This window comes from Nostoc sp. (assembly GCF_036917975.1).
Classification (GTDB): Bacteria; Cyanobacteriota; Cyanobacteriia; order Cyanobacteriales; family Nostocaceae; genus Nostoc.
In genome coordinates this window covers 1-45,363 of sequence record NZ_JBALEJ010000087.1, presented here as the reverse complement: position 1 = coordinate 45,363, position 45,363 = coordinate 1, and the positions used below count along the sequence as shown (strand labels likewise).

The window sequence follows — 45,363 nt, the reverse complement described above, 5'->3', positions numbered from 1 at the left end:
CTAATCAAAAACAACAAAAACTTATATGTAGAGCTTGCTTCAATAACTAATCAATCCTGATATTGCTTTTTTATTACTTTTTCAGCAAGCCCTAATTATATAGTCGATAAATTCAGCGCCCATCGTTCCCGGATAGCCCAAATAGCTGACTTGGATGGGAGCAGGTCGTAAAGCTAAAATAGCGCTGCGAGAACCAGCAGTGTAACCTTTGAGATCGATTAATATCTGAATGCCATCATCATAAATCTGGCGGGCGCTTTCTTCTATAGATAAAGTCGTAATATCTTGGAAGTGTTCGCAGTTAGCAGAGATGTGTTGGCGGTATTCGCTATTGTCGTCTGCGCCAAAAGAGTAGGCAAATATCTCAAAATTAGCCTGATCGTGCAGGTTAAACAAGCTTTTGATCAGATGACTGGTAGCATGGTTGCGGAAATCATTGGATAAATAGCCAATGCGTAGCCGCCCATTCAAGGAACGAGAATGAGTAAAATTCAGAGATTGTTGTACCCATTGTTTCTGGATATTTTCGCCGTGTGTACGAGCGATTTTTAGCAAAAAAGTCCTATCCCAAGACTTGTATATGGTATCAAAAGCGCAGATTGTTGTCGGTTCTGCTTTCTCAACCTCTTGAAGAGTTTGTTCCCAGATGCGAGTTAAATCAGACTCACGACTACGCCAATCGCAAGTCATTTCTTTGAGGTAAAACAGGTAATTGAAGGCTTCAGCCGAGTCTGGTTGCAGTTCTAAAACCTTTTTAAATATTACCCTAGCCTCATCTAATTGACCATTACCAGCGATCGCCAAAAATATCAGCGCTGACCCCAAACGGTTGTAAGCTTTAATATAATCTGGTTTGTGGTGAATGGCAGAACGATAACAAGCAATCGCACCTGCAAAATTTTCTTGCGCCTCTAATACAATCCCCAAATTCAGATAAGCTTCGGGATAACCGGGATTTTTTTGTAAAGCCTCCTGAAACTTCGCTGTTGCTGCTGATAGCTTATGTTGCATTTGCCAAGCTAAACCCAGATTATTGTGAGCAAAAGCATAGTTCGGGTTGCTGAGAATTGCAGATTGAAAATAAGCGATCGCTTTTTCTAAATTTTTCTGGGCTACGCAGACAATACCCAAATTATTTTGTGCTTCAGCATATTTAGGGTTAATTGTCAATGCCTGTTGGTAAGCCAAAACAGCTTGGTCAGTAGCGGCGGTTTCACAGAAGACACCCTCGCTTTCACCGACCCAAACAACATTATTACTGGCAATTATGCCAACGGTGTTTTAACCTTAACTGGCACTGCCACCGTCGCCCAATATCAAACTGCCCTGCGTTCTGTCACCTATCAAAATAGCAGCGACAACCCCAACACCACCGCCCGCACCATCAGCTTTGTCGTCAATGATGGCAGTTTAAATAGCAACCCTGCTACCCGTGACATTGATATCACTGCTGTTAATGATGCCCCCACAGATTTGGAGTTGAGTGCCAACACAGTCAACGATGAAGCACCAGCCAACACCGCCATCGGTACATTCAGCAGCACCGACCCAGATCAAAACGATAATTTCGTATACAGCTTAGTTTCTGGAATTGACGATAATAATGCCTTCACCATTGATGGCAATACCCTCAAAATCAACAATTCTCCAGACTTTCAAACTAAGGCTACTTACCAAATCCGTGTCCGCACTACTGATGATGGTAATCTCTCCTTTGAGAAGGAGTTGACTATTAATGTTAATGGCGAAATACCCAGCCGTCTAACTAACCCCGATGATGATGTCTTCAACATTAACGGTCAGGATGCCAAGCAAACACTGGAAGTCCAACTGACTGGACACAATTCTCAACTGGTGAATGAACTGGGTTTATTTACTGTTGATGATCCTCAAGGTACGATTAACGGTATTGCTCCTGGTGCTGAAGGTTATGCCCAAGCTGCAATACTTCGCTCACAGGTAATTTTATCTGCGATCGCTAATACCCCCAATGGTTTTGATGCTAATAATCTCAGCAGGCTGCTGCAATTGAATTCTGGTCAGAATTTTAGATTCTTGTTAGTCCAAGACGGTACGCTTAATGCTGTACGCAACGATCCAAATTCCATCGGCAAGTTACTGTTTTCTAGTGTCTCAACCCAAAAAATTACCGACTTGGGTGATAATAATTTCTCTTTAGGTTGGAAAGATGCTTCTGGTAAGAGTTCTACAGATTTTAACGATCTGGTGGTGAAAATTAACCAGACTGATCAAGCTTTACCTTTGGGTACAAATCTCCAAGGTCAATTCCAAGGGGAAGTGATTGATTTACGAGATGTCAAACAACCAGTCCAAGCACAATTTAATGTTTACAGAGAGGCATCTTACAACGATTATGTCGGCTTTTATCAGGTGACTGATGCAAATGGGGGAATTGATACCAATGGTGATGGCAAGGCTGATATTCTCACGGGACAGGCTGGTTATATTCAAGCTGCTGTGAGTAGTCGGGTTGCTGGTATTGATTTGAGTGTGAGTAATCAAGGTTCTGCTACTGACAATGGTGTGTTCCAACCTGGTGCGATTTTTGCTCCCTTTATTATTGTCAATGGTAGACCGGATGCGCTTTTAGATAACAATCCTAATAACGATCCGGCGGTTTATTTCCCATACTTGGGTGCTAATTCTGATAAGACGGATCACATTCGCTTGTTAGCTAGTAATACTTTTGGCTTTGAGGATTTAGCCAACGGTGGCGACAAGGATTTCAATGATCTGATTATCAAGGCTAATTTGACTACTGGTGGGCTTGCTTAGGGAACTCCAAGAAATAAATTATCCAATATTGTGGGGTGGGCATCTTGCCCGCCATATAGCCTGGGTGGGCGTCTCGCCCGCCCCACATGAGTTAATTGGATATTTTTTTATTTGGAAGTCCCTTAGTTGAGTTGCAAAACGCTTTAGATCCCCGACTTCTTAAAAGACATCTGGTGAAAATGATTGTAGAGACGTAGCACTGCTACGTCTCTACAAGGATTCTGGATAACGCATATTTAATTTCTGGAGATGTCTAAAGAAGTCGGGGATCTCACCACCAAGTGATTTTACTGAAAAACGACTCAGCAATAGACGACCATCAAATACTCGTTCATTTCCCTTATAAAAACTTATGCAAATGCATTTGCATAAGTTTTTAACTTTGTAGTGAGAAGTACTTTAAGTTACTTAACGCATCACACGCTACCCACTTTTACGGTTAGCGCTAGGATAGCTATGTATTTTATTAAAGTATAAATATGGCTCAAACTTTTTACGTAAATCCAGTATCAGGCAGCGATACCAACGCCGGTAGTCAACAAGCCCCCTTCAAAACGATTACCCAAGCCCTCAAGGTAGCTACTGTTGATACCAAGATTCAACTGGCAGATGGTAATTACAATGCTGCTAGCGGTGAAGTGTTTCCGCTAACGGTTCCATCTGGTGTGACAGTGGTGGGGAATGAAACCAACAAAGGTAATGGTATTTTGATTGAAGGAAGTGGTAACTATCTAAGCCGTACTTTTGCTGGTCAAAATGTCACATTTGTGTTGCTGGACAAAGCCGAACTCCGGGGAGTGACTGTAACAAATTTGGCTAGCCGTGGTAGTGGTGTCTGGATTGAATCAACTGCCCCGACTGTTGCTAATAGCACCTTCATCAATAACAAGCGGGAGGGAGTATTTGCTACAGGCGATGCTAATCCAGTTGTTCTAGGTAATGTGTTCAGTGATAATGCAGCTAATGGAATTGCGATCGCTAAAAATTCTAAAGGTCAAATTGAAAATAACACCTACTCGAAAACAGGTTTTGGCATTGCCATTAGTGATACTGCATCACCCACCCTTCGAGATAACAGAATTTCTGAAAACCGTTCTGGGATTGTCATCTCTGGTAGCGCTCGTCCCGTATTACGTAATAATGTCAGTGAAAATAACACTGATGATGGTATCACAGTAATTGGAACTGCTCTCCCGGATATCGGCAGTAACAATAATCCAGGGGGTAATACTCTACGCAATAACGGTAAATTTGATTTGCAAAATGCCAGTTCCAACAAGCTGGTGTCTCTAGGAAATAAAATAGATGCGTCTAAAGTCACCGGAAACATAGAGTTTGCAGATAGTCCGGTTCCAACGCCAACCCCAACAACTCAAACCCCAACAAATTCAACCCCAACAACTCCAATCCCGACAACCCCAACCCCAACAACACCAACCACTCCAACAAATTCAACCCCAACCCCAACAACACCAACCACTCCAACAAATTCAACACCGACAACTCCAACACCAACCACTCCAACCCCAACAAATTCAACACCAACAAATTCAACACCAACCCCAACAACTCCAACAATACCAACTCCAACAATACCAACCCCAACAAATTCAACACCGACAACTCCAACTACTACAACTCCAACCCCAACAACCCCAACTCCAACGCCTACAATCGAATTAACTGATATTACGAATCATTGGGCAGGTGGATTTATTCGGGAATTAGTCAAATTGGGGATAATTAATGGTTTTCCCGATCGCACATTTAAACCCGATGCAACTATGACACGGGCACAATACGCGGCATTACTGGTAAAAGCTTTCAACCCCTCGCCAAATCGTCCAGCAAGCAAATTCAAAGATGTACCAGCAGATTTTTGGGCATCCAAGGTAATTCAGCAGGCATATCAAGGTTTATTTCTCTCTGGTTTTCCCGATAATACTTTTGGCCCCAACAAAAATATCCAGCGCGTGCAAGTGATTGTCTCCCTGGTGAATGGATTGGGGCTATCTAGCGATGGTACGGCAACTATCAAAGTTTTCGATGACCAAGCCAAGATTCCTGAATATGCCAAGGATGAGGTAGTAAAAGCTATAAACAAGGAAATTATCGTCAATAACCCGAACCCGAAACAACTCAATCCTACCCGCGATGCTACACGTGGTGAAGTAGCGGCGATCGTGTATCAAGCTTTGGTAGATGCTGGGCGGGTAGCAGCGATCAACTCGCCCTATATAGTGACTGCTTGATTAGTCAACTTAAACCTCGGCGAATAGAATAGACATTTCCGAAAAAGAATTGTTTTGACGTAGCAGTGCTACGTCTCTACAAGGGTTCTGGGTAACGCATATTTAATTTCTGGAGATGTCTATTGTCTCGTTGTCTCGTTCCCAGTCTCCGACTGGGAATGCTTGTCGTTGAGGCTCCGCCTCGCTTGCTGGCGGCAGAGCCACTTTTGAGTTGCATTTATTTCCAGCCAGAGGCTGGAAACGAGGTTTTAAAGGAGTTTCAGCTTAAGTTGACACCAATGGGCAAAACTCTTCCCCTACCTCCATTTCTCCCCCTACTACCTCCTTCAATTTTTGGAATTCCCTACTTTTAATAACCGTTTTTGTACAGCAACAACCACAGCTTGAGTACGGTTGCTCACTTCCAATTTATGTAAAATAGCGTGGACATGAACTCGCACTGTTCCAGGTGCAATACAAAGTGCGAGGGCAATTTCTTGATTATTTTTTCCGGCTGCTAACAGCGACAAAATTTCTTGTTCGCGCCCAGTTAGAGGATTAGCAGGCTTTGAGATTTTTTCTGAGTCAGTTAGAGACGGTTCAGATACAAAGGAAGAACGAATCTCTTTTGTTGCAGTTTCGTCCCACCAGGAGGCTCCAACAACTACAGAACGTAGTGCCAACACTAGTTTTTCGGCAGGAATTCCTTTGAGACAGCATCCTTGAACGCCTGTTTCAATCAATCGCACAATTAGGGGCTTTGGCGAATGGGAAGTCAGAACTAAAATTGGCAGATTGGGATTTTGCTGCTTAATTTGTCTACAAGCTTCGATTCCCCCGATTGCTGATAAACCCACATCTAACAGCACTACATCCAGAGGATTTTGCTTGACTAATTCGATCGCTGTTTTACTATCTTCAGTTTCAGCAGTAATCTCTAACCCTGGTTCTTGTTGCAATCGTATACGTAAGCCTAATCGGAAGAGTTCATCATCCTCAACTAAGAGAATTTTGATTGGAGTAGAGGACATTTCACATAGTTCGAGAAGATTGAAATGGGTAAACGGGCAGTTTGAAAGCAAACATCGCACCAGTTGTGACTCTATTCTCTGCCCAGATTATACCTCCGTGGGCTTCAATAATTTGCCGAGATAGGTAAAGCCCCAATCCAGAACCTTTAGCTTGGCGATCGCTATGTCCCTGGTAAAATCGCTCAAATAGGTGAGTAAACTGTTCCACCTGAATGCCTGCACCTGCATCTAAAATTTTCACCACTTGATAAGAAGGTTGTGGTTTTAAGACAACTTCCACCCGACCGCCACGCAGGGAATGATTAATGGCATTCACCAGCAGATTATTAAAAACTCGTTGCAGTTGCAAAACATCACCCTGAACCCACAGTGCGTGTCGCCAATCAGAATCTTCATAAGTAACCGAGAGATGAACACGACGATTGGCAGCTAATTCAATCAAATTGCCAGCCGCTTCTTCTGCTAAAGTAGTTAAATCCACGGGTGCTAAGTCCAGCTTTAAGCCTTCAGTATCGTTGCGATAGATATCTAACAAAGTTTCTACTAGTTGCAAAGAAGTCTTGTGACTGCGTTCCATTGTCCCTAAGACTTGTTGCTGACCTGGTAAGACAGGGCCAAATTTTTCTTGTTGAAATGCTTGAATTGTCTCAATTGCTCCTAGTAACGGTGTTTTCAAATCATGAGTGAGTGCCGAGGCAAAGTCTTCTCGGAGTTTGACTAATTCCTCTTGAGATTCTAGCTTGGCACGGGTGAGAGCGATCGCTTCTTGAGAATGACGTAAGCGATCGCTTAAAATACCTGTTACAATCAACGCCATCGAAGCAATTGCTCGACTGGCAACTGTCGATACCTTAATGACTTCACCTCCTGGCAACCAAAGATTCAAAATTGTTAAGCATACAGCAACGACTGTCACTTTAAAAGTTGCCATTCTTCCAAACCATGAGTTTGCTAATAATATTGGACCTATATAAAGATATCCAAATACATATTCAGTTGGGGTCTCAAACTCCATAAACATGACAGTGAGAAACAATCCAAATATGACTGATAATTTACTTAATTGTGATTTATTAGTCAGCATTTTAGCTGAAAAAAATATCATTTAGGATAGACTTTTTAATTGGTTTTGTTAACTACTTAAAAAAGAATTCAGAAGTCAGAATTCAGGAGTCAGAATTAAAACAAGTCGCAAGTCGCAAGTCGCAAGTAAGTTTTGTGAAAGCGACGCGCAAAGCGAGTCTGCGATAGCGCCGGCGGCAAGCGAGTACTCGAGCGTCGCGTCCGGGGATTTAGACCCCGACCCAAAACTTACCGGTTATTGAACCGGGGGACTTAAACCCACGGTACTCTGTTAATAAGTAGGGGATTCAGACCCACCACTGATTAAAGACCACTAAATCTCCGATTTAGTGGGGGAGCAAAAACGCCGTTTATTCAGACGCTCGTTCGCGTAGCGTGTCGCAGACAAGACTCGCTCTAAGCGTTCGCGCAGCGTCTCGTAAGAGAAGCCATGCCGTTCGCGTTAGCGTCTCTGAAAGAGAAGGCTTTATGCTGCGCTATCCGCCAGTTGCACAGAATTCAATTCTGAATTCTAACTCCTGACTCCTGAATTCTGTTTGTTAACCGAAAAGTAGATTCTTGTCTTAATTTTAGTAAGATTTACTTTATTTGTAACAGTCCAGATAGCATTTAAATAAAAAATATACTCTTAGTTTAGAGACAGTTTATACAAAGTATGCTTTTGATTTAGACATTTATAATAGTTATGCACTGTACAAAATAATCATCTTGTGTATCAAGATAAATACTTCGTTTCAGTTATTTAAGCAAGGTCAAAGATAAGTTTTTGTTGTCCGCAGCTAGCAAAATCATAAGGCTCGGTTATGTTAATTGCTAAAAAAGGTCTATTTTGGAAAAATAGACATAAAAAGGCACAAAAAACCTGTGACAGGTGAGTAGAAAGATTCATGACTAAAAAAATAATAGCAATCACAGTTAGAGTTGTATGATGAGGAAGCAAAAAAATTGTAGGTTGGGTGGAGGCTTTGCCAAAGCCAACATCCTGATATATGTTGGGTTGCGCTCCACTCCACCCAACCTACGTCTAATACTTTAAATTATCAGAAATTTGTCCAAAAATTATTGAATGTTACGAGACATCAAATGCTGACGCACACTAATAGACATCTCCGAAAAAGAATTGTTTTGACGTAGCACTGCTACGTCTCTACAAGGGTTATGGGTGACGCATATTTAATTTCTGGAGATGTCTAATGTACCCAATTCACTAAACTGTCACTCCCTCCAGTTCCTCATCTGTCAACTCATACAATTGGCGCAATTTATCTAACTTATCACTATCAGCTTCCCAGAAACCCCGCCCATGCGCCTCTAACATTCTCCCTAAAATATTGCGAAAAGCTTCAGGATTTGCCTTGCGTAATTTATCCGCCATCTCTGCATCTAAGGCATAAGTATCTGCCGCTTGATCGTATACCCAATCATCGGTAAAATCGGCAGTACCACCCCAACCAATCAACGCCGTCATCCGTTGGGAAATTTCAAAAGCACCACCAGAACCTTGATTCGCCATAGCTTGTGCCCATTTGGGATTTACCAATTTGGTGCGGTATTCCATTCGTAGCAAATCATCTAAATTGCGGGGTGTAGTATCCTTCGAGAAACTTTCCACAAAGCTGGTTGTAACCTTCTTACCGCCTTGTTTTTCTGCTGCCCTTTTCAAACCGCCAGTATTAGCGTAATATTCTTGAATATCAGTTAAACCATATTCTACCGAATCAATTTCTTGAACAATGCGATCGCTAGTTTTTAACAAAGTATTCAAAACTTCCGGTCTAGCTTGACCTTTATCTTCTCTCCCATAGCTAAACACATTGCGACTTTGCCAAGTATTCCCCAACTCCTCACCAGATTCCCAATTACCATCAACCACCCGATCATTTACCAAAGAACCAAAATCACCCGCCGGATTAGAAAACAATCTCGCCGATGCATTTTCCACACCTTGGGCTTTCAAAGCCAAAGCGTGTTTTCTAACAAAATTTTCATCTTCCGATTCATCAGCATCAGCCGCCCGTTGAAATAAATCATCCAACAATTCGATAATATTGACAAAACTATCCCGGAAAATCCCAGATAAATTACCCAACACATCAATGCGGGGATGTCCAACCTCAGCCAACGGCTTCAACTCATAACGAACAACTCTACCAGTTCCTTCCTTAACAGGTTCAGCCCCCACCAACTCCAACAGAATGCCTAAAGATTCACCCTTAGTTTTAATCGCATCCAACCCCCAAAGCATCACCGCCACCGTTTCCGGATATTTCCCATATTCATCCAAATGCTGGCCGATAATTTTTTGACCAATTTCCCGTCCCCGTTCATACGCCGCAGGTGAAGGCATCCGATAAGGATCTAAAGCATGAATATTTCTCCCAGTCGGCAAAACCCCAGCCCCATCCCTTAACAAATCCCCCCCAGGCGCAGGCGGAATATACTCCCCATTCAACCCCCTTAACAAATTCGTCAACTCATCCGTAGATTGCATCAACAAATCCCTTATTAACCTTTCCTCCTCCTCTCTCTCCTCTCTGTGTTCTCCGCGCCTCTGCGGTTCGTCTCCAAAATAAGCCTCCAAATAAGATCCCAACTCCTCCTCATTCGGCTTTTCCCCCAAAGTATGCAGCCCCGAAGAAAACAACCGATTTTCTAAAACCTGCAAATATCCATACAACTCCACCAAATAATCATCAAAAGCATGAACGCTAAACATCCGCACATTCTCTGGAGTAAACGCAATCCCCAACTTCCTCGCATCCGCAAACGGACAATCAGCATCCAACCCAGAGTCTACAATTTTTTTACAAATCCCTTCCTTCAAAACATAATTCTTTTGCGGATCTTCGCGATACTCCGAAATCAAATCCCGCAACCCCACCAATTCCTTATATAAACCTGCACGACCATAAGGCGGTACATTATGAGAAATTAACACACCATAACCGCGACGTTTTGCCAACATCGATTCAGACGGATTATTCGCCGCATATATATATAGATTAGGCAAATTTTCTAACAGAATATCCGACCAAGAATAACCCGTATTACCCAACGGCGAACCAGGCAACCATTCCACAGTTCCATGCATTCCAAAATGAACTACAGCATCAGCTTCAAACTCATTTTGTAACCATTTATAATAAGCAACATATTGCGGATGAGGCGTTAAATCTCGTTCAAACATTAAGCGCATCGGGTCGCCTTGTATCCCCAAAGGTGGTTGTACACCTATCCACACATTTCCTAATTGCACACCACCAATTTGGAATTCATCGCCATAAGTTTTAATCCCAGTTCCCGTGAGAGATTTCCATTGTTTTTCAATGCGGGAGGTTTGCAGATATCCTAACCATTTTTCTAGGGTGCGAACATTGACACTATTTGTGGGGTGGGCATCTTTATCTAGGGGCGGGCAAGATGCCCACCCCACAAGAGGATTAGCTTCATCTGCTTCTTTTACCCAGCGAATCAATTCTTCGCCATCTTCCGGTAAATCTCCCACGGTATAACCTTGTTCTTTGAGTGCGTGGAGAAACTTCAGCAAACTACGCGGCACATTTAATAATGCAGCCGTCCCCACAGCCCCATAACCAGGCGGAAACCCATATAAAATAATCGCTATTTTGCGTTCCGATGCAGGTTTTTGCCGCAAAGCCACCCAACTTTTTACCCTACCAATTAATCGCTGCACCCGTTCGGGAACCAGATAAATATTTTCACCCACCAAACCACCAAGGGGAACGGTATCAATAGCGCCATCTAATTCTGGTAAGGCGTATAAAACCACACTTTGCAAGCCGCCGATACCTTGGCGCGTCCACGAGGAAATATCTTGAATTAATAATGGTGCAGCAACAATATAAGGTACATTCTTGGCTGTGAGGATGCGCTTTGCTACTTCTATTTGGCGGCCTGCTTCCATTGAACCAGCCGGGCCACCCACTAAAGGAAAGCCAATTGTAGAGACGATCGCATCTACTTTTACTGCTTCACTTGATAGTGAGAGAGTTTCTATATTGCCTAGTTGTCGTTGCTGAATTTCATAGTCGGTTGTCATTAAATCTCGTACTGCTACGTGTCCTTCTACGCCGTTGATGAAGATGGGTAAAGGAGTTAAGCCGGCTTTTTCAAAACTGCGAATTAGCTGGGGAATATAGGGTTGTTTGGTGATGACGTGTTTTCGGTAGAGGAGAATTCCGATAATCGGTTTTGTAGAGACGCGATTCATCGCGTCTATTGGGAAGACGCGATGAATCGCGTCTCTACAATGGGTTTGATGCCATTCTAAATATTTGCGGGGCGATTCAAAAAATCCTTGATAGTCGGGGTGGAGTAATCCGATGTTGGGGGTTTCGACTAGCGGGGGAATGTCGCCGACTTTTAAACTTAAATATTTTTCTGCTAGTGTCCAGAATAATGAAGCGACGTTTTCTGAACCGCCAGCATTCCAGTAACCATAGATAATTAACCAGTTGCGTAAGTCTTGGACTTTTTGCACTGGGACATATTTCAGTAGTTTGGGGCCAATTTTTAAGAAGCTGATGTAACCAGCCAGTTTGTCTTCTTCTCGTCCGTTACTAAATTTGTCGAGGATGAATTTAACGGGTTTGGGCATTCCTTTGGGTTTGTCGCCAATGGCAAAGTCACCCAATTTGGTTAAACTCATCAATTCTAAGGCTGACTCAAACACTAGACGGATGGGAATTTGGGAAATGCGATCGCGCAACCACACAACCTGGTCATAATCAAATAGTAGGCTACCGAAAAACACATCAGCGTCATGCAGTGCGGCTTCTACCTCAGCACGTTGACTGGTAAGATCGCGATCGCTAAATACCCGAATATCCAACTGTGGACAGCGAGAGTTAGCCAAAAAAGCTGCTTTTCTATACAAGTCCGCGTTGAACGATTCAAACCCAGCAATCAAGACGATGCGTTTCATGCCTGTAAGCTACGAAATATTTCTTTACTTAAATTTTAGATGCAATCTCTAGATTTTGTGGGTCAGTTACCTGCAAACTGCTGTAAGTTCAAAAATAAAAAGGAGTCAGAATTCAGAATTCAGAATACTCTACCCATGAAGGGATAGAGTAATAACATTGTTGTTTAAAATTCAATACTAGTTTCGCGCCACTTGTGGGCGTTAGCGCGGCGGGACGTACCCCTACGGGGAAGCAAGCTACGCGGTAGCGTCTCTAAGAGTTGTACAGTTGTAAACCAATATTCATTATCCAGTCGTACAGAATTCATACTGAATTCTGACTCCTGAGTTCTGAATTCTTCTTATAAAATCGGATGCGATAGTATCGAGGAAATAGAGTCATGTTGAAGGTTTTTGCTGACCGTGGTGGCACATTCACAGATATTGTTGCTGTTACTAATAATCAAGCAATTATAGATAGACTCTTAAAATATCCTGAGCGTTTTTTAATTGTGACTCTGCCCAATCGGCAATGGATTATAGTCTATAAACTACTTTCAGAAAATCCCGAACAATATCAAGATGCAGCTATTCAAGGTATTCGGGATATTATCGGTATTGCTAATAACGAACATATTCCAACTGAAGCAGTAGAAGTTGTAAAAATGGGGACAACAGTAGCTACAAATGCGCTGTTAGAAAGGAAAGGCGATCGCGTCGTTCTTCTCATCACCAAAGGCTTTAAAGATGCGCTAAGAATTGGCTACCAAAACCGTCCTAACATCTTTGCCCGTCATATTGTTTTACCAACAATGCTTTATGAACAGGTAATTGAAATAGATGAAAGGTATGATGCTAACGGCAATGAATTAATACCGATAAATATTGAACAAGTAAAAAGTGACTTACAAGCAGTTTATCATACAGAAATTCGGAGTTGTGCGATTGTTTTTATGCACAGCGATCGCTATCCCAAACACGAAAAACAAATAGCCCAACTTGCCTTAAAAATTGGCTTTACTCAAATATCCGTATCCCATCAAGTTAGTCCTTTAATGAAGTTGGTTAGCCGAGGGGATACAACAGTAGTCGATGCTTATTTAACTCCTATTCTGCGTCGTTACGTTAACCAAGTAGCGAGTCAGTTACCTGGAGTTAAATTAATGTTCATGAAATCTGACGGAGGTTTAGTTACAGCCGAGCAATTTCAAGGAAAAGATAGTATTTTAAGTGGCCCGGCTGGCGGTATTGTTGGCGCAGTTCAAACTAGTAAAAGAGCAGGTTTCGAGTTAGTTATTACCTTTGATATGGGAGGAACAAGTACAGATGTTGCCCACTTTCAAGGAGAGTATGAACGACAACTAGATTCAGAAATAGCTGGGGTGCGGATGCGAGTTCCTGTATTAGCAATTAATACCATTGCTGCTGGAGGTGGTTCAGTTCTCTTTTTTGATGGTTCTAGTTATCGTGTTGGCCCTAAATCTGCTGGTTCAAATCCTGGGCCTGCTTGTTATCGACGTGGCGGGCCATTAGCGGTTACTGATGCCAATGTGATGTTAGGTAAAATTCACCCACAATATTTTCCCTCGGTTTTTGGTATTGATGGCAATTTACCTTTAGATAAAGATACTGTAATTCAGCAATTTACCCAATTAGCCCAAGACATTCAAGCCGCTACATTAAATCATTTTACTCCCGAAGCAGTAGCCAGTGGATTTATTGCGATCGCAGTGGAAAATATGGCGAATGCAATTAAAAAAATTAGTATGCAACGCGGTTATGATGTTAGCCAATATGTGCTTTGTTGTTTTGGCGGTGCTGGTGGGCAAGTTGCTTGTTTAATTGCCGATACCTTGGGAATGAAAAAGATATTTCTACATCCTTATGCTGGCGTTCTCTCTGCTTACGGAATGGGATTAGCTGATGTGCGGGCAATTAGAGAAGGAGGAGTTGAACAACCTTTAAATCAAGTATTAATTCCTCAATTACAGCAGTTAATGGCATATTTAGAAACTCAAGCTAGAAGTGAAATAGATGAGGCACTGAGTCAAGTAGAAGTAATCCGAAAAGCTAATTTAAAATATGAGGGTACTAACTCTACATTGACAGTTAATTTTACTGATAATGTGGTATTGATGCGACAAGAATTTGAGACTGAACATCAATCTCGTTATGGTTTCATTCAATTAGAGAAAAACTTAATTGTCGAATCCGCTTCAGTGGAAGTAATTCAGAAAATGGATACTCCTGAAGAACCTTTAATAATTCGTACTCGACCTTTAGATGAAGACCCCGTATCTGTTGAGACAGTAAAGATGTTTACTGCTGATAGATGGTATGATACTCCTGTTTATCGACGGGAAGATTTACAACCGGAAGATATTATTAATGGCCCTGCGATCGTTGTGGAAAAAATTAGCACAATTGTCGTGGAACCTAACTGGCAAGCGAGATTAACTACAAAAAATCATCTAATCTTAGACCGTAAATATTAATTAATTCATTAGGGTTAGTCTGTAAATTACAGGATAATCAATATCAAGTCACTTGTAGTAAACCTAAATAGAAGTTAAATGTCACCTTACGTTTATCCGGTTATTAAAACCGCAGAAATAGAAACGACATTCTCAGAATTAGCAGAACAATGGCGGCGTGAAACAGGAATGCTCTCTATTGCTTCCAAAATATCAATGCATCCCGCTTATCAAAGAATAATCGGGATGGGACAACCTGTTGTTCCTTTAATCATGCGTGAACTTGAGCGCGAACCAGACCATTGGTTTTGGGCCTTAAGTGCAATTACAGGAGCAAACCCTGTCAAAGCCGAACAGCGTGGTAGACTTCAGCAAATGGCTGTAGCTTGGATTGAATGGGGGAAAGCAAATGGATATAGATGGTAAGTTGGAAAGGTACAGAGAAAATAAATTTCCCAACTTATACCATACTGAATATTCTGTAACCAGCAAGCAAAGCACATCATATAATTGTTTTGCTTGGGCTGCGGGTGAGGATGAACGCTGGTCGAGTCCAATAGACCCAGATAATATGTATTACTGGGTAGAAGGTGTAACAGCAGAATTAACTATGTCAGCTTTTATGCAAGCATACAAAAGCTTAGGGTATGAGCGAATGGCACTAAGAAAAGCCCAAAAGCATGTGTAGCCTCGTTCCCAGCCTCCAGGCTGGGAATGTATTCCGAGGGGCTGCTGCCTCTCGTCAAGCTACGGAGGCGGAGCCTCCCAGAATGGGTTCCCAGCCTCCAGGCTGGGAACCAGTCAAGATATTATTAATGGCCCTGTGATCGTTGTGGAAAAAATTAGCACAATTGTAGTTGAGCCTAACTGGCAAGTGAGATTAACTACACAAAATCATCTAATTTTACAGCATCTATCAACAGGCTATAGATAGAATCTGTCTAACAGTGTTAACGCTAAAAATTAGAATTGAGATAGAAATCAAAAATGGGCGAGGTATCCACCATCAACCGCTAAAATCTGACCAGTGATATAGGACGCAGCTGGAGAAGCAAAGAAAACGACAGCACCAGCAATTTCTTTTGGATCTCCCCAACGACCAAGGGAGGTTCGTTTTTCCAACCAAACGGCGATTTCTTTATCAGCAACCACATCTGCATTGCTCTCAGTCGCGAAAAAACCCGGAGCAACACCATTGACAGTTATCCCAAACATTCCCAGTTCAGCAGCAAGAGCGCGAGTTAGTGCTTCGAGTCCACCTTTGGCAGCAGTATACACGGCATCGCCTGCACCTGCGATCGGGCCAGCGATTGACGTTATGTTGATGATTTTTCCTTCGCCATTCTTAATCATCAGCCGTGCTGCTTCCTGGCACAGATTGAAGGAAGCAATAAGATTGGTGTCGATTAACCGACGCGCCGCATTCATTTCAAATTCCAAAAAACTGCGGCGATCGCGCATACCAACATTATTTATGAGGATATCCAGATGCCCGTATTTTTCTCGAATTTCGCTAAACGCTTTTTTAACGGCTGCTTCATCTGTAATATCTAATTGCAATGGCAAAGCTGATCCGCCAACTGCGGTGACAGCTGCAACTGCGCGATTTAGCTTTTCATGGTTCCGCCCATTGATAAGAACAAAAGCCCCAGCACTCGCAAGTGCTTTGGTGATTTCTAATCCTAATCCTTGCCCTCCTCCAGTAACTAGGGCAATTTTCCCATCCAATGAAAATTCAGGTAGTGTCACAGCGTTTTCTTTCTGAATTAATTCTTTAACAATTTATCACTTTTGATCCGGGAGTTGGTTGAAAAAAACTCTGTGTTCCTCTGCGTTTAAAAAACGAACTTATGCAAAGCTGTACTAAGGAACAGTGTCAGCGCCCCATCTGTCCTATCCTGGAGATGGATAAATAGTGTTGTGGGTGAGACTGTGTTTTTCAGCGTTGTGATACCGACTTATAATCGCCAACCGATTTTAGAAAAGTGCCTCCGTGCCTTGGAGGTGCAGGAGTTGAGTCAGCCAAGTTCGGTTACTGATTACGAGATTGTCTTGGTAGATGATGGTTCTACTGATGGCACATTGGAGTGGTTGGCAGAACACAAAGAAGAGTTTCATCATGTACGATGGTTTCAGCAAGACCATGCTGGCCCAGCTGCGGCTCGGAATTTGGGGGTAAAAGAGGCGCTGGGAGACACAATTATCTTTATTGATAGTGATTTAGTAGTGCTGAAGAATTTCCTGCAAGCTCATGATAACGCGTTAGTGCAGGGGAAAGAGAAATTGGGGAGCGATCGCTTTTTCACTTACGGCGCAGTTATTAATACTTGTAATTTCAACAATCCAACGGCTGAACCCTACAAAGTCACAGATTTTTCAGCAGCTTTTTTTGCTACGGGCAATGTCGCAATCCCCAAACATTGGCTAGAGAAAGCCGGACTTTTTGACACTAGCTTTCAACTCTATGGCTGGGAAGATTTAGAATTAGGTGTGCGACTGAAAAAACTAGGTTTGACACTAATTAAATGTCCAGAAGCCGTAGGATATCACTGGCATCCAGCATTTAACTTAGAACAAATTCCCCGATTAATTGACCAAGAAATTCAACGTGGACGTATGGGAGTTTTGTTTTATCAAAAACATCCCACATGGGAAGTGCGAATGATGATTCAAATGACTTGGCTACATCGCCTACTTTGGGGTATTCTTTCACTCAATGGTGTACTGAATGAACGGACAATGGCTCCGTTATTGCAATGGCTAATTAATTTAGGTAAACCGCAATTAGCTTTAGAAGTTGCTCGAATCTTCCTCAACTGGTATAACGTGAAGGGTGTTTATGAAGCTTATGCTCAAATGCGGCAAACATTTTAAGAAGTAAAAAGTAAAAATATTGATAAACTTATTTGTTTATTTTAACCTTTTACTTTTGCCTTGTTCGGTGATTGAAAAGTGAAGATCAGCAGGCAGAATATAGCATAGGGCGACAATGCAAAAACTTCTTTTTAATGACAGAGATAGATTTAGAGCGCAGGCCCTATTTCTTGGTGAAGATATTAACTTAGAGACGTTGGAGAATTACATTTGCTTGGCGACTATGCCAGTAATGATTTCAGTCGGTGAACACGGCTGTGCGGTACTGCTGGACTATGGTGCAGTTGTCTTGTTTAATCTTGAGCCGATAGAAAAGGCAGTCTTCTTGACCAAACTATCGTCTCAAGTTAGTGACTCTTTTGCCGACCCGGAAACAGAAGAGGTGGAAGTTTATCTCAACATTGTGGAGAGTGAGCGAGTTAAGGAAGGAAAAATTTTTCTCCATGAATTTAGTGTAGAACGCTTGCAGATAGTGGCAGATATTCTCGCTAAGAGTGTTGTGCTGTCTCATTATGAAACTAGCCTCGCGGCTGTATTCGATCAAATTGAACCGTTTGCGGCTAGTCTCCAGCGTGAACACAGGGGAAGACGCCAGAGTAGGGAATTACTGCGTCAACTTGGGACTACGCTGTTAGTTCAACATAAGATTGTAGGTCGAGTAGAGATCATCGATAAGCCGGAGTTGCTCTGGGAGTCCCCACAGCTAGAAAACTTATATCTGCGCTTGGAGGATGAATACGAAATCCGTGAGCGTCATAATGCCTTAGAACGCAAACTAGAGCTAATTACCCAAACAGCACAAACAGTGTTGGAGTTCATGCAGCATAGCAGTAGTCAGCGAGTGGAGTGGTATGTAGTAATTCTGATTGTGGTGGAGATTCTGCTGTCACTGTACGGCATCATTTTTAAAGGCTGAAGACGCGATAAATCGCGTCTCTACATCAGAGTTTAGGGAACTCCAAGAAATAAATTATCCAATATTGTGGGGTGGGCATCTTGCCCGCCCAGTCCATAAGGCGGGCGAGACGCCCACCCCACAAGAAGTAATTGGATATTTTTTTATGCTTACCTACTTATCGAATGGCACTAAGAAAAGCTCGAAAGCTCGTGTAGTCTCGTTCCCAGCCTCCAGGCTGGGAATGTATTCAAAGGGGCTGCTGCCTCTGGTCAAGAAACAGGAGGCAGAGCCTCCCAGAATGGGTTCCCAGCCTCCAGGCTGGGAACCAGTTAGGGTAAGGGCTGTGTCTTAACTTAGTGCCATTCCCTACTTATCTTCTTCCCCAGAACCCCCGATATTCATGCTCTCCTTCGATCTTTTGGGGTACGAAGCCTGGGATGTCAGTAGTGTCAATTGCAAAGACGAAAAACTTGTTTGGGTTGTCGATACCTGCTGGATGCAAAGCATCCGACGTTATGGTACCAACGAAGTCATTATCATTGCTGATAAAGAGCGTATGCTTGATGGCGTGGTTGATAACCACATCTGGCCCGAAAGCCAAACCTTCAAGCTTGGCAGGTATGTCTTCTGGTTTAATTCCATTCTGAGTCAGCGTCGCTACGACATCAAGGAAGAGGGTTTTGCTAACTTCTTTACCCGCAAGGTTGCTTTCCCCGGTGATATTGCTGACTTCTTTAGCATTGGTCAGATCGATACGGTATATCTTCTTGAAGACAGCCTGAGAGCCATCGCCCAACCCTTTGCCATCTCGTTCGTCTACTAGGAATTGGCGATCGCTAATTGATAAAATTTCACTTACTGTCGGGTATTTCGGTTTAGCTGGTGTGCCGATATTATCTAGCTTATAGGCGTATTCTTGAGTAGCGCCTGTTGCAATGTCGATCTTAACAATTCTGGTGTAAGCGCCATTAGTACCCCCATCCTGAATCAGTGGACTTTGCAGTATGCCGACTAGGGTTTTGCCATTAGGAGTAATCGCCAGCCCTTCCATACCCTTGTTTGCAACACGTCCAGATGTGTTACCGCTAATCTCTTTATCACCAACAGGATTTAGATTGCTGACAGCGAATTTTCTGTTGAGTGTAAAGAACTTGATGCGCTTACCTGTCTTGCGATCGAATTGGTACACATAAGGGCCGTATTCATCAGAGATAAAGATGGACTTACCATCATTGGATACACGCACGCCTTCAGGATCGAAGCGGGCATCATTGGGATAGGTCGATATCTGATTGGGGTCGAAGTTGTCTGAGCGTCCAGTGAAATAGTAGGTGTTCTTAGCATTCAGGGCAGGGGCACCGTTAGGCACTCCTAGTCCTACGCCAGTACCGTAGTAGAGAGGCTTATTACTGGATAACAGAGTCGTGTCAACTAAACAAGGAGTAAGAGTAAAGGGCAACCCTAAAGGAGACCGGCTTGGTTCGAGTTCCACAGTGATGGTTTGGAAGCGGTTTATATAGGATGTTGTGTCATCCACGGCGCTATTGTATGCCTTGGCATTTGGGCCTCGATCTGGGATTGCAATGAAGGTGTTACGACCCGCATAAGCGATTCCTGACCCAATACCACCAAGCAGGTTTCCCGCAACACCATTTTCGAGCGGAGCGGAGGTTTTCTTAGAGCGATCGCTGATGTTACCACTCAGGCTTCCAATTGCGATCAGCTTAACATCTGCGTTGGCTGCGGGGGCAACAAAAAATGATGCTAACAAGAACAGAAAGAGATTTCTCTTGAGCATATCAGTATTCCTACTACGTACAATATTTGCTTAGGGATATTGTATTTTTTTCACTTTTTCATTATCTATGCCTAATGATTAAGCTATTTTTAAGCCAAGATTAATTCAAGGTTAATGTAGGGAATGGCACTAAGAAAAGCCCAAAGGCTTGTGTCACCTCGTTCCCAGCCTCCAGGCTGGGAATGTATTCAAGGGGCTGCTGCCTCTCGTCAAGCTACTGGAGGCGGAGCCTCCCAGAATGGGTTCCCAGCCTGGAGGCTGGGAACCAGTCAGAGCAAGGGCTGTATCTTTTCTTAGTGCCATTCGTTAATGTAGGAATGGCTGATGCCATTCCGTGAAGGAAAATCATGAATCAATTCAAAATTCAAAATTCAAAATTAAAGACAGCCACGCCACTTGCGGGTGGGGTTTCAACAACCCTTGGGAAACAATGATTCTTTCTCGTGCGAACGCTACCGCGAACGCGCCACTTGCAGGTGTTAGCGCGTAGCGGGACGTACCCCTACGGGGATCTTGCTACGCGGTAGCGTCTCGTAGAGAAGTACGGTTTTAAACCTTACTTCTTTTCATAAATCTAAGCTTAAGCTTGCTCAATCTTTAAATTATTTTCCTGGCCACAATGGGCGAGGTGTTGCAATGCCATATCCCTGTGCGTAATTAATTCCTAGTGCTGTAATCCGCTCTAAAATCGCGTCATTTTCCACAAACTCAGCAATCGTCTGAATACCCATCGCACTGGCAATGTGCGTGATTGCTGTCACGATCGCATTATCCACAGGATTCTCGACAATGTTACGAATAAAGCTCCCGTCAATTTTGAGGTAATCCACAGGCAGAGACTTGAGATAGGCAAATGACGACATCCCTACCCCAAAATCGTCCAATGCGAAGCTACAGCCTATCCGTTGAAGTAACTGAATGAACTGCTTGGCTTTGATCAGGTTGGCGATCGCCACAGTCTCGGTAATCTCAAAGCAAATGCGCTGGGGTGAGATGGGGTGTAGGATAAACTGCTCATGCAGGAAGTCAATGAACTGATCATCGTTGATGCTAGAGCCAGAAAGGTTAATCGCATAGATACTTTGTTCATCGTCAACGAAGGTTGACCAATTGCTAAACAGAGTCCGAATCACCCACCGATCAATCAGGTGCATCAAGTTGTACCGTTCTGCTGCGGGAATAAATGCCATCGGCAGCACTAAATTTCCCTGCTCATCCCGGAGCCGCAGCAGCACTTCATAATGGTCGCCGTTTTGAGTTGCTGGGGTGATGGCGGCAATGGGTTGAGCATAGAGACAAAACCAATCATTTTCCAAGGCTTGAGAAATGCGGCTGACCCACTGCATCTCCCCACGCCGTTGCAGTTGCTCCTGGTCGTGAGTCTGAGCAAAGTACACGCGATTGCGCCCCCGGTTCTTCGCGCTATAGCAAGCTGCGTCAGCTGTCCTGATAATCTCTGTAAGGCTCTCGCTATTCGTGTCGATACCGACTAAGCCGATACTTACTCCAATTGAGAATACCTGCTCTTGCCAAATAAACCGGAACTTTTGAACACACGAAAGCAGCTCATTGGCAACTCGTAAAGCTTGCTCTATCGTACACTGAGTCAGCAATACACCAAATTCATCACCGCCTAACCGTGCTAGTGTGTCAGTTTTTCGAATCTTCTCCTGCAATAGGGCAGTAATTTGACGCAGTAATTCGTCTCCAGCTAGATGACCGCAGGTATCATTTACGATTTTGAAGTGATCGAGATCCAAATAGCACAATGCATGAACTTGGTAGTCTAAAAAAGCAAAGCGCAATGCTTCTTCAACCCGCCGCTCAAACTCCTGGCGATTCACCAATCCAGTTAAAGCATCATGGGTTGCCTGCCAGGATAGTTGAGACGAAAGCTTGCGGTTCTGAGTCACGTCATGAAACACCATAACCGCGCCAATTATTTGTCCCTCGCGATTGCGAATAGGCGCGGCTGAATCTTCAATCGTAATCTCTTGAGTATTCTGATTAATTAAGATGGTATGGTTTGCTAAACCCACAATTCGATTTGACTGTAACGCTTGCTCAATTGGGTTCTGAACTGGCTCTCCTGTAGTTTCATCCACAATTCTCAAGACTTCTAATAATGGCAAGCCTTGTGCAGATGCTTCACTACATCCGATCAGAGATTCTGCAACCGGATTGAGGTATTGAATCCTGCCAAAGGCATCTGTGGTAATAACTGCATCTCCGATCGATTCCAACGTCACCTGAGCTAATTCTTTTTCTTGAAAAAGTGTTTCTTCGATTTGCTTGAGGGCTGTGATATCGCGTCCCACCGTTTGAAATTCTATAAAGCATCCTTGCTCGTCAAACAGCATCCGGTTATGCCACTGAGTCCAACGCACCCCCGAAGCCAGAAGCACGCGATTCTCAATGATGACAACAGGATTATCAGCACTTGTTGAAGCTATTAATTGAGCAACTCGCTCCTGATCTGCCTCAAAGATAATGGGTTGATACTTGCTGCCGATCAGTTCCTCTGGCGATCGCCGAAAATAAAGTGCATAAGCTTGGTTGACAAAGGTGAGTGTGCCGTCTGGTAAATATCGGGCAATCATTTCAGTCTGATCTTCGACAATGGCACGGTAGCGAATCTCGCTTTGTTTGAGAGCAATTTCTGCCTGCTTGCGTTCTGTAATATCTAGAATAGCTCCATACAGTCTAATAGTCGGATTCTGAGTATTATAAGCTACCTCTACTCTCTCCTCCAGGTAGCGCAATGAGCCATCAGGTCGGACAATGCGATATTCGAGATTGAAAGGTTTTCCCTTGGTGATCGCCTGTAGTAAGTACCTCTTCAACACTGGTTGGTCTTCTGGGTGAACCATCTGGAAAAATATAGCCTGTGTCGGTACTAATTGAGCAGGATTTAGATCGAAGATGCGGAAGGTTTCGGCTGACCAAATTTGTTTCTCAGACTCTAAGTACCATTCCCAACTGCCTAGATGGGCAATCTTTTGAGCAGTAGCTAGCAGCGTTTCACTGCGTCGGAGTTCTTCCTCGGCTTGTTGGCGTTCGTTGAGTGCGACTTGCCGTTCTGTAACATCTTGGGCAGTCCCATAGAGGCGAATTACTTTTCCATCCGCGTTAAATTCTGCATGTCCAATCCCCTCAATATAAATAGTAGACTCGTAAGTTGGAGACGCACGCAGAATGAGTTTGTAGGATTCGCCAGTTAAGATTGCCCACTCCATAGCTTGTGCTAATTTTCCTGCGTCTTCTGCCCAGTACAGTTGCAGATTTTCTTGATAGTCCGGCTCTCCTTGTCTGGGATCTCGATTAAAGAGGGCAAAAAGCTGCTTTGACCAGGTAATTTTGCCATTTACAAGTTCAAACTCCCAATTACCGCAACGAGCAACTTGCTGAGATTCTTCTAATAAAGCTTCGCTGTTGCGTAGTATTTCTTCAACACGTTTGAGGTCGGTGACATCCACCACCAGCCCATCCCAAACTACGCGACCATCCTCCAATTGGCGTGGGCTGGAACGAAAATGGAACCATTTAAGGCGAGCGCTGGGCGTTTGGATTCGCAGTTGTATATCAAACACCGAGAGATTCCGCAGGGATTCATCGACTGCTGCCAACAGGAGTGGTACATCCTCTGGGATGAACTGGCGATAGAGCAAACTTGAATCTGTCAGTGCATCTTCTGCGCTGACTTCCATCAGTTTTTCAATCCCCGCGCTGATATAAGCAAAGCGATCGCTGCCATCCAATTCGCGGATTACTTTATAAATTGCCCCATTGGGAAGATTATCGCCAATTCGCCGCAACATCCCTTCACGCTCTTGTAGTGCGAGTTCTGCTTGTTTGCGATTGCTGATTTCCCGCTCCAGTTCTCGGTTGGCTGCCTCCAGTTGTGCAGAACTGGGGAGAGCAAGTGCCTTTGGTATCAACTCTATCAATACAATACTTGTGTACACTGATAGTAAAGCCGTGATGGCTTTGATGCAACCACTTAGCCAATAGGTAGGATACCATAGCGTCCAAATCTCCATTAGGTGGGTGGTACCACAACTAATAATAAATGTAGCAAATAGCAGAAATATCCAGTTGAACGGCAAATCCTGACGCTTGCGGGCAAAATAAATTAAGGTGACGGGAATTGAATAATAAGCAAGTGCAATTAAACTATCGGATAAAATATGCAGCCCCACTAAGTCTGATTTCCAAAGATAGCAATGACCGTGGGGTATAAACTGTTTATAAGCAAGAAGGCTTTTCCAAAATTCCAGCATCAAGTTATCAGATAATCAATCTACTATCAAGTTATCTGACAACTATAAGGGCTAATTCTGCAATAGCCAAAAGCCGCTATGAGTCATGCCAGAATCATCGGGTTGAACTAACAAAAAATGCAATCCTCGGCAATGCTTTTTGCGTTGTTCAAATGCTTGGGCTGCTGTTGTAACTTCTGAATCTTCAAATGTGGCAACAATCCACCTATCGACTAAACCAGCTTCTAATATTAAGCCGTCTGGTGCGCCAGAGATATAGTTTAATGCTACAGGACGGGCTTGCTGCAACCACCGTGCTAGGCGCATTGATTGCCGTCCACCATAAATTACGACACCAGGGACGGGTAATGTTGATGCCAAACCCAAATTGATGGGTTTGAGATGTTCTGGGATGTGCAAAATGGGAATGGGGCGATCGCTAAATCTCGTTTCTACATCACTAGCAGCTAAACTCGCAAAACGCCATTGTTCTCCCCAGAGGTTTTCTGGTAATGGTGTTGGGGGTGGTTTATCCAGGGTTGAGGGATATTGCTTTTCTTGTAACCACTGCTTTAATGCCAAGGTGTTGCGGGTAGGTTCGACATTAATACCTAAATTGCGTCCAGCCGCCTCAATTAAACTGAGAGATTGAGGACGAAACACCTGAATCACATTCGGCAATTTTTCCCCAGATGCTAGTTCAAGTTGAGCAGCAACCCAATTAGAATTTGCTGCTGACTGGAGACAGGTAGCTTCATATTCAAAGCTGCGAGTTGCGTCACAAATCAACAACTCCCATAAAACTTGTCCAGATGCATCCTCTAAGGGACGACGATAAAAATCAACCTGCCAAATTTTCATATTATGTAGGGAGTGGGGAGTGGGATGAGGGAGAATTAACAATTCAAAATTCAAAATGACGCTCGCAGACTCGCTAACGCTGCGCTAACAAAATTCAAAATTAAAGACATCTCAGATGGGGATTTAGCGAGAAACGCGGTTTTGGGATGCATCCCAAGTGGAGCGATTTCTCAAGACAAGCCCCGACTGAAATGGGTGCTACATGTGGATTGCAGGTTCTTAAACCCTTTAATTTACGACAACCAATACCCCATCCCATGTCCGAATGGCACTAAGAAAAGCCCAAAAGCATGTGTAGCCTCGTTCCCAGACTGGAGGCTGGGAATGTATTCTGAGAGACTCCGCCTCTGGTCAAGAAAGAGGAGGCGGAGCCTCCCAGAATTGGTTCCTAGCCTGGAGCCTAGGAACTAGTCAGCGCAAGGGCTGTATCTTAACTTAGTGCCATTCTCCCATGTCCAATGACTAATGACCGAATTTTAGATTTTAAATTTTGGATAATGGAATTGAAGATTCAAAATTCAAAATTTAAAAAGGTCTCAAGCCCCCGAATTTACTCGTGGAATAAATCTAAAATCCAAAATCTAAAATTAAATTACAAGCCCCTGACTTCAGGCATGGGGTAAATCTAAAATCTAAAATCTAAAATCTAAAATCCAAAATTGTGTGACTAATTTAAAAAGCCTGAATCCATTCTTTGACAGAATATTCAGTCCAGATGCCATTTTTCCAGTAGGGATCATTTTCAATTAACTCGCGCACGATCGCTTCGTCTTCGGCTTCGTAAATCCCAAAAACTTTTGTAACATCCTTGGTAGGACCGATAGTAATCAGCACACCGGATTCTTTCTGTTTTGCTAATCCGTCTAAATGAGCTTGACGGTAGGGGACGCGTTTTTCGAGAACATCTTCGCTGTAAGTCCCCCAAAGTACATATTTAGGCATAATTGCTTGTTACTCCTACTGGTTAATAAGATATTACTCATCCCAGAATGCTTAAAAAAGAATTCAGAAGTCAGAATTCAGGAGTCAGAATTAATGAGTGGGGGATTTAGACCCACCACTCATTGAAGACCACTAAATCTCCGATTTAGTGTGGGACTTAAACCCATTTATTCAGACGCGACTCGAAAATACTCGCTTGCCGCCGGCGCTATCCGCCAGTAGCACAGAATTCAGAATTCAATTCTGAATTCTGACTCCTGAATTCTGTTTGTTAAAGCTGAATAGTTTTCGCCGACTGGTTAAATAACAAATCTCGTGATTTATCTGGATCGAGTGCTTGAGTTTTCAAGGCTTCGGCTTTCTCGTAGGCGCGAATTGTTGCCGGACGAGCTTTAATTGTCTCAAACCAGCGCTTGATGTGAGGAAAATCCTCTAGATTTTGACTTTGGCGTTCATGGGACACAATCCAGGGATAGGCGGCAATATCGGCGATGGAATAATCGCCCGCTACAAATTCTCTATCTGCTAATTGCTTATTCAGTACTGCATATAAGCGTCCTGTCTCATTCACGTAGCGGTTAATAGCATATTCAATCTTTTCGGGAGCATAGCCGCTAAAGTGATGATTTTGTCCCGCCATTGGCCCTAGTCCTGCCATTTGCCAGAACAACCATTCTAAAACTTGAGTGCGATGACGTATATCTTGGGGAATTAATTTGCCAGTTTTTTCTGCCAAATATAGCAAGATTGCCCCCGACTCAAATACCGAAATTGGCGCACCTCGATCAGTTGGTTCGTGGTCAACGATCGCCGGAATTCGATTGTTAGGAGAAACTTTTAAAAACTCTGGCTTAAATTGATCCCCAGCCCCAATATTCACAGGAATTATGGTATAGGGTAAGCCGACTTCTTCCAAGAAAATCGTAATTTTATGACCGTTTGGAGTTGTCCAATAATAAAGTTCAATCATGGTTATTTTTCCTAAAATTGTGCAATTGTACAGACATCTCTTAATTACGAATTACGAATTACGAATTACGAATTAGATTGCGGTGATTTAGCGATCGCAGCCCAAACTCTATGATGAACTTCAAGAATCGGTGTAGGATATCTTGCTTCGAGTAATGTCGCCAATTCTTGGTCAAATATTTCTACCTTTTCTGGTGTCAAGCTGGCTCCCACACCGGCACTAGCACGAATTCGTCCCCGCCAAGCGACCTGTGTATAAGGTACAAATACATCGTAAGAAAATGTGCGGATTTCTCTAAATCCTCCTTCGCCAATATCTTGTAACCACAGGGGATGTAAGCCATTACCGCCGCCCATATTCCAGGTGGGATTATGAGCTTCGATCAATTGTTCTGTGGCTTCAACGATATTACCTTTTAAGGGTATCCAATCAAAATGAGCGATCGCGATCGAGCCATTTCTTCTCAATATCCGAGTAATTTCCTGGACGGCACGCGGACGATCAAACCAATGCCAACACTGTCCAGCCGTGACTACATCAGCACTGGCATCTGGTAACTCGGTATTCTCGGCAGTTGCGACTCGATAATCTACTTGGAGTTGGACAGATTCGGTTAACTGTCTGGCTTGTTCTAAAAGTGACACTGATGGGTCGATGCCGATTACATAAGCACCTCTATCAGCAAAGCCCCGCGCTAGTGTTCCTGTTCCTGTACCAAGGTCAACAATATTCTGCCCTGGTAAACCTATACCATATTCAGACAGTTTATTAAATAATGAACTGGGAAAGCCAGCGCGGTGTTTTGCATAATCAGTAGCAGTTGCACCAAAATCAATTTTCATACCTACAAAACTATTTTTGTAACAATTGTCTAGACTAGAAGTTCTCTACCCAGGGACGTAGTTCTACTTCCCAAGTCCAAGCACTGCGGGGTTGGCGGAGAATGCTGAGATAAGTTTGAGCGATCGCATCCGGGTCAAGAGTACTATCAGGATTATCTACTGGATCTTGGCGAACTGCTGAACGGATTCCACCATCAATCACGAAATGCGCTACATGGATATTCTTTGGTGCTAATTCTCTAGCAATACTCTGAGCCAAACCGCGCAGTGCAAATTTCCCCATTGCAAAGGGAGCAGAAAGCGGATAACCCTTAACACTGGCTGAAGCTCCAGTAAAAAATATAGCACCGCCGCCAAGTTGCAAAAACCTTTTGGTAGCAGCTTGGGCGACGAGAAAGCCACCATAAGCAGTGACATCTAGGGTTTTTGCCACCTCACCAGGGTCTAGATCAACCAGAGGCCCCCGCACCCGAAAACTGGGATTGTAAATAACAACATTCGGGGAACCGACTTTTTGCTCGATATCAATAAATAACTGTTCTACTTCATCCGGCTTTGAAGCATCAGCAGCGAAACTAACTGCCCCAATTTCACTGCTCAATTGAGTGAGTTTTTCAATTTGGCGAGCTGCTAAAGCTACGGTGAATCCTTCTTTGGCAAATAGGCGGGCTAAAGAAGCGCTTAGTCCATTACCTGCACCGACAATTAAAGCTGTTGTTGCCATAAATTTAATTTTCCATAACTGAAGATAACTGTGAATTGCCCTTAGTGGGACTTTGACCAATTTGCAGTACACAAACTGCGGCAATCAGACAGAGAACGCCTGATAAAATAAACGCTTGTAAATAACTACCCGTCCAAGTTCTCAAGACTCCGGCTCCGAATGCTGCTGTCGCTGCACCAAGCTGGTGTCCGGCGACAATCCAACCGAACATCACGCCGACATTTTCTTTACCGAAGACGTTGGCAACCAGACGGACTGTTGGTGGTACGGTGGCAATCCAATCAAGTCCGTAGAAGACGGCGAAAATGGAAAGCCCATAGAAGGAAAAGTTGAAACTGAAGGGCAAGAAAATCAAAGACAAACCCCGCAGTCCGTAGTACCAGCACAATAAGTAGCGATTGTTCCAGCGATCAGATAGCCAACCGGACATAGTAGTTCCGAAAAAATCGAATAGTCCCATGATTGCCAAAAGACCCGCCGCCTTGACTTCCGGGATACCGTGGTCAATACAAGCAGGAATTAGATGAGTACCAATTAACCCATTTGTGCTAGCACCACAGATGAAAAAGCTACCAAATAACAGCCAGAAGTCGCGCTTACCCATTCCCAGCCAGAGGGCGTTAAGGGTGGAGGCGATAGAATTGACTTTGGGCTGTGACACTTCTACCGTTTCGCGGTTGTCGCCAAAGGGTCGCAAACCAACATCCGCCGGGCGATCGCGCATCAAGACTGCGATCGCTGGAATAATTAAAAGTGCTGCACCACTAAGACCTAGAGCCGCAATTCGCCAACCAAAGCGATCGGCGACTGAAGCCAGCATGGGTAAAAACACCAGTTGCCCCGTAGCTGTACTGGCAGTTAAGATGCCCAGAACTAGACCCCGCTTTTCTAAAAACCAGCGATTGACGACAATAGCACCCAAAACTAGGGCAATAACTCCGCTACCAGAACCGACAACTACACCCCACAGCAAGACTAGCTGCCAAGATGCTGACATCAAAGTGGTTAAACCGACACCGAGAGCAATGATAGCAAGCGAAAACACCATCATCCGCCGAATGCCGATCCGCTCCATAACTGTGGCAGCAAAAGGGCCAATTAATCCATAGAGTACCAAATTAATGGAGATTGCCAAAGATATAGTTGCTCGACTCCAGCCGAACTCCTGTTCGAGAGGTACTATAAAAACTCCAGGAGCAGAGCGAATTCCGGCTGCAACCAGCAAGGCTAAAAATGTTAAACCTGCAACGATCCAGCCATAGTGAAAAGAACGACGTGCTAGGAAGGAGGCTAAGGACATGATGAGTAGGGAGTGGGGATTGGGGATTGGGGATTGGTGAGTGGGGGACAGGGGGACAAGGGGAATAACTATGCCCTATGCCCTATGCCCTATGCCCAATGCCTAATGCCCCATTCCCCATTTAGGAAAATTTACCCTGCATAAGGGTTGCCAATTCTATCCACAGAGACGTTAGAAGAGAATGGCAAACGACCGGGATTTAAGCGTGGTTCGGCTGCATAGCCAACAGGGACTAAAACAGCGATCGCTAAATCTGGATTATCCCCAGCACCAATGACTTCCTTTACCTGATCCTCAATCCAACCGTTCATAAAACAAGTCGATAATCCCAGACTTTCTGCCGCTAACACCAAATGGGTAGCAGCAATAATCGCATCTTTGATGGCATACTCCCGTTGCTTGTCTCCTAGCCCCTGTTGAAATTGCGGAATAGCTGTTTTAAAATAATTTGCCGTACCTTCATTCCATGCCCCAGTTGCAAGAGCCTGTTCAATGATCGGGTTCAAGTTTGTTTCAGATGCAGTTGCATCAGCAGCAAACACAAAGGTAACTGGTGCTTGGACAATTTGCTGTTGATTCCATGATGCTGCTGATAAAGCTGCCTTTTGCGCCTCATCTTGCACAAGAATAATTTGCCAGCCCTGGATATTATAGCTGCTGGGCGCTGCCACGGTTAACTCTACCAGTTGTTTGAGCAGTTCTGGGGCAATGGGGTCTGTTTTAAAAGTTTTGATTGAACGACGTTTAGCGATCGCGCTAGGTACATCTAAAGCTTGGGTTTGGATGACGGTACTCATGAGATTCTCCTGATGGTTGGATTATGACCAAACAATTCGTAATTAGCATACAAGCGAATGTATTTATTCATCAAACAAAAATAAAAATTATTCCTTGTTTCCGAACAAACAACTTGCCTACAGTACGCCCAAGGGAAAATTACGAATTAAGCTGTTGGATATTTAACCTGCATATTACCTGCAATTAAAACTCTTGTGGGGTGGGCAACATGAGCGCCCTAGTTATGCAAATTAAAATTACATTAGCTTACGAATTACACATTAGCTACCGACTCATTAGCAGCCGACCAAAATGGATAGTCTGTATATCCCTTTTCACCGCCACCATAAAAGCTTGCTTGATTTGGTTGATTTAGTGGTGCATTCAAAGCCAAGCGTCGGGGTAAATCGGGATTTGATATAAATAATGTGCCAAAGGCAACTAAATCTGCGGCTTTGTTTGCCAGTACAGCATCGCCTTTTTCACGAGTATAACCACCATTGACGATGAGTGTACCTGTAAAGCGATCGCGTATATGACTGGTGGGTACAATTATTCCGCCATGTCTGATGTCTGCCTCTGTTGCCTCATAAATATGTAGATATGCCAAATTAAACTGGTTCAATGCTTGAGCCGCATAACCGAATGTCTCCAGAGGATTGGAGTCATGGATATCGTTAAAAGTCCCACTAGGAGAGAAACGTACCCCAACTCGGTTAGAATCCCAGACAGTAGTTACCGCCTCTGTTACTTCCAAGAGGAATCGGGCACGATTTTCAATGCCACCCCCATATTTATCTGTACGTTGATTAGTGCCATCCCGAAGAAACTGATCTATTAGATAACCATTAGCTGAGTGAATTTCCACCCCATCAAACCCGGCCGCTAGAGCATTTGCCGCCCCCTGACGGTACTGTTCAACAATTTGCGGTATTTCCGATGTTTCTAAAGCACGGGGAGTAACAAAAGGTTTTGGCCCCTCAAAAGTTGAAGCTTCACCTTTAGGAGCGATCGCAGAAGGTGCTACAGGTAAAACTCCATTTGGTTGTAAGTCTGGGTGAGAAATTCTGCCGACGTGCCATAGTTGCAGAAAAATTCTTCCTCCCTGCTGATGTACGGCATCAGTTACTAACTTCCATCCCTCCACCTGTTCTGGTGAATGAATTCCTGGTGTCGCGGGATAGCCTTGCCCTTCAGGAGTTACCTGTGTTGCTTCAGAAATAATCAGTCCGGCGGAAGCACGTTGAGCATAGTAGGTAGCATTAAGTTCGTATGGGACGTTTCCCTTAGCTGCCCTATTTCGGGTTAAAGGTGCCATTACTATCCGATTAGGTAATTCCAGATTCCCTAATTGATAAGAAGAGAATAAGTTTATATCAGTTGTCATTGATTATATCTCCAAATTATTTTTAGTCATTGGGCATTGCCTCGTTCCCAGTCTCCGACTGGGAATGCTCGTCGTTGAGGCTCCGCCTCGCTTCTTGGCGGCAGAGCCGCTTTTGAGTTGCATTTCCAGTCGGAGACTGGAAACGAGATTTGAATCCCCAGTCCCCAGTCCCCAGTCCCTAAACAATCGATCGAATAACGCCACCATCTACCCGCAAAGCTGCACCATTAGTTGCTGATGCTACGGGACTAGAAAGATAAACTACGATCGCTGCTACTTCTTCATTAGTTGCAAAGCGCTTGATTAAGGAACTTGGACGCACATTCTGAAAAAATTCAGCCTCTACTTCTGCTGGACTAATACCACGTTCCTGTGCTAGTTGAGAAATAAACTCTTCAACGCCTTCGGAGCGCGTTGGCCCTGGTAGGACTGAGTTTACTGTGACTCCAGTGCCGACAGTGATTTCTGCTAGTCCTCGCGCAATGGCTAGTTGCGCTGTCTTGGTTGTGCCGTAGTGAATCATTTCCACTGGGATCTGAATAGCAGACTCGCTGGAGATAAAAATTATCCGTCCCCAGTTTTGCTCTAGCTGCTTTTGCAGATATTGCCGACTCAAGCGGACTCCACTGAGGACGTTAACCTCAAATATGTTTAACCAATCTTTATCAGTAATATCAAAGAAGGTTTTTGGCTCATAAATACCTAAATTGTTGATGAGAATATCAACGTGAGGAACTTTTTCAAAAAGTTGTTCTACCCCTGATGCCGTGCCGGTGTCAGCAACAACACCGGAAACTTTCGCATCGGGTGTACTTTGCTGAATTTTAGCGATCGCTTGAGCTACTCTTTCTTCAGACCGACCATTGATAATTACTGATGCACCCTCTTGAGCCAACCCAAGAGCGATCGCTAAACCAATGCCTGCGGTTGAGCCACTCACCAACGCGGATTTACCATACAGTTTCAAGTCCATTTCGCTCTTTCCCCGTTAATTGAAACAAAATGAGCAGGGAACTAGGGACTAGGAAGTAGGGGGAGATGAGGGGGATAAACAAAACTCCTAACTCCTAACTCCTAACTCCTAACTCCTAACTCAGCACTCAGCACTCAGCACTCAGCACTCAGCACTCAAATTAAAGATGCTGTGCTAAGGTCTTATTCAAGGTAGTTTTTGGCACTGCCCCGACGACAGTATCAACCTGCCGACCTCCCTTAAAAACCATCAGCGTCGGAATGCTGCGGATTCCGTAATGGCTAGCGACAGTAGGATTTTGATCTGTGTTCAACTTCACAAATTTCACCTGTCCTTCGTATTCAGCAGCAACTTCATCGACGACTGGGCCAACCATCCGGCAAGGGCCACACCACGGGGCCCAAAAGTCCACTAATACGGGAATTTCACTTTCTAAGACTTCTTGCTTGAATGTGGCTTCTGTGACATTTGTAATGGATGACATAAATTGCCTTCCTAATTAATTCTATAATTCGATAATATCGAATAATAAAAATATATGCCACCTGATGAGATAATGCAACTATGAGATTTCTTTATCATCCAGATCGAAAAAATATTTCTTTACCGGGAGTGTTATATGCATTGGGCGATCCAGTGCGGCTAGAGATTGTGCGGCTGCTGGCGACTGAGGGGGAACAATGCTGTGCGAGATTTGATTTTGCGATCGCTAAGTCTACTATGTCCAATCACTTCAAGATTTTGCGGGAGTCGGGGATAGTCTTGACACGCAAAGAAGGGACACACCATATTAACATCCTGCGGCGTGAAGATTTAGAGATGCTGTTTCCAGGGTTGCTGGATGTGGTATTGAAAGCCGCTCAACCATTGCCTGTTAGCCCTGCGAGTGCTAAACAAACGGCTTCAAGGATTTAGGGGTATTGGGCATTGTGTGTTTAATAATCTGCTCGTTTTTCTTTTTGTGTTTCTAAATCAGCAAAGACATCATGTTGTTCTTGAAAAGTCCTTGGAGTGTGAGATAAACCTAAATCTGTAGAGAGCAAATCAATACCATCGATAATTTTGGGTATCTGAGATCGATCGACTTGCAGACCGAGAAAGCATTTTTCCCTGTAATCTGGTCTTTCCTGAAAGAGTGCGATGTCTACGACGGGCTACGCCTACGCTCTTTTCAAAGGGCGCATAACCTGATATGCTTTTTCAGCCTTCTCAATTGATACTTGAGGTATTGGCGATCGCAGCCTGAGAATAGCTAGATCAATTAAATCTCTTGCCTCTTCCTAAGTATCTCAGAATCTAAGGATTCAATAACTGTGAGAATTTTATTATGATGTTCAAATCTGGAGATCATAAATAAACTTGCAACCAGGATTTATAGCGTCTGGCGAGTTCCTGAAGAAAATTGAGTTCTTCACCCTCAAGATTATTAAATAGGTTGCGATACAGCGCTTCCGGCTATTATGCAATACAGTTTTTCTCCTTGCCCTCTCCTATCAAAGCTTTCAGATTTGGGGATGTACCTCATAGCTGCCGTAAGTGCTGTATTGCCAACCACGCTCGTAGCGACTCAGCATTTGTACTGGAGTAAAGCGATAGACATCAGAAGTTTGCCAACAAATGGACTCCAGAAAAGGCAGCTTTTTGGGGACAGTAACAGGATTAATTGTTGGTGTTGCGGTTGTCATAATTCTTTTAATTAACCACTTTTGGCTTACTTTAGTTTTAGCATTCGTGCCTTATAATTTGATCGCTTTTGAGAAGGACAAATCACTGATGAAATATAAAACGGTCGATCCAAAAAAAATCTACGTGCCGCTAAGTCTTGGGGTGTGATGCCCGGATCAAAACAATGGCATCTGATGCGGAGGTAGATTTGAAAGCTATAATTAGGATACAACACATATTCTTAAAAGTGCAAAATCGCAACAAAAGCACCAATGGCAGAATTCACCATTCAAATTCCCGATGAACTAGCTCAACGTTTAGAACCTCTGCAAAATCGCTTACCCGAATTGCTTTGGCGATTACTAGACGTTGTTAATCTACCAACAAATATTCAGCCAACAGTTAATCCTGAGACTACAAATATTCCAGCAGTTTATCAAGAAGTTATTGATTTTTTGATTAAGGGGCCAAAACCAGAAGAAATTATTAATTTTAAAGTTTCATTTCAATCTCAAACACGCCTACAAGAATTACTAGAAAAAAATCGCTCTGCAACACTCGATCAAATGGAATTAGCAGAATTAGATGTTTACGAGCAGCTAGAGCAGATGATGATTTTATTAAAAGCACGAGCTTATTCTGCAATCAGCTAACATGACTTCTAATTCGATTTCTGTGGAACTCCGTAGGTTAGTGTTCCAGAGAGCTTCAGCACGCTGTGAATATTGCCAAATCCATCAAAGTTTTTCTATTTATACCCATGAAGTAGACCATATTATTGCCGTCAAACATGGGGGTGAAACTACTGCTGAGAATCTGGCACTTTCATGTTTATCCTGTAACCGTCATAAAGGCTCTGATTTCGCTACTATAGACCAATTTACTCAAGAAATTGTCCCATTGTTTAATCCCCGCCGCCTGGTCTGGGATGAACATTTTTATCTTGAAAATGCCAGAATAGAAGGAAAAACTCAAATTGGTCAAGGGACTGCAAGATTACTTCAATTTAATGTTCCGAATCGGGTGCTTTCTCGACAATTGTTGATAAGTCAAGGACAATACCCGTAATTCTATCCCGATTAGAAATTATCCGAACTGGGATAAACTCTTCCTTTCCAAGCGCCGCCACGCCCTTGCCAATGACGTAATGCTGAGTCTAGAGTCATCAGAGTATAGAGAAAAGCGATCGCAGGTAAACTAAATGCTAACCAGGAAGAACATTTATAAAAGCGAATCGTCGGGTAGTAAGCGAAAGCCATTAAGAGCCATCCTAATATACCTGTAAGTGCGATCGCCCAATTGCCCCAAACTGCACCTAGAATTACACACACAGGTGGAACTAGATAAATCAGAGGCATTCCTACTAAAGTTCCCAATAGTAGTAATGGAGAATAATTCAGTTGAGTATAGGCACTACGGGCAACCATATCCCAAATCGTCACCAGCGAATCATAGGGACGCAGACTGCAAGTCAAAGTACTCAATCCTAGCCAGATACGCCCTTGACTGGGCATTGGGCTTGTCCTCTTATCCCCCACCACTCCCCCACTGTTCTTAACAGCCTGAGCCAACGCGCAATCGTCTATTAAAGCTTGGCGAATGACTTGGATACCCCCAATTCGCTCTAAAGCTTCACGGGCGATCAGAATAGATCCCCCGGCGGCGGCTGCTGTGGGATTGTTGGGATTATTTACCCAGCGAAAAGGATAGAGTTTTTGGAAGAAAAAGACGAAGGCTGGAATCAAAAGTTTTTCCCAAAAGCTTTTACACCTGAGTCGCACCATTACCGAAACCATATCTAAATCTTCTTGGAGAGCTTTGGCAACGAGTCGGCGGAGATGGCCAGGATCGTGTTCGATATCTGCGTCAGTTAGCAAAAAATAGTCAGGTGCAAATTTACTAGCGCTCTTGATACCTTGCTCAACTGCCCAAAGTTTGCCTGACCAACCAGGAGGTAGTGATTCACCTGAGATAATATGCAGTTGTTGGGGTTTACCGACAGCGTGTGCAACCCCTTCAGCAAAATTTGCTGTCCGGTCTGTGCTGCGATCGTCTACCAAAAATACGTTGAAAGAACCAGGATAATCTTGGAGTAGGAGCGATCGCAAACTAGTTGGTATCAACTCAGCTTCATTACGGGCTGGAACGACGGCACAAACCACAGGTAACGATTGTAGAGACGTTGTATACAACGTCTCTACCTCTAATTGCTGGTCTGTCCGCCAAAATTGTCCCCAAAAACACAGTAATCCTAACCAAATTGTCAAGGATAAGAGCATCAATCCTAATACAATTACATCCATGACCGTCGCTTCGCTCCAATTGAAAATTCAAAATTCAAAAAAAAGAATGACCTATTGCAAATTTTCACTGACTCAGACACAATACTATGTCTACTGATATAGGAAAAATTTTTTATCGGATTGCCGTATTCAAAACTAGGGTTGGGTGTTGAGGTTAAATAGGATTTGATGCAAACACAAGACAGGGTAAAAGTCAATCAAGTCGCAGAAGCGATCGCAGCTAGCCAACAATATCTGCTTTCAATTCAAAATCCGGCAGGTTACTGGTGGGCAGAGTTAGAATCTAATGTCACCATCACTGCTGAAGTCGTCCTCCTACATAAAATTTGGGGAACAGACCAAACAAGAGCTTTACACAAAGTTGAAGCATATTTGCGTCAAGAACAACGGCAGCATGGCGGCTGGGAACTTTACTACGGTGATGGCGGAGAACTTAGCACCTCGGTTGAAGCCTATATGGCTCTAAGATTGCTAGGTGTACCAGCAACCGATCCAGGAATGGTTCGGGCGAAAACTTTTATTCTCCAACGAGGTGGGATCAGCAAAACTCGGATTTTTACCAAGTTGCACTTAGCTTTGATTGGCTGCTACAACTGGCGCGGTATTCCCTCGCTACCAGCTTGGGTGATGCTATTGCCGAAAGCTTTCCCTGTCAATATCTACGAGATGTCTAGCTGGGCACGTTCCAGTACAGTACCATTACTGATTGTATGCGATCGCAAACCTGTTTTTCTCACCGACTCAGGGATCAATCTAGATGAGCTATACGCTGAAGGTGTCGATCGAGTCCGGTGGGAATTACCTCAAAGTGGCGATTGGACAGATTTATTCCTCACCCTCGATCGGGGTTTCAAGTTGGCGGAAAGCCTTAATTTAGTACCCTTTCGCCAAGAAGGCATCAAAGCCGCCGAAAAATGGATTTTAGAGCGCCAAGAAGCTACAGGCGACTGGGGCGGCATTATTCCGGCGATGCTGAATTCTATGCTGGCTTTGCGGTGTCTGGATTATGACCGAAATGACCCCATTGTAGAAAGAGGGTTGCAAGCAATTGATAACTTTGCCATTGAAACAGACAATAGCTATCGGGTACAACCTTGTGTTTCACCTGTTTGGGATACAGCTTGGGCGATGCGTGCTTTAGTAGAATCTGGCTTTGCACCAGATCATCCGACTGTAGTCAAGGCTGGCGAATGGTTGTTGCAAAAACAAATTTTAGATTATGGAGATTGGTCTGTCAAAAATCGCCAAGGAAAACCAGGGGCTTGGGCTTTTGAGTTTGAGAATCGCTTTTATCCCGATGTAGACGACTCGGCTGTGGTGGTGATGGCGCTACATTTGGCGAAACTCCCTAATGAAAAAATCAAGCAAGCTGCGATCGCTCGGGCCTTAAACTGGATTGCATCTATGCAATGTAAACCAGGTGGGTGGGCTGCTTTTGATTTAGATAACGATCAAGATTGGCTCAACTCTATTCCTTATGGTGACTTAAAAGCCATGATCGATCCAAACACCGCAGATGTTACGGCTAGAGTGCTAGAAATGCTTGGTGCTTGTGATTTGTCAATTGATAGTGATAGTTTAGAGCGATCGCTAACTTATCTTCTACGCGAACAAGAAACCGAAGGCTGTTGGTTTGGTCGTTGGGGTGTAAATTATATCTACGGTACTAGTGGCGTTTTATCAGCTTTGGCCTTAATCGATCCTCAAAAGTATAAACTCAGTATAGAACGAGGAGCAGCTTGGTTAATTGGATGTCAAAACCCAGATGGGGGTTGGGGTGAGACTTGCCGCAGCTACGACGATCCCAGTCTCAAAGGAAAAGGAAATAGTACTGCATCTCAAACTGCTTGGGCAATAATAGGGTTGATAGCAGCAGGTGAAGCAAATGGTAAATTAGCTCTTGAGGTGATTGAGCGGGGAATTAGCTATCTAGTAGCAACTCAAAAGGCTGATGGTACTTGGTTTGAGTCAGACTTTACGGGTACTGGCTTCCCTTGCCATTTTTATCTCAAGTATCATCTGTATCAACAATACTTTCCTTTAATTGCGCTAGGTCGTTATCAAGCAGTGATTCAAAAAGGTTAGTTAAGGGAAATCCAAAAATTAAATTACTCAATTTTTGCATCCAATAGGAGCAGGGGACAAGGTAGAAAAGGGGGACAAGGGGGACAAGGGGGACAAGGTAGCAATATCTCTCCAAGTCTCCCCAAAGCGATTAATTATTTTTTTATCGTAAATTAAAGGGTTTAAGACCCCTACATCTACATGTAGCACCCATTTCAGTCGGGGTTTAAATCCCTGTCTGAAATGTCTTTAATTTTAAATTTTGAATTTTGAATTGTTAATTGGAAGTCCCTAATTGTTGTTCTTACTCAGGGACTTCCAAATAAAAAATTATCCTAAATTATTTGTATATTTTGTAGAGGCGCAAGTGCTTGCGCTCCTATGTTCGTGGAGTGTCCCACAGGGATCAATATTCAATACTGCGTAGGTTTTGTGATTTCTTGGTTGAGGCAAGCTGTTCTTGAGCAGGGGGGGAATGGAGGCTGGTGTTGAGTTTTGCCTCCCCTGCTTATCCGAGCAATATTGCCACAGGGATGGGATATTTTTTTAACTGGAAATCCTTTGTCTAACTAGAGGTGTATAGCTAATAAATGAATCTATCCCCTGGGAACGAAGCTAAACTAGCGATCGCACCATAGGATTGTAAGTATAAATTCATCGTCAATCAAATTGTAGTTAAATAATTCGTAATTCGTAATTCGTAATTAAGTTTTGTGACGGGGATTTAGACCCCGACCCAAAACTTGCCGGTTATTGAACCGGGGGATTTAAACCCACGGTACTCGGTTAAAGTTTTTAGTTATTAACTTAAGTGTTTAGATGATGGGAGCCAAAAAAGCGATCGCCCTTATTCACTTTCTCGAACGCCTATAAATGGCGAAAAAGTTTGCCAAAGCAGAGATAATTAACTCCGAAAATGTGGGCTTTTCGACTGACCCCACAGAAGTTAATGCTGGCAAAGTGTTGAAAGAGATCAGTGGTAGCTGTGACATTGATGCTGTTAGTTTGTTAGGCTATCACATTTTTCAACAAAAAAGGATAACTGCATCAAAGTTATTCTTAAAACCTGAATGATAAATGTCATTCAGCATTTTAGACTGTACACCCAACATAATGCAATTGAGGTTTTTATGAATCGAGTAATTTCATGGCTGCAAAATATTCACATTTCTCAAATCCTTGTAGTTTTTCTAGTCGGATTTATGTTTTTACTAGGTCAGGCTTTTAGCAATGTTAACGTAGCACAAGCCGATGTTAAAACTCCAGAGGGTACTTATTACAAGGGAACACCAAATGAGCAAGGTGAAATTAGAAATGATACCCAAATCACAAACAGCCAAAATCCCTTAAAAAGTGCTGTTGATAATATCCGTGAAAAGTTAAATTTGGATGAAAAAACTCCTGAAGCTACAAAAGAGTTTTTTGATCCGACAAGAAACACAACCGAAGATAAAGCTTCATCCTCTAATAGAGAAAGAGAAGGTTATTATCGCAATACTTCTAACAAATAACTGAAAAATATCAGCTAATTTGGTAGAACATTGTGAGTCGAAAAATTTGACTTGTACATAGTCGAATAAGCTTTGATTAATTAGAGAGACGCAATAATTATCGCGTCTCTAAATCAAGATAAATTTATGATTATTTATCTTGATTTTAACGAATCAGAAATCATTACTAAGGAATAAATAACTGCATCAAAGTTGTACTCAAACCCTAATTTCATTGGTTTAATATGAGTGATACCACCGTTACAAAAATAGATTCTACCCATTCCCCTAAAGGTAAACTCGGTCAAAAATATCTTGCTTCTGGCAAAGAAGTTGCCATGCGTCTTTGGGAAAAGGAACAACCAAACGAACACAAAGAGCCAAGTTCGCGCGACTATGAAACAGTTGGTTATGTAATTAGTGGTCGTGCCGAGTTGCACATTGAAGGACAAATGATTTTGCTAGAACCTGGGAGTTCTTGGGTTGTACCCAAAGGAGCCAGCCACACATACAAAATCCTAGAATCATTTACTGCTGTTGAGGCAACTAGTCCGCCTGCTCAAGTTCACGGACGGGATGAAAATTGAACCACACACAGATGAAACACCATAGCCGAATACCTTGCAACCTATACACCAAAACAGTTCAGATCAGGCCAAAACACTTGTCTTGACGGCGATTTATCGCGTCTCGAAAACCCAAAATTGTTGCCAGTAGCCCTTAACCCAAGCGTATTTACCTATACACCCGAACCAGCAAGTGCTTGATGGTTCGGGTTTTTATCGTCGAACCAACGAGAATAATTGTCCGCATATCGGCGGTTGCTGCTAACTGGTCAAGTGCGATCGCAACTCTGATTTCTCCGTGTTCTCTGCGCCTCTGCGGTAGCCTGCGGCAAGCCGCTGACGCTCCTTCTCTGCGAGACGCTGCGCGAACGTCGCTACCGCTTCGCTAATGCGTCTACGTTATTCCCTAACTCGTGCGTAAGTCCTATGAGTATGAGAATGTCATTATCAATTACGAATTATTTTGCTAGCATAATGGCTGCAAAGCAAGATATTTAAAAGATATAGATAAATAATTAGGAATTAGGAAAATTTCTAACTGATAAATATTCACTCCTCACTTAGCACTTAACTTTTATGCTTGACCTAACAAAACTAGCGCGACAAATGCAGGGTTTAAGTCAGCATCTTACTTTAGAAGCTGCTGCCAGTCGTCAGCGTTTAGAACTGGCACAACAACATTTAAAAAATGCTTACGAGTCTCAACAAGATTTAATCGATCGCCAGGAAAAATGGCGCGATCGCATTCTCTTTGCTAATGCTACCCCAATTGAACCGCTAGAAACCTGCATTGATATTCCAGTTCCCCCAAAAATTCATACTGTCATCGCTACCGATGGTTCCCAAATTGCCCCCAACCATCACGAAATTGCTTATTGTTATCTCCTGAATATCGGCAGAGTCGTCTTGCACTACGGACAAAATCGCCATCCGCTACTCGATAGTTTGCCAGAAGTATTTTATCGCCCAGAAGATTTATATATGTCTCGGCAGTGGGGAATTAGAACTGAGGAATGGATGAGTTTTCGCCGCACTGCTTCCGAAGCAACGGTGTTGGCAGAACTGGCGTGTGATGCAGCGCAAAAGGAAACGCCAGCGCTAGCAATGGTAGATGGTTCGCTAATTTACTGGTTTTTAGAACAGTTGCCGATGGATGCACGCGATCGCATTTTACCCCCCATTCTCGAAGCTTGGCAGCAAATGCGTGATGCTCGAATTCCGTTGATGGGCTATCTTAGCGCCTCTCGCAGCATTGAAACAATGAACTTTTTACGGTTGTTAGCTTGTCCCCATCCAGCGCCAGACTGTAAAAGTCATTGCCCAAATCAGCTAGAAAAAGTACCTTGTAAAATTTTTGAACAGTTGCGAGATACTTCTGTTTGGGCAACCCGACTCAAACCAGGACAACGCAGTACCTTGTGGCGCAGTAATTCTCCCATTCTCGAACTTTACGGCGATCAAACAATTTACTTTTGTTATGTCCACGTTGGCACCGAAATCGCCCGAATCGAAGTCCCGGCATGGGTAGCAGAGAATGCAGCCATGTTAGATCAAGCTCTGGGACTGATGTTAGCACAAGTGCAGAAAGGATACGGCTACCCTGTAGCGATCGCTGAAGCCCATAATCAAGCAGTGGTAAAAGGTGGCGATCGAGCGCGTTTCTTTGCCCTCCTCGAACAACAAATGATTAAAGCTGGTTTAAAAAATGTGGGAACCTCCTACAAAGAAGCCCGAAAGCGCGGGAGTATTGCGTGAAGGAGGCAGGAGATAGTGAATAAGCTGCGATAAATTGTATTTATCTACTTTGGTTTATGGTGGCTTCTATGCAAACACAAGCAGAAAAACGCTACTACACCCGTGAAGAATATTTAGCACTGGAAGAAACAGCCGAGTACAAAAGTGAATACTTAGATGGCGAAATACTACCAATGGCAGGGGGTACAACCAATCATAACCATATCATCGTTAATTTAATTGCTCATTTAAAATTTGCTTTAAGAGGGCAAAATTATAATTTATTTACTAGCGATGTGCGCTTGTGGATACCGGGCTACAGAAGATATACATATCCAGATGTGATGGCGATCGCAGGAGAACCAGTCTATGAGAGTGACAGCACTACCACTGTTACAAACCCCTTAATAATTATTGAGGTTTTGTCAAAGTCAACCAGAAGTTATGATGAATCAGATAAGTTTCGTTGTTATCGTTCAATTCCTGAATTTTAAGAATATATTCTGATTGACCAATACAAATTTTATGTTGAGCAATTTGCTAAAAACTCAGATGGTAAATGGGTACTAACTGAATATGAATCTACTGATGCCTTGTTAACACTAGCTTCTATAAATTTTCAAATTTCATTCAGTGATATTTATGAAACGGTAAATTTTCAGATTATCTAGGACTCAAGAATCAGCAAGGATTCAGAGAATGCAAAAATATTCATAATTGTTACATTTATTAAGAGAGTATTTCGCTGCTTCAGGATAAGTACAAAGAAAATTTCTGGTTAACTCAGTTTATGTAACACTTCTTATCTTAAATTTAAAATCTAAATGTTTACTTTACAGCTTTTTAGGGAACCCTTTATTTAGTAGAGAACTAAGTTAACAGCTAGCTTACTCAGTAAAAACTAGTAGGTACTTATTGGCTTTACTATCTATCAAGTTCATTACGTTTTTATTCGTAAGTAACTAGTCCAACACGGCGTAAATAAACCACCCATTTAAAATAGTCAGAAAGCTTACAAAATAAGCATTCTTTCTTTTTACTTTTGTCTTTTTACTTTTGCCTTCTTGTATTAGTCATTGAGTACTCTGAGATCAACTATCTATAACTTAAATTTAATTTTATGAACAAGTGCTTGGTAGCACCGTGGCGCTTTACTAGATATCGCTTATTCAGTAAAAGTAGAGTTTTGATTGTAGCGATAATTATGGCGCTACTAAGTACAGGCTGTACTGGAAAAGCATCTCAGAAGAATCAGCCTGTTGTGGATAGTGTCTCAAGTCAACAGAACTTACCAAGTTTAAGAATTGGGATACTACTTACACAAAGCCAGACAGAGCAAGAACGGATGATTAAACCCCTAAAAGAATACCTAGAGCAATCCCTTGGACAAAAGGTTAATACTGATTCGCAATCAAAGATAATAGGGGGACAAGGGAGACACAAAACATCAGATATTGGGAAAGTACAAGGTGCGATCGCTAGTTCAGTAGATTTTCAGATTGCTAAAGACTATGAACAAATCATTGACTGGCTACTACAGGATAAGCTGGACATGGCTTATTTAGGGCCTATGAGCTATCTTGAGGCAGTAGACAGGGGTGCTAAAGTCGAACCGTTGGTTGCTCCTATTGATAAACATACGGGACAACCCTGGTATCGTGCGTGTATCATTGTCAAAAAAGATAGTCTCATCAAAACCTTAAAAGACCTCAAAGGTAAACGCATTGCCTTTGTAGACAAATTATCAACCTCTGGGTATTTGATGCCTCTGGTAACGTTCAAAAAACTAGGAATTGATTATGATCGGGATTTTGCTCAAGTCCTCTATGCTGGTAGTCATAGCAACAGTATGGCTGCATTAGAAGATGGCATTGTTGATGCCGCAGCAACTAATATTTCATCCTACTTGAAACGGCAAAAAAGTGGCAAGCTAACATCTCAAAACTCCAGAATTATATGGGAATCTGCTCCTATACCAAATTCTCCAATAGTAGTATCTAAAAAACTATCACCTGAGTTAATCCAACGTCTAAAACAGGCTTTTATTAGTAGCCCAGAAGGTCTTGAGGATATTTTAGGAACTGAGTCAGCCGGATACACCCTTGTTACTCCTTCAGATTATGCTCCTATCCAGCAACTCCGAAAATATCTCAACTTAATTTCTGTTCCGGTAAAATGAAAATCTCGACAAAGTTTTTTACAGGTTCAGTTGTGTCTGTCGGGTTGATCATAGCTATTCTCGTTGGTAATACTGTAATTGTCCAACAAATAAAGCAGACTATCCGTGAGAAAAGTAATCAAAAGACATCTCCAAAATAGTATATTTTGTGGTAAAAGAAGATCATGAGAACTTTTTTAACACGAAAATATGAGTGATATACTGAATCACATTGAGGA

General features: G+C 43.1%; 38 protein-coding genes and 2 pseudogenes. 20 read left to right on the top strand and 20 right to left on the bottom strand.

Annotation, left to right across the window (positions count from 1 at the left end; all coding sequences use genetic code 11):
• Nucleotides 1-81: 81 nt before the first annotated feature.
• Nucleotides 82-1,188, bottom strand: a complete 1,107-nt coding sequence (locus V7K76_RS28840; RefSeq protein WP_334774517.1) for an O-linked N-acetylglucosamine transferase, SPINDLY family protein — start codon at nucleotides 1,186-1,188, stop codon at nucleotides 82-84.
• Between V7K76_RS28840 and V7K76_RS28835 the strand changes: the two genes are divergently transcribed.
• The 3 genes from V7K76_RS28835 (at nucleotide 1,177) to V7K76_RS28825 (ending at nucleotide 5,401) form a co-directional block, all read left to right on the top strand.
• Nucleotides 1,177-2,796, top strand: coding sequence for a DUF4114 domain-containing protein (locus V7K76_RS28835; protein ID WP_334774518.1), 1,620 nt, complete (start codon nucleotides 1,177-1,179; stop codon nucleotides 2,794-2,796). The two genes, V7K76_RS28840 and V7K76_RS28835, sit on opposite strands and share 12 nt — an antisense overlap.
• 479 nt (nucleotides 2,797-3,275) lie before the next feature.
• On the top strand, nucleotides 3,276-5,048 hold the full coding sequence (locus V7K76_RS28830) for a DUF1565 domain-containing protein (protein ID WP_334774519.1): 1,773 nt from the start codon (nucleotides 3,276-3,278) through the stop codon (nucleotides 5,046-5,048).
• Nucleotides 5,049-5,170: 122 nt separating this feature from the next.
• Nucleotides 5,171-5,401 (top strand): hypothetical protein, encoded by a 231-nt coding sequence (locus V7K76_RS28825; RefSeq protein ID WP_335030293.1) that lies wholly within the window; start codon nucleotides 5,171-5,173, stop codon nucleotides 5,399-5,401.
• Here the strand turns inward: V7K76_RS28825 and V7K76_RS28820 are convergent.
• The 4 genes and pseudogenes from V7K76_RS28820 to bchH all read right to left on the bottom strand — a co-directional run bounded on the left by V7K76_RS28820 (nucleotide 5,375) and on the right by bchH (nucleotide 12,086).
• Nucleotides 5,375-6,058, bottom strand: a complete 684-nt coding sequence (locus tag V7K76_RS28820) for a response regulator transcription factor (RefSeq protein ID WP_334951090.1) — start codon at nucleotides 6,056-6,058, stop codon at nucleotides 5,375-5,377. The genes V7K76_RS28825 and V7K76_RS28820 overlap by 27 nt on opposite strands.
• A gap of 1 nt (nucleotide 6,059) precedes the next feature.
• Nucleotides 6,060-7,163: a sensor histidine kinase gene (locus V7K76_RS28815; RefSeq protein WP_334951088.1), complete on the bottom strand. Its 1,104-nt coding sequence runs from the start codon at nucleotides 7,161-7,163 to the stop codon at nucleotides 6,060-6,062.
• Nucleotides 7,164-7,883: 720 nt separating this feature from the next.
• Nucleotides 7,884-8,069 (bottom strand): annotated as a pseudogene (locus V7K76_RS28810) (IS5/IS1182 family transposase); the annotation flags it as partial.
• A 279-nt stretch (nucleotides 8,070-8,348) separates the two neighbouring features.
• Nucleotides 8,349-12,086 (bottom strand): magnesium chelatase subunit H, encoded by a 3,738-nt coding sequence (gene bchH, locus V7K76_RS28805; RefSeq protein ID WP_334774522.1) that lies wholly within the window; start codon nucleotides 12,084-12,086, stop codon nucleotides 8,349-8,351.
• Between the two features lie 380 nt (nucleotides 12,087-12,466).
• On the opposite strand from bchH, the gene V7K76_RS28800 reads away from it, so the two are divergent.
• The 3 genes from V7K76_RS28800 to V7K76_RS28790 all read left to right on the top strand — a co-directional run bounded on the left by V7K76_RS28800 (nucleotide 12,467) and on the right by V7K76_RS28790 (nucleotide 15,227).
• Nucleotides 12,467-14,560: a hydantoinase/oxoprolinase family protein gene (locus V7K76_RS28800; protein ID WP_335030292.1), complete on the top strand. Its 2,094-nt coding sequence runs from the start codon at nucleotides 12,467-12,469 to the stop codon at nucleotides 14,558-14,560.
• Nucleotides 14,561-14,638: 78 nt separating this feature from the next.
• Nucleotides 14,639-14,965 (top strand): hypothetical protein, encoded by a 327-nt coding sequence (locus V7K76_RS28795; protein WP_334774524.1) that lies wholly within the window; start codon nucleotides 14,639-14,641, stop codon nucleotides 14,963-14,965.
• Nucleotides 14,949-15,227 carry a DUF7689 domain-containing protein gene (locus V7K76_RS28790; protein WP_334951085.1) on the top strand — a complete coding sequence of 93 codons (279 nt, stop codon included), beginning with the start codon at nucleotides 14,949-14,951 and terminating at the stop codon, nucleotides 15,225-15,227. The genes V7K76_RS28795 and V7K76_RS28790 overlap by 17 nt, the downstream gene beginning before the upstream one ends.
• A gap of 293 nt (nucleotides 15,228-15,520) precedes the next feature.
• On the opposite strand, the gene V7K76_RS28785 is transcribed toward V7K76_RS28790, so the two are convergent.
• Nucleotides 15,521-16,288, bottom strand: coding sequence for an SDR family oxidoreductase (locus V7K76_RS28785; protein ID WP_334951081.1), 768 nt, complete (start codon nucleotides 16,286-16,288; stop codon nucleotides 15,521-15,523).
• Nucleotides 16,289-16,459: 171 nt separating this feature from the next.
• On the opposite strand from V7K76_RS28785, the gene V7K76_RS28780 reads away from it, so the two are divergent.
• A complete protein-coding gene (locus V7K76_RS28780) occupies nucleotides 16,460-17,413 on the top strand; it encodes a glycosyltransferase family 2 protein (RefSeq protein WP_334774527.1) in 954 nt (317 codons plus the stop codon).
• A 115-nt stretch (nucleotides 17,414-17,528) separates the two neighbouring features.
• Complete coding sequence (locus V7K76_RS28775; RefSeq protein WP_334951079.1) at nucleotides 17,529-18,329, top strand: RMD1 family protein; 801 nt, start codon at nucleotides 17,529-17,531, stop codon at nucleotides 18,327-18,329.
• 352 nt (nucleotides 18,330-18,681) lie between these two features.
• On the opposite strand, the gene V7K76_RS28770 is transcribed toward V7K76_RS28775, so the two are convergent.
• On the bottom strand, nucleotides 18,682-20,109 hold the full coding sequence (locus V7K76_RS28770; RefSeq protein ID WP_334774529.1) for an esterase-like activity of phytase family protein: 1,428 nt from the start codon (nucleotides 20,107-20,109) through the stop codon (nucleotides 18,682-18,684).
• Nucleotides 20,110-20,232: 123 nt separating this feature from the next.
• Between V7K76_RS28770 and V7K76_RS28765 the strand changes: the two genes are divergently transcribed.
• On the top strand, nucleotides 20,233-20,406 hold the full coding sequence (locus V7K76_RS28765; protein WP_334774530.1) for a hypothetical protein: 174 nt from the start codon (nucleotides 20,233-20,235) through the stop codon (nucleotides 20,404-20,406).
• Nucleotides 20,407-20,711: 305 nt separating this feature from the next.
• On the opposite strand, the gene V7K76_RS28760 is transcribed toward V7K76_RS28765, so the two are convergent.
• From V7K76_RS28760 to trxA, 11 genes are all read right to left on the bottom strand, one after another.
• On the bottom strand, nucleotides 20,712-24,389 hold the full coding sequence (locus V7K76_RS28760) for an EAL domain-containing protein (RefSeq protein ID WP_334774531.1): 3,678 nt from the start codon (nucleotides 24,387-24,389) through the stop codon (nucleotides 20,712-20,714).
• Between the two features lie 51 nt (nucleotides 24,390-24,440).
• Nucleotides 24,441-25,229: a Tab2/Atab2 family RNA-binding protein gene (locus V7K76_RS28755; RefSeq protein WP_334951076.1), complete on the bottom strand. Its 789-nt coding sequence runs from the start codon at nucleotides 25,227-25,229 to the stop codon at nucleotides 24,441-24,443.
• A 672-nt stretch (nucleotides 25,230-25,901) separates the two neighbouring features.
• Nucleotides 25,902-26,171, bottom strand: coding sequence for a YciI family protein (locus V7K76_RS28750; protein ID WP_334774533.1), 270 nt, complete (start codon nucleotides 26,169-26,171; stop codon nucleotides 25,902-25,904).
• A gap of 271 nt (nucleotides 26,172-26,442) precedes the next feature.
• Nucleotides 26,443-27,141 carry a glutathione binding-like protein gene (locus tag V7K76_RS28745; RefSeq protein WP_334951073.1) on the bottom strand — a complete coding sequence of 233 codons (699 nt, stop codon included), beginning with the start codon at nucleotides 27,139-27,141 and terminating at the stop codon, nucleotides 26,443-26,445.
• A gap of 65 nt (nucleotides 27,142-27,206) precedes the next feature.
• Complete coding sequence (locus V7K76_RS28740; RefSeq protein WP_334951071.1) at nucleotides 27,207-27,983, bottom strand: class I SAM-dependent methyltransferase; 777 nt, start codon at nucleotides 27,981-27,983, stop codon at nucleotides 27,207-27,209.
• Between the two features lie 34 nt (nucleotides 27,984-28,017).
• Nucleotides 28,018-28,707, bottom strand: a complete 690-nt coding sequence (locus V7K76_RS28735; RefSeq protein ID WP_334774536.1) for an SDR family NAD(P)-dependent oxidoreductase — start codon at nucleotides 28,705-28,707, stop codon at nucleotides 28,018-28,020.
• Between the two features lie 4 nt (nucleotides 28,708-28,711).
• On the bottom strand, nucleotides 28,712-30,007 hold the full coding sequence (locus tag V7K76_RS28730) for an MFS transporter (protein ID WP_334951068.1): 1,296 nt from the start codon (nucleotides 30,005-30,007) through the stop codon (nucleotides 28,712-28,714).
• Between the two features lie 131 nt (nucleotides 30,008-30,138).
• Nucleotides 30,139-30,804, bottom strand: a complete 666-nt coding sequence (locus tag V7K76_RS28725; RefSeq protein WP_334774538.1) for a nitroreductase family protein — start codon at nucleotides 30,802-30,804, stop codon at nucleotides 30,139-30,141.
• A 254-nt stretch (nucleotides 30,805-31,058) separates the two neighbouring features.
• Nucleotides 31,059-32,171 (bottom strand): alkene reductase, encoded by a 1,113-nt coding sequence (locus V7K76_RS28720; RefSeq protein ID WP_334774539.1) that lies wholly within the window; start codon nucleotides 32,169-32,171, stop codon nucleotides 31,059-31,061.
• Between the two features lie 178 nt (nucleotides 32,172-32,349).
• The gene (locus V7K76_RS28715) at nucleotides 32,350-33,144 is read right to left on the bottom strand and encodes an SDR family NAD(P)-dependent oxidoreductase (protein WP_334774540.1); all 795 of its coding nucleotides are present in this window, start codon (nucleotides 33,142-33,144) and stop codon (nucleotides 32,350-32,352) included.
• A gap of 160 nt (nucleotides 33,145-33,304) precedes the next feature.
• Complete coding sequence (gene trxA / locus V7K76_RS28710; protein WP_012412473.1) at nucleotides 33,305-33,628, bottom strand: thioredoxin; 324 nt, start codon at nucleotides 33,626-33,628, stop codon at nucleotides 33,305-33,307.
• Between the two features lie 80 nt (nucleotides 33,629-33,708).
• Between trxA and V7K76_RS28705 the strand changes: the two genes are divergently transcribed.
• Nucleotides 33,709-34,059, top strand: coding sequence for an ArsR/SmtB family transcription factor (locus V7K76_RS28705; protein ID WP_334774541.1), 351 nt, complete (start codon nucleotides 33,709-33,711; stop codon nucleotides 34,057-34,059).
• Nucleotides 34,060-34,646: 587 nt separating this feature from the next.
• On the opposite strand, the gene V7K76_RS28700 is transcribed toward V7K76_RS28705, so the two are convergent.
• A complete protein-coding gene (locus V7K76_RS28700; protein ID WP_334774542.1) occupies nucleotides 34,647-34,829 on the bottom strand; it encodes a hypothetical protein in 183 nt (60 codons plus the stop codon).
• Nucleotides 34,830-35,081: 252 nt separating this feature from the next.
• Here V7K76_RS28700 and V7K76_RS28695 point away from each other — a divergent pair, with 252 nt between their 5' ends.
• A complete protein-coding gene (locus V7K76_RS28695) occupies nucleotides 35,082-35,462 on the top strand; it encodes a hypothetical protein (protein WP_334774543.1) in 381 nt (126 codons plus the stop codon).
• Between the two features lies 1 nt (nucleotide 35,463).
• A complete protein-coding gene (locus V7K76_RS28690; protein WP_334774544.1) occupies nucleotides 35,464-35,877 on the top strand; it encodes an HNH endonuclease in 414 nt (137 codons plus the stop codon).
• A gap of 11 nt (nucleotides 35,878-35,888) precedes the next feature.
• Here V7K76_RS28690 and V7K76_RS28685 read toward each other — a convergent pair whose 3' ends face one another.
• A complete protein-coding gene (locus tag V7K76_RS28685; RefSeq protein WP_334774545.1) occupies nucleotides 35,889-37,112 on the bottom strand; it encodes a glycosyltransferase in 1,224 nt (407 codons plus the stop codon).
• Between the two features lie 168 nt (nucleotides 37,113-37,280).
• Between V7K76_RS28685 and shc the strand changes: the two genes are divergently transcribed.
• The 8 genes and pseudogenes from shc to V7K76_RS28645 all read left to right on the top strand — a co-directional run bounded on the left by shc (nucleotide 37,281) and on the right by V7K76_RS28645 (nucleotide 45,145).
• Entirely contained in the window at nucleotides 37,281-39,197 is a 1,917-nt protein-coding gene (gene shc, locus V7K76_RS28680) for a squalene--hopene cyclase (protein WP_334774546.1), read from the top strand.
• Nucleotides 39,198-40,049: 852 nt separating this feature from the next.
• Nucleotides 40,050-40,250: a hypothetical protein gene (locus V7K76_RS28675; protein ID WP_334774547.1), complete on the top strand. Its 201-nt coding sequence runs from the start codon at nucleotides 40,050-40,052 to the stop codon at nucleotides 40,248-40,250.
• Nucleotides 40,251-40,306: 56 nt separating this feature from the next.
• Complete coding sequence (locus V7K76_RS28670) at nucleotides 40,307-40,687, top strand: hypothetical protein (protein WP_334774548.1); 381 nt, start codon at nucleotides 40,307-40,309, stop codon at nucleotides 40,685-40,687.
• Between the two features lie 224 nt (nucleotides 40,688-40,911).
• Nucleotides 40,912-41,253, top strand: coding sequence for a cupin domain-containing protein (locus V7K76_RS28665; RefSeq protein WP_334774549.1), 342 nt, complete (start codon nucleotides 40,912-40,914; stop codon nucleotides 41,251-41,253).
• Nucleotides 41,254-41,432: 179 nt separating this feature from the next.
• Complete coding sequence (locus V7K76_RS28660; RefSeq protein WP_334774550.1) at nucleotides 41,433-41,621, top strand: hypothetical protein; 189 nt, start codon at nucleotides 41,433-41,435, stop codon at nucleotides 41,619-41,621.
• A gap of 187 nt (nucleotides 41,622-41,808) precedes the next feature.
• Nucleotides 41,809-42,987 carry a DNA double-strand break repair nuclease NurA gene (locus tag V7K76_RS28655; RefSeq protein ID WP_334774551.1) on the top strand — a complete coding sequence of 393 codons (1,179 nt, stop codon included), beginning with the start codon at nucleotides 41,809-41,811 and terminating at the stop codon, nucleotides 42,985-42,987.
• Nucleotides 42,988-43,055: 68 nt separating this feature from the next.
• Nucleotides 43,056-43,637: pseudogene (locus V7K76_RS28650) on the top strand (Uma2 family endonuclease).
• A 449-nt stretch (nucleotides 43,638-44,086) separates the two neighbouring features.
• Complete coding sequence (locus V7K76_RS28645) at nucleotides 44,087-45,145, top strand: substrate-binding domain-containing protein (RefSeq protein ID WP_334774552.1); 1,059 nt, start codon at nucleotides 44,087-44,089, stop codon at nucleotides 45,143-45,145.
• The last annotated feature ends 218 nt before the right edge of the window (nucleotides 45,146-45,363 follow it).

Coding starts and splice junctions, on each gene's coding strand:
- V7K76_RS28830 (WP_334774519.1), top strand. CDS start 3,276: ATGGCTCAAACTTTTTACGTAAATCCAGTATCAGGCAGCGATACCAAC.
- V7K76_RS28820 (WP_334951090.1), bottom strand. CDS start 6,058: ATGTCCTCTACTCCAATCAAAATTCTCTTAGTTGAGGATGATGAACTC.
- V7K76_RS28815 (WP_334951088.1), bottom strand. CDS start 7,163: ATGATATTTTTTTCAGCTAAAATGCTGACTAATAAATCACAATTAAGT.
- bchH (WP_334774522.1), bottom strand. CDS start 12,086: ATGAAACGCATCGTCTTGATTGCTGGGTTTGAATCGTTCAACGCGGAC.
- V7K76_RS28800 (WP_335030292.1), top strand. CDS start 12,467: ATGTTGAAGGTTTTTGCTGACCGTGGTGGCACATTCACAGATATTGTT.
- V7K76_RS28795 (WP_334774524.1), top strand. CDS start 14,639: ATGTCACCTTACGTTTATCCGGTTATTAAAACCGCAGAAATAGAAACG.
- V7K76_RS28790 (WP_334951085.1), top strand. CDS start 14,949: ATGGATATAGATGGTAAGTTGGAAAGGTACAGAGAAAATAAATTTCCC.
- V7K76_RS28775 (WP_334951079.1), top strand. CDS start 17,529: ATGCAAAAACTTCTTTTTAATGACAGAGATAGATTTAGAGCGCAGGCC.
- V7K76_RS28770 (WP_334774529.1), bottom strand. CDS start 20,109: ATGCTCAAGAGAAATCTCTTTCTGTTCTTGTTAGCATCATTTTTTGTT.
- V7K76_RS28765 (WP_334774530.1), top strand. CDS start 20,233: ATGGCACTAAGAAAAGCCCAAAGGCTTGTGTCACCTCGTTCCCAGCCT.
- V7K76_RS28760 (WP_334774531.1), bottom strand. CDS start 24,389: ATGCTGGAATTTTGGAAAAGCCTTCTTGCTTATAAACAGTTTATACCC.
- V7K76_RS28755 (WP_334951076.1), bottom strand. CDS start 25,229: ATGAAAATTTGGCAGGTTGATTTTTATCGTCGTCCCTTAGAGGATGCA.
- V7K76_RS28750 (WP_334774533.1), bottom strand. CDS start 26,171: ATGCCTAAATATGTACTTTGGGGGACTTACAGCGAAGATGTTCTCGAA.
- V7K76_RS28745 (WP_334951073.1), bottom strand. CDS start 27,141: ATGATTGAACTTTATTATTGGACAACTCCAAACGGTCATAAAATTACG.
- V7K76_RS28740 (WP_334951071.1), bottom strand. CDS start 27,983: ATGAAAATTGATTTTGGTGCAACTGCTACTGATTATGCAAAACACCGC.
- V7K76_RS28735 (WP_334774536.1), bottom strand. CDS start 28,707: ATGGCAACAACAGCTTTAATTGTCGGTGCAGGTAATGGACTAAGCGCT.
- V7K76_RS28730 (WP_334951068.1), bottom strand. CDS start 30,007: ATGTCCTTAGCCTCCTTCCTAGCACGTCGTTCTTTTCACTATGGCTGG.
- V7K76_RS28725 (WP_334774538.1), bottom strand. CDS start 30,804: ATGAGTACCGTCATCCAAACCCAAGCTTTAGATGTACCTAGCGCGATC.
- V7K76_RS28720 (WP_334774539.1), bottom strand. CDS start 32,171: ATGACAACTGATATAAACTTATTCTCTTCTTATCAATTAGGGAATCTG.
- V7K76_RS28715 (WP_334774540.1), bottom strand. CDS start 33,144: ATGGACTTGAAACTGTATGGTAAATCCGCGTTGGTGAGTGGCTCAACC.
- trxA (WP_012412473.1), bottom strand. CDS start 33,628: ATGTCATCCATTACAAATGTCACAGAAGCCACATTCAAGCAAGAAGTC.
- V7K76_RS28705 (WP_334774541.1), top strand. CDS start 33,709: ATGAGATTTCTTTATCATCCAGATCGAAAAAATATTTCTTTACCGGGA.
- V7K76_RS28700 (WP_334774542.1), bottom strand. CDS start 34,829: ATGACAACCGCAACACCAACAATTAATCCTGTTACTGTCCCCAAAAAG.
- V7K76_RS28695 (WP_334774543.1), top strand. CDS start 35,082: ATGGCAGAATTCACCATTCAAATTCCCGATGAACTAGCTCAACGTTTA.
- V7K76_RS28690 (WP_334774544.1), top strand. CDS start 35,464: ATGACTTCTAATTCGATTTCTGTGGAACTCCGTAGGTTAGTGTTCCAG.
- V7K76_RS28685 (WP_334774545.1), bottom strand. CDS start 37,112: ATGGATGTAATTGTATTAGGATTGATGCTCTTATCCTTGACAATTTGG.
- shc (WP_334774546.1), top strand. CDS start 37,281: ATGCAAACACAAGACAGGGTAAAAGTCAATCAAGTCGCAGAAGCGATC.
- V7K76_RS28675 (WP_334774547.1), top strand. CDS start 40,050: ATGGCGAAAAAGTTTGCCAAAGCAGAGATAATTAACTCCGAAAATGTG.
- V7K76_RS28670 (WP_334774548.1), top strand. CDS start 40,307: ATGAATCGAGTAATTTCATGGCTGCAAAATATTCACATTTCTCAAATC.
- V7K76_RS28665 (WP_334774549.1), top strand. CDS start 40,912: ATGAGTGATACCACCGTTACAAAAATAGATTCTACCCATTCCCCTAAA.
- V7K76_RS28660 (WP_334774550.1), top strand. CDS start 41,433: ATGGTTCGGGTTTTTATCGTCGAACCAACGAGAATAATTGTCCGCATA.
- V7K76_RS28655 (WP_334774551.1), top strand. CDS start 41,809: ATGCTTGACCTAACAAAACTAGCGCGACAAATGCAGGGTTTAAGTCAG.
- V7K76_RS28645 (WP_334774552.1), top strand. CDS start 44,087: ATGAACAAGTGCTTGGTAGCACCGTGGCGCTTTACTAGATATCGCTTA.